Genomic DNA, 56699 nt, shown 5'->3' with positions numbered 1-56699 from the left:
CGTGGTACAACCGCTCAGGCGTGGAACGGGTCATGGGCTTTGCCGATGAGGATCAGGTTGAGCAGTTTTTCCAAGACGTTCCCGATTTCGAACGCATGTTGGTACGCTCTGGCATCAAGGTGGTGAAATACTGGTTCTCTGTGTCCGACGAAGAACAGCAAATGCGGTTTTTGATGCGGATTCACGACCCGATGAAGCAGTGGAAACTCTCGCCCATGGATTTGCAATCTCGTATCCGTTGGGAACAATATACCAAAGCCAAAGAAGAGACCTTTGCACGCACCAATATTCCTGAGGCGCCGTGGTATATTGTCGAAGGCAACGACAAAAAACGCGCGCGCTTGAATTGCATCGATCATTTGTTGTCGCTGTTCCCCTATGAGGACGTCCCCCACGAAGAAATCACTTTGCCCGAACGCGTGTACAATAAAGATTATGAGCGCGCTGTCTTGCCGCCCGAACTTTATGTGCCGTCAAAATATTGACGATCATGTGATAGTCACCGGCTTTTCCTTTGGGCTTGTGGCGCTTATGGTGAAGACATGTTTGCAGATTTTCTCAATCGGCTGATTCAGCCGCAGCCACAGCGCCTGACGGGTGCAGATTCCAATTTGGCCTTGGCGGCTCTTTTGGTACGGGTCGCCCGTGCTGATGGCCACTATGATGCAAATGAAGCGGCACGGATTTTATCCGTGCTGCGCGACAGATATCAATTGGATGAGGCTGGTGCATTGGCGCTGCGCGGTGAAGCCGAAGTGCTTGAAGCAGAGGCCCCAGATACTGTGCGTTTCACCCGCGCGATCAAAGACGCAGTTCCCTACGCAGAGCGCACCAGCGTGATAGAAGGATTGTGGTCAGTGGTTTTGACTGATGGGCACCGCGATCATTCCGAAGATACATTCTTGCGGCTGGTGGCCAATCTTTTGGGTGTCAGCGATGTCGACAGCGCATTGGCGCGCCAGCGCGTTGCTCAAATCCTGAGCTAAACCGCGCTAAATTTACGGCTAAGCTGTATTGAAACGGATGATATCCGCTCTCTTCGATTATTCTTGCTACATTCGCACCTTTTTTGAGCGGTGACGTTGGGGAATCTCGTCAAAGTTGGTTGCATCTAACACAGAATCTCAGCTTACTCGTTGTCAATGTTGACCAATGACTCAAAAACCTCACCCGTGATCGAAATCCGTGATTTGTATAAATCCTACGGCGATCTTGATGTGATCAAAGGCGTCTCGATGACGGCCGAACGCGGACAAGTGATTTCGCTGATCGGCTCATCGGGATCGGGGAAATCGACGCTGTTGCGTTGCGCCAATTTATTGGAAGACAGCCAAAGTGGCGAGATCTTGTTTGAAGGCGAACCGATCACCTGGAAGGGTACCGGCCTTGCGCGGCGCCCTCGTGATCGTAAACAGGTCATGCGCATCCGCACCAATCTGTCGATGGTGTTCCAGCAATTCAATCTTTGGGCTCATATGACGATTCTCGAGAACGTTATGGAAGCGCCTGTAACGGTTTTGGGCCGCGACAAATCCGAAGTCGAAACCTCAGCCCGCGCCTATCTCGACCGCGTGGGCATCGGTGACAAATGCGATGTCTACCCCGCACAGATGTCTGGCGGCCAGCAGCAACGTGCCGCAATCGCCCGTGCGCTGTGTATGGAACCAAAGGCATTGTTGTTCGACGAACCCACTTCGGCGCTTGACCCTGAGTTGGAACAAGAGGTGGTCAAGGTGATCAAATCATTGGCCGCCGAAGGGCGCACCATGATGATCGTGACCCACGACATGCGCATGGCTGCCGATATTTCGGACCATGTTGTTTTTCTTCACCAAGGCTTGATCGAAGAGCAAGGCCCCCCCGCTGCGCTGTTCGGCAAACCAAAATCAAAACGCTTACAGCAGTTTTTAAGTGCAACCGTATCTGCCTAAAGCATACACTTATATTGGGACACCCAAACCTATGAGAAAACTCACCATTTTAACCACCGTATCCGCCGCCGTATTGGTCCTCACAACGGCTGCGTCTTTCGCAGACACTGTGCGTATGGGCACTGAGGGCGCCTACCCTCCCTACAACTTCATCAATGACGACGGCGAAGTTGCTGGCTTTGAGCGCGAAGTTGGTGACAAACTTTGCGAAATCGCGGGCCTGACTTGCGAATGGGTGACAAACGAATGGGACACCATCATCCCGAACCTTTTGTCTGGCAACTACGACACCATCATCGCGGGCATGTCCATCACGGATGAGCGCGAAGAAGTCATTGATTTCACACAAGACTACTACCCACCAACAGCATCTGCTTATGCGTCCGTGTCAGACGGCATCGATTTGATGGCCGGCGTGATTGCTGCACAAACATCTACTATCCAAGCGGGTTACGTGGCCACAACGGGTGCAACCTTGGTTGAATTCGCAACATTGGATGACACTATTGCGGCTGTGAAAAACGGCGAAGTCGATGCAGTCTTCGCAGACAAAGACGCGCTTGCCCCTTTCGTAGCCGAGCAAGGCTTTATGTTCCTTGGCGATGATGTACCACTGGGTAAAGGCATTGGCCTAGGCCTGCGCGAAAGCGATACCGATCTGAAAGCCAAATTTGACGCAGCAATTGACGCGATGAAGGCGGATGGGTCTTTGAACGCCTTGCTGATCCAATACTTCGGCGAAGAAACAGCAACCTACTAAGCGTTTTTCGGGGCCGGTGCGCTGGCCCCGATTTTCATTATGTTCGCATCTTGCACAGACCCATCCACGCTTGAAGGCCTCAACTGGCTCGCCTGTTATCTGACAACGGGTAAGCATGTTTTGTTCTACAAAAGCTTTATCGTTGTGCTCACGCTTTTGGCCGTGACTGCCCCGATCGCGCTTGGCGTGGGGTTTCTGGGTGCCATGGCAGCACGGTCTAAAATCGCCCCTGTGCGCTGGCTTGGAACGCTCTACACATCGATGGTTCGTGGCGTGCCGGATATCGTTTTCTTTCTTTTTGTGCCCTTGGCAATGGATCAAGGTTTTGAATGGACCCGCCACAAAATTCTGTGCCCCGATTGGTCTGAACCAATCCGCCAAGGCAATGATTTCCTTGTGTGTTCGGCAGCCAAGCTGCCCCTTGGGTCAGCGCCACAATCTGTGCATGAAATCTACGGATTTATTCTGGCTGTGATCGCCTTTGCCATCGTATTTGGTGCCTTCGCCGCCAATGTTTTATCTGGTGCGATGTCCGCTGTGCCGCGTGCACAGATGGAAACTGCAGAAGCCTATGGCATGTCGCCACGCCAAAGCTTTTGGCGGATCATGGTGCCGCAAATGTGGGTCTACGCCCTGCCCGGCCTGTCCAATCTTTGGATGATTTTAATCAAGGCCACGCCCTTGCTGTTCTTGCTGGGTGTCGAAGATATCGTCTATTGGGCCCGCGAGCTTGGCGGTGCTAAAACCAGCCATTTCGATTATCCACATCCCGATTGGCGGCTGTGGTATTTCCTTGGGCTTTTGGTGTTTTATCTTGCTTTTACCAAGGTCTCTGAAATTGTTTTGGCCCGCATCACCACGCGTTTGTCACGCGGCCAAGCCACTGTTGCAGGTGAGCAGATGAGGAAAGCCACATGAGCTGTCTGCAAACCATTTCAGACTACGCATTTCGTTCGATCGGGTTCGGCCCGCGCCTTTTGCCAAAATCCGACATCACCCTATGCGAGCAGGTGACGTTGATCGGCTCAGGCATGTTGTGGAACATCTATTTTGGTGTGCTGGCCTTGGTCTTTGGCTTCGTCTTTGCGACGCTGCTGGCGGTTGCCAAAAACACGCCCAATCCGTGGCTGCGCAAACCGGCAGAATGGTTCATGTTTCTCTTTCGCGGCTCGCCTTTGTTTATTCAGTTTTTCTTGGCCTATGAGTTGTTTGTTCAATTGCCAAAAACGGGCATCGACGTCTTTGGCATGACACTTGAAACAGGGAATTTGACCCGCGCTTGGGCGGGGGCGTTGATCGTATTGTTTCTCAACACGTCAGCTTATTCCGCGGAAATTTTCTATGGTGCTCTGCGCTCCGTCCCTAAGGGCGACATGGAAGCGGCGGACGCTTATGGCATGGTCGGCTGGACGCGGTTTCGACGGATCACTTGGCCGACAATGCTGCGCCTGGCGTGGCCATCTTTCACCAACGAGGCCATTTTCCTATTTCACGCCACCGCTTTGGTGTTTTTCTCAGGTTTTCCGGCCTGGCAGCAAAAGGGCGATGCGCTGTATTACGCGTCCTATTTTGCAGAAAAAACATTCAACCCATTCGTGCCCTACCCGATTGTTGCGGGGTACTTTGTGGTTTTGATCGTGATTGTGATCAGTATTTTCAATGCCATCAACACCCGCCTCAATCGCCACCTGCCCAAAGAACGCCGCCCAAAACTTCGGTTTAAACCACAGATCATCCGGTGATATTTCTTACAAGCTATCTTGCTTCCCCGACTTTAATATCGAGGCAAAGCCTTTCTATTGGTGATTTATGAAAATCGGCATTCTTCAATGCGGCCATGCGCCGGACCTTCCGCGTGCCAACCACGGTGATTTCGATGCGATGTTTATCCGTATTCTTGCCCCGCATGGAGTGACGTTTGATACCTATAATGTGGTCGATGGTATCTTTCCATCGGGGCCAAATGCAGCCGATGCATGGCTTTTGACGGGATCTAAACATGGGGCCTATGAAGATCATGCGTTCATCACCCCCCTGGAAACATTGATCCGCGACATTCACGCCAGTCCCAAACGGATGGTTGGCATTTGCTTTGGCCATCAAATTGTGGCGCAGGCTTTGGGTGGCAAGGTTGAGAAATTCGCCGGCGGCTGGGCGATCGGGCGCACGCGTTATGACTTTGATGGCTTAGGCGACATCTATCTCAACGCTTGGCACCAAGACCAAGTGACCCAATTGCCAAAAGACGCAAAGATCATCGCACGCAACGATTTTTGCAACCACGCTGGGCTGGTATACTGCGACAGCATCTTGACCGTGCAAGCACACCCTGAAATTTCGCCCGAGGTTACAGTTGACTACTTGACGATGGCGGAAACTGATGCCGCCTATCCGCAAGATATTATCGCTCAGGCGCGCAACAGTAACGCAAGCCCCACAGACGATGCACGGGTTGCCACCTTTTTGATCGATTTCTTGAAGACAGGTCAAACTGCAAAATTCCGTTAACGCCCAGCTGATCAGGCCTAATCCACCTCAGACACAAGCAACACTGTAACGGTTATGCGAAATTTTGCGCATGCGCGTTCACAATGGTAGATTTTTACATGCCACGCACTTACAGTTATATCGAAAAGACATTTTATAAATGGTGAAAGTCATGACTGCAGGTCCGAACGTATACGATTCAGAACCCATCCCACAGGCTGCACGCGCAGAAATCGAACACTTGCTCAGCTCTGGCGATCTATTTCGCTACACGGCTTCTGAAAATGCTCCCGTCACTTTGTTGGAACGCGAATTCGCAACCATGCTTGGCGCAAAATATGCACTTGCAGTGTCCTCTTGTTCTGCAGCGCTATTCTTGTCTTTGAAAGCACTCGGCTTGCCCCGCGACGCAAAAGTGCTTATCCCCGCCTTTACCTTCGCTGCGGTGCCTTCGGCGGTTGTCCACGCAGATTGCATCCCTGTTTTGGTGGAATGTGGTGACAACTACAGGATCGACTTGGATGATTTTGAAGCGAAGCTCACCAATGATATCCGCGCTGTTTTAATTTCTCACATGCGGGGCCATACCTCTGACATGGACGCGATTGTGGCGCTGTGCGAGGCGCATGATGTGCCGTTGGTTGAAGATGCGGCGCACTCTCTGGGCACAGTTTGGGGCGGACAAAACATTGGCACCATTGGTAAAATTGGCTGTTTCTCATTTCAGTCCTACAAGCTTTTGAATGCAGGCGAAGGTGGCATTTTGATCACCGATGACGACGACATCATCGCGCGCGCCGTGATCATGTCGGGCGCTTACGAGCACAATTGGAAAAAGCACAACGCATCCCCAAGCGCCGCACTAGATGCAGCTTTTGATCGGGTACAAAACCAGCTGCCGCTTTACAATCAACGACTGTCAAATCTAGCGGCTGCGGTCGTGCGACCACAATTAGCCGAAGTGCCCCGACGCGTGCGCGATGGTCGTACAAACCACGATTATGTCGCCGCCAAATTGCAATCCACGCCGTTTTTGACGGTGCCGGACAAGCTTGAAAAAGAACTGCGCGCGCCTGACAGTCTGCAGTTTAACTTGGTCGACTTTTCACCTGAGCAAGCTCTGAGCTTTCAATCGGCGGCCAAATCACGTGGCGTATCGGTTCAGGTTTTTGGCCTGTCCACAGACAACGCGCGCGCGTTTTGGAACTGGCAATTCTTAGGCGAGACGCCAGACTTGCCCAAAACCCGCGAGATGCTGTCAAAAGCTTGTGACACGAGATTGCCGGCACGTCTGCACAAAGCGGATTTGGATTTCATTGCCAATGCTCTGATTGACGCCGCAGCAGATGCTAAGGGCTTGGTCCAAGCAGCGGAATGACCTGAAGATCGCCAAAGCTGTGAGACGCCGCCCATTCGTTTTGGCGGCGTTTTACGTGAGCACTTTGAAGTGTCCAGACAACCATGGATTTAACGCAACGGCAGGTTGGATGAGCTGTTCCTGGATCAAGGGGCGTAAACGAGTCGCGATGTCGTCCGCCATGTCTTCCATCCCGTCTTTACGCACAAAAACAGAAATACGACGCGACATTGGGGCAAAAGGCAATGGATGAATATCGATGCTATCGGCATAGCGCCCCGCCTGTTGTGCCCCCATGGCGGTGAGGATCGTCCAGCCTGTGCCGCCCGCGACCATCGCCATCATGGCGCGATAGCTGTCCAATTCAAATCGGTGCACTAAGGTGACGCCTTCAGCCGTCAAATGCTGTGCCAACTCACGCCCCATGGCATGACGGCGCGTGTATTCGATAAAGGACACATCTTTCAAATTTTCCAAGGATGCACCATGCCCTTTGGCAGTGACGACAACAAAGGGGTCATCAAGCAAGGGCAGGTTCTTCATCCAGTTCGATCTGGCGATCTCAGCCGCGACGATGACATCCAAACTGCGATGCTCCAAATGATCCAGCAATCGATGGGACGGGCCTGTTTCCAATTCGAAACGTGTGTGCGTTAGCGTGTCGGCCATACCTGACAGCAAAATTGGCGTCACTGAGGCTTCGAAATCCTCGATCATTCCAAGGCGCAAGGAGCCCAATTGAGACAGATCAAGACCTGCGATCTCTGAGCGCGCATGGGAGGCTTCGCCCACAATCGTGAGCGCACGCCGACGTAAAATCCGGCCAGCAGGCGTCAACGTCATCGGACGCTCGCGTCTGTTCAACAGCTCGGTCCCCAAAGCAGTTTCCAAGTTTGAGATTTGTTGGGACACAGATGAGGGTGAGGTTCCAAGCCGTTTGGCAGCCGCTGACACAGATCCATCTTCGGCGGCAGCCAAAAACACTTCGATCCCCCAAAGGCTCAATCGCCCGACCGTATCATTCATCATCGAGCCTCTTGCGTTTGATGTGTTCAAGCTAAGGCGCACGTCACGCGATGTCAGCCCCTTTGCAATAGAAACTTGCGTTTGTGTAATACTGTGCCCATCGTAAAAGTACAAAAAAGCCCACCAGGAATGATGGGCCTTGTTGCAAAAATTAAATTAAATCTACGAAAGTTTAGATAGCTTTTCTTGCAGCTCTGCGAGTTGGCGCTTGATGTCACCAAGATCTTCTTTTTCTTCTGTTTTTGTTGGTGATGTCGTCCCAGGCCACGCACCCGGTATGCCGCCCGTCATCGCTTTTAAAAAGGCTTCTTGCTGCGCTTGAATGGCTTCCAAACCAGGGATTGTTGGAATGCTGGTTCCAAGATTCCCCATCACTGTCGCAGGTCCACCGCGCAGCATTTCAAAGCTCTGAGCCAGAAACTGAGGCACCACAGAATTCACTTCCGTCGTATAGCTGCGCACAAGATCTGTCAGCACCCCCAAAGGTAAAACGCTTTCGCCACGTCCCTCATGTTCGGCAATGATTTGAAGAAGATACTGGCGAGTCAAATCGTCTCCAGATTTCAAGTCAATAATCTGTACTTCGCGTCCGGTGCGAATGAAGCCAGAAATATCTTCGAGTGTCACATAGTCAGATGTCTCGGTGTTGTACAAACGCCGTGACGCATAACGCTTGATCAAAAGCGTCCCGCTCTTCGAGTCAACCATGGCTCCCCTCCCTAAAATATTGCATTGCAGAAAGCCTATGCCCCCGCTTTTGGAAAAGCAAAAGAAAAGGCACAATTATGTGAAACAGATAAAGCCAAACAAAATGATAAACGAAAACGGGCCCACTCATATGAGGGGCCCGTCATGGTGCAACCGGTACGAAGGGAGGTGACGCACCTAGATTGCAGAAGAAATTATTTTCCTGGTGTCGTTACTTTTTTGGTAGCTTTAGTAACTTCGTCAGTCGCTTTTTTAGCAGCTGCAGTAACGTCTTCGCCCATGTCTTTGCCAGCGGCAAGCATCAGCTCAACAGTTTCCATTTGGACGGTTTTTGCAACTTCAGCAAAAGCAGCCATGTTTTCAGCAGCGAGCTCGGCTTGAGCAGATGCGAAATCTGTGAATGCTTTTGAGTAGTCAGCTGGTTCGTCCTTGGCGCCAGTGATGTCACTCACTTTTGCGAGTGTTTCTTTTGTCCACTTAGAAGAAATCTCGGAAGATTTTTCAGCTGCAGAAATTGCAACTTTGGACATTTTATCGCTGAGCGATGCATTGGTTTTGAAACCTTCTTGGAATGAAGTCACGTCGATTGGGAATGCGCCCATCATGTCTTTCATGATTTTTGTGAAGTCTTCGTTAGCAGCCATGATCATATCTCCTGAACTTATGTTCTATGCGGAGGAGCTGGACTATTCCAACAGATCCGCTTTGCTTCGTCTCACTACAATATGGATGCTGCAGTGCAGCAAATCAAGTGAAATTTCTGCGACGCAGCATGAATTTTCAAAATCACGTGAAATCAGAGAGTTCCACTCGCCCTAACGTAGGTGCCTGGTGCTGGTGCCAGCGCCTTTACACCCGAATCGCCAATTGTGCGTGCCGGAATCATGTCGCCTGAACGCTCAGTCAGCCATGATACCCACCGCGGCCACCAACTGCCCTCATTAAATTTGGCCGCGCCTTTCCATTCTTGAGGGGTAAGGCTCATGTCGTCATTGGTATAATGACCGTATTTCTTTTTGCTTGGTGGGTTTACGATCCCAGCGATATGGCCCGACTCCGACAGGATAAAGGTTTTGTCTTTCGACCCCATTTGTCTCACACCATTATAGGAACTGGACCATGCAGCTATATGATCGGTCTCACAGCCAATCGCGCAAATAGGGACATCGACTTCGGACAAGTGTACGAGAGTGTCACAAATCGGAAAGCCTGTCGTTGCCAATTTATCGCCTTGGCAAAGATTGCGCAGATATTCGATTGCCATTTTCCCTGGTAAATTGGTGCCATCGCCGTTCCAATATAACAGATCAAATGCAGGCGGCGCTTCACCCAACATATAGGACCGGATGGCAGGCTGATAAATAAGATCGTTAGCACGCAGGTACGAAAATGTGCGCGACATATAAAGAGAACTCATAATGCCCGTGCGCGTAGCCTCTGCCTCGATCCCATCAACAAAATCGTCATCTAGGAAGACACCAACTTCGCCTTGATCGGAAAAATCCGTCAAAGTGGTGAAGAATGTCGCAGAGTTGACGGATGTGTCTTTGCGCTGTTTCAACAAAGCAAGCGTGATCGACAAGGTAGTCCCCGCGATGCAATACCCAGTGACGTTGACCTTTGGCACGCCGGTGATTTCCTTGACCTTATCAATCGCCGTCATGAAACCTTCTTCGACATATTGATCCATGCCGACGTCCGCATAGCTTTCATCAGGGTTCACCCAAGAGACCACGAACAATGTGTAGCCTTGGTCGACGATCCATTTGATCAGTGAGTTTTTGTCTTTGAGGTCAAGCACATAGAACTTGTTGATCCAAGGCGGGAACAGCAGTAATGGCACCTCATGTACGGTTTCAGTGCTCGGCGCATACTGGATCAGCTCGAACATGCGATTGCGAAAGACGACAGATCCTTTCGTAGTGCCTAGATTGCGTCCCACTTCGAAAGCGTCTGTGTCGGCCAGGCTCACTATCATTTGCCCGTCATGTGCCTCGATGTCGCGGACAAGGTTTTCCAGACCGGTCACGAGGCTTTCACCATTGGTGGCAACGGCCTGTTCCAGCGCATCTGGATTGGTGGCTAAAAAGTTGGTCGGGGCGAGCATATCAACAATCTGTCGTGTGAAGTAGTCTACCCGTTTGCGATCTCGATCTTCTAAGCCTTCGATGTCTTGCACCGCGTCCGTCATGGCCTGCGAGGTCGCGACATATTGCTGTTTTACGAAATTGAAATAGGGATGCGTATCCCACAATGGGTTCGAGAAACGGCGATCTTTCGGGGTGTCATCTTTTGGCGGCGTCAAGTCGCCCTTGGACAAACGGCTTTGCGCGTCCGCAAAATGCGCCAGCGTTTTGCCCCAATAGCCGATTTGATGCTCGATAATTTTTGCAGGATTGTTGACCATTTCGGCCGCATAAGCTGAAGCCGCCTTGACGAAGAGATCGTCGCTTGGGCCTTGCAACGCTTTGGGAATCGGTTTTGAGCGCGACATCGCTGCCGCAAGTCGCGTGGAAAGCTCTTCGATCTTGGTAATATTGGCGTTCATCACCTCCAAATCACGGATTTCACTGTCTTCCTTCAGCGTCATCTCGTCACCTCCCTAAATACTTTGCACTTGCAGCATTTAAATATACTGTAAGACTATGAGATCACGATAGCGCGACATTTCCAATAGGGAAGCGCAGCAAAGCCGAAACTTCGGCAGAACGGAGACCAGATGCGATTCATGGCAAGCTATGACTTAATGGAAACCCTACGGACCACCAACCAGTGGTTTGGGGCGACTGCTCAGGCGCTTGGTTCGTACCCTGCCGCCTCGATGACCGCGAACCCCGCGTTACAAATGATGGCCGCATGGGGCGAGGTCACGGAACGTTCTTTCGCGCGTATGGCGACCAAACCTGCTTGGGGCATTGGCAGCGTTGTTGGCGAAGACGGCCGCGATCACACCGTTGATGTTGATATCGAAGTCTCCAAAGCTTTCGGCGATTTGATCCACTTCAACGTGCAAGGCCGCGATGAGATGCCGCGCAAGGTTCTGATCGTTGCACCTATGTCTGGCCACTACGCCACATTGCTGCGCTCAACTGTTGTGTCCCTACTGCCAGATTGCGAAGTCTATATCACAGACTGGCACAACGCCCGTGACATTCCAGTTTCTGAAGGCAAGTTCGATATCGAAGATTACACGCTCTATCTTGTTGAATTTTTGAAATATATGGGTCCACAAACTCATGTGATTGCCGTGTGCCAACCAGCCCCTTTGACCTTGGCAGCGACCGCCTATTTGGCCGAAGAAGATCCCGCGGCGCAGCCCCGTACGCTCACATTGATCGGCGGCCCCATCGATCCAGATGCGACACCAACCGATGTGACAGACTTTGGCAACCGCGTCACAATGGGCCAGCTTGAGAACAGCCTGATCCAACGCGTAGGGTTCAAATACAAAGGCGTTGGGCGTAAAGTCTACCCCGGCCTTTTGCAACTTTCCTCGTTCATTTCGATGAACGCCGAAACCCACGCAAAAGCCTTTACCGACCAAATCAGCCGCGTTGCCAAAGGCGAAGCCGGCGACCAAGACAAGCACAACAAATTCTACGACGAATACTTGTCTGTCATGGATATGACCGCTGAGTTTTATCTCTCAACGGTGGACCGCATTTTTAAAGGCTTGGAAATCGCAAAAAACGAGTTTGTCGTAAACGGTAAGAAAATCGACATCGGCAAAATCACTGATGTTGCTGTGAAAACCGTCGAAGGCGAAAACGATGACATCTCTGCACCTGGTCAATGTGTAGCTGCCTTAGATCTGTGTACTGGCCTGCCAGACAGCAAAAAGGCTTTCCACCTTGAGCCAGGCGCAGGTCATTACGGGATTTTCGCAGGCAAAAGCTGGCGCAACAACATTCGGCCATTGGTTTTAGACTTCATTGATCAGAACTCTGGGCCGCGCGTTGTGGGAGGCACACAATCGACCCCCAAAGCGAATGAAAAAAAGAAACCGGATACAAAAAAGGCAAGCTAAGCTTAGCGTAAGACCAACGGCGCTTCGATCTTAAGCCAAGATTGAAGCGCCCGAGACATCGCACGCGGTGTCTCTAGCATCGGCAGATGACCTGCACCATCCAACAGTACATACTCGGCACAGGCCATCAGTTCAGCCATGAATTCTAGGCGACGCGGCGGCACAATCGTGTTTGCAGCCCCTCCGATGACCATGCAAGGCAAACGCGCTCGACGCAGCACTTTTTGCATATCTGGTCGACGTTGGATGATCTTGGATTGACGCAAATAGGTTTCAACACCGACTTCCATCGCCATATCAATCCAGTGGTCGCGGATGGCATTGCGATACTCTGAATCTGCCAGGGTCGTGCTTGGCATCTCTTCCATCAGAACCTCACCCAAACGCCCTGCTTTCGCGCGGACCATACGAGGTTCGCGAGCAGCTGCCGCACTAGGCGTTTCCCCTTGGGCTGACGCACAGATCAAAGCAAGCCGTGTCACCCGATTTGGCGCGCGGCGTAAAATTTCAGTGGCCACTGTCGCCCCAAGGTCATGCCCAGCAATTGCGAAGGTTGGCGGGGCTGTGGCCAAGACGGATTCGGCCATTTCCTCAAGAGTGTTACCAAGTAAAGGTGCGACTTGAACCGCGTGCGCGCCACTTAAATCTGCAACTTGATCTACAAACACGCGTCCATCAGCCATAAACCCAGGTAGCAAAACCACAGCTTCGTTCATTTTTCGCCCCGCTCTAAAAACAACTCCCCCTCAAATTGCGAAGGATCGCCCGAGCGTCAAGCGCTCAAGCGACACCAAAGCCGATATCCGCGCACATAGGTCGTCACAAACGCGACAACACCTCTGAAATGGCATTTTTAATGACTTCCATACAAACCGGCGTAGAAAAACTGTGATCTGCCCCTTTGAGAAATTGCAATCGCACATCATCGCCATCTGAATGATCTAACAAATTGAGAGCCACCGACCGTCTCACCGAAGTGTCCTGCGTGCCTTGCAAAAAGCGTACAGGAAAGGGCAGCGGCAAGGGCGCGCGCAGCACCAAATTGTTGCGCCCATCTTCGATCAATTTGGCAGTAATCGGATAGGGTTCACCATAATCTGACGGCAAAAGCACAACCCCGTTGTCTTTCAGTTCTGCCTTTTGAACAGGCGTGAACCCCGCCCACATACTGTCTTCCGTGAAATCCGGTGCAGCGGCAATGCCCACCAGCCCTGCAACCTTTTGCGCTATTTTTTGGGTCAACAACAACGCAATCCAGCCGCCCATCGAGGATCCGACAAGCACCTGTGGCCCATCGGTCAACGCCTCAATCGCGGCCTGAGCATCCTCAGCCCATTCGCCGATGCATCCATCCCTAAACACGCCATCGCTTTGGCCGTGTCCCGAATAATCAAATCGCAAAAACGGACGCCCTTGTGCTATGGCCCAAGTCTCAAGTTTGATAGCTTTCGTGCCGTCCATGTCAGACATAAATCCGCCAAGAAAAACGATGCCGATGCCGATGCCCGCGCTTTGATTATAAGCGATGCGACGCCCCGACGGTGTGTTCAAATACTCTGTCATAACACCTCAAATGTTCTGGAATTTCTGAAGTAACGCTTGTGCAAGTTCAGGGAAAGCCAAACCTAGCGCTCAGCCCACACTTTGCGCCAACACGCGGCTGATCGTGGTCAGGCTTTGCCCCGATTGATCTTGCCACGTGTTAAACGCGTCCTGAACCGCGCGCATGGCTGATTTCGATGTTGGCGCTTTGTCGATCACGCCTTCGGCCACCAATCGCGCCACAACATCCCGAGTCAAAATGAAGCTCTCTTTGCCCATATTGCGCAGCACGTATGCGCCAGTATTGCCGCCCAAACGCGATCCTTGAGATTTCAACCACGCCAGCAATCCGATATAATCGTCATTGGGCCAATCGCCGATCTTGCGTCCAAAGCTGCCAACTTCAGCTTCGACCTGTTGAATGAAAATCGCGTTCTCGTGGATGGCGCGTACTTTTGGCGCGCTGCGAATGATCCGGCGATCCCCAAGCAATTCATGAAACCAGTCTTCAGACATATGAGCGATACGATTGACGTCAAAACCATGAAAGGCCTCGGTCATTTCTTGTGCTTTGGCTTGTATCACCTTTGTGGACATGCCCGTCGCCATGATACCAAAAGACATCCTTCGCAGCCAATCGGCCCCTGAAAGCGCCGCAAGCTCATCAGCAGTTTTTGGCGCCTCGATACCATCAAGCACCAGACCAAAGCCGCCTTTTCGTTCCACGGCAATCATCAGAATATCGTCATATGAGCGCATGAGCCCCTCCACGTCTGGTCCACATCCTGCGCGTTTGCATCTTTCGGTTCAAGCGGTTTAGACAGATCCGATATATTGATGCACCTGATCAAATATATCCGCGTTGACATTAGCCTGACAGAGAGCGAAAAAGCGCAAACATATGACCCGCAACCGGGCGCTTAGTAGGCGCCAAAACGACGAGGAACGCCCAGATGGCCCCAGTCACAAATAATCCAGCCACAGATACTCAAATCAAACTCACTCTTCCCGATGGCTCTGTTCGCGAATATGACGCCGGCATCACGCCGGGCGAAGTGGCCACAAACATCGCGACCTCGCTTGGTAAAAAAGCGATCTCTGCCACGGTAAACGGCGCGCATTTCGATCTGCAATGGCCGATCCATGCCGACGCAGACATCGCGATCCACACCTTGCAAGATGATACTCAAGCGCTTGAGCTGATCCGCCACGATTTGGCGCATATCATGGCCCGCGCCGTGCAGGCGATTTGGCCAGACGTCAAAGTGACCATCGGCCCTGTGCGCGATTACGGTTGGTTCTATGATTTTGACCGCAAAGAGCCCTTCACTCCCGAGGACCTTGGCACGATTGAGGCCGAGATGAAGAAAATCATCAACGCACGTGACGCTGTTAAAACAGAAACGTGGGACCGCGCCCGCGCGATCAAGTTTTACGAGGACGCAAATGAGCCGTTCAAAGTCGAGCTGATCCACAAGATTCCTGAGGGCGAAGACCTACGGATGTATTGGCATGGCGACTGGCAAGATATGTGTCGCGGTCCGCATTTGCAAAGCACCGGCCAAGTCCCTGCGGATGGGTTCAAATTGACTCATGTTGCCGGAGCCTACTGGCTGGGCGATAGCGCGCGTCCAATGTTGCAGCGCATCTACGGCGTCGCGTTCAAAAACCGCAACGACCTAAAAGCCCACATGACCATGTTGGAAGAGGCTGCCAAACGCGACCACCGTAAACTGGGTCGCGAAATGGACCTGTTCCATATGCAAGAAGAGGCCCCAGGCCAAATCTTCTGGCACCCAAATGGTTGGAAAATCTACACACAGCTGCAAGACTACATGCGCCGCATGCAAGAGACAGACGGCTATGTTGAGGTGAACACTCCTCAAGTGGTGAACCGCGTGCTGTGGGAAAAATCCGGTCACTGGGACAATTATCAAGAGAACATGTTCATCGTTGAAGTCGACGAAGAGCACGCCCGCGAAAAAACAGTGAACGCGCTCAAACCGATGAATTGCCCGTGTCACGTGCAGGTCTACAACCAAGGTTTGAAATCTTATCGCGACCTGCCGCTGCGTATGGCTGAATTCGGGTCATGTAACCGTTATGAGCCCTCAGGCGCTTTGCACGGGATCATGCGTGTGCGTGGGTTTACTCAAGATGACGCGCATATTTTCTGTACAGATGATCAGGTCGAAGACGAGACCAAGAAATTCGTAACCTTCCTTGCAAAAGTCTACGCCGATCTTGGGTTTGATCAATGGAAAGTAAAACTGTCCACGCGCCCTGAAAAACGTGTTGGCACCGAAGAAAGCTGGGACGCGGCCGAAGAAGCCTTGGCCAACGGAATAAAAGCTGCGGGTTATGCCTATGAGATCCAAGAGGGCGAAGGCGCGTTCTACGGGCCAAAACTTGAATTCGTATTGACCGATGCGATTGGCCGTGACTGGCAATGTGGCACGCTGCAGATCGACCCGAACTTGCCTGAGCGTCTGGATGCCAATTATATCGGTCAAGATGGCAACAAGCATCGCCCCTTGATGCTTCACCGCGCTGTTTTGGGCTCGTTTGAGCGATTCATCGGCATCTTGATCGAATCTCACGCGGGCAAATTGCCATTCTGGTTGGCCCCACGTCAGGTTGTTGTGGCGACGATTATTTCGGATGCGGATGACTATGTGCATGAAGTTGTTGCCCAACTGCGTGCGGCTGGTGTGCGCGCTGAGGCAGACACCCGCAATGAAAAGATCAATTATAAAGTCCGCGAGCACTCTTTGGGCAAGGTTCCTGTAATATTGGCCGTAGGTGCGCGTGAAGTCGAAGAACGCACTGTTTCAGTGAGACGCCTTGGCGAGAAACAAACGTCTGTCTCGCCACTGGATGAATTGGTTGAAAAACTCACAGCCGAAGCACTTGCCCCTGACTTTAAGTAAATCGTAACCCATTGAAAATAAAAGAAGGCGGTCAGGGTTTGGCCGCCTTTTTTATATCTTGATCATGGGCAACTCACGTTTTCGTTTGTTACAATCCCTGACACACGCGTGGGACACAGGCCTGTGAATGGCATAACGCGTTTCTTTGGGCCAAGTTGTCCTCACCGCCAAACACGGCGCAAACGCATAACACTTAGGGAGACTATCAATGTCCAAACACACAAAATCACTCGCTCTTGCTGGCGCTCTTGCCGCTGCTCTTTCTGCTCACGCAACAACAGCATCTGCACAAGACGCAACTGAAAAATGTTACGGCGTTTCTCTTGCAGGCGAAAACGACTGTGCAGCCGGCCCAGGCACAACATGTGCAGGCACTTCTAAAGTTGATTACCAAGGCAACGCTTGGTCTTTGGTTCCAGCTGGCACATGTGCAACAATGGAATTGCCAGCAGCAGCTGACGGCATGATGCGCCACGGTTCCATGGAAGCTCTTGATCGCGACATGGCGTCCTAAGCTAAAAAATTCAGGTCGTCGCGCCTATGCGCGGCGACCACAACCCAAAGGGGGAAACATCATGACGCTTGGCGTAAATTCTTTGCCGAACGGCGTTGGTGTCGGCTACAAACCTCAACACTTCTCTGACATTTTAAACGCTCCAGCCCCAGTCACTTGGCTTGAAATTCATGCCGAAAACTACATGGGTGCCGGTGGCCGTCCCTTGGCGCAATTGCGAGCCTTGTCAGACCAATTCCCAATTTCCGTGCATGGCGTTGGCCTGTCGATCGGTTCCGAAGGGCGCCTAGATCCTGATCACCTTGAACGCCTCAAGCACCTGAACGATTGGCTCAAACCTGCCTCGTTTTCCGAACATTTGGCGTGGTCGACCCATGACATGGGATTTTACAACGACCTCTTGCCCCTGCCCTATACAGAAACAACGTTGAAAACGGTCTGCGATCACATCGATGAAGTCCAAGATAAATTGGGGCGAAAAATGTTGCTTGAAAATCCCTCCAGCTATTTGGCCTTTTCTGAGAGCAGTATGGATGAGATCGCCTTTTTACGCGAGGTCACCACGCGTACAGGCTGCGGGCTTTTGCTGGATGTGAACAACGTCTTTGTCTCTGCCACCAATTTGCAGATGGATGCCCGCGCGTATATCGACGCCTTTCCACTGGATAAAGTGGGCGAAATTCACTTGGGCGGTCATGATGAAGACGAGGACGATCACGGCGCGCCCTTGTTGATCGACAGTCATGGACGCGAAGTGGCTGATCCCGTTTGGGCCCTCTACGCGCACACGATTGCAAAAGGCGGCATCAAACCCACTTTGATCGAATGGGATACGGACGTCCCTGACTGGTCAGTTTTGGTCGAGGAGGCCAAGCGCGCTGCCGCTTATATATCGCCGGTGCTGGTGTGAAAAATCTCGTCAGCCAATACGCATTCATCCAAGCAGCTATGAACCCAGACCTTGACGCTCCAAAGGGCATTGTTGGCCCTGATGGTATGCCCGCGCCCAAAAGGTTTTCGGTGTATCGCAACAATATCATCGTCAGCTTGAAAGAAGCTATGAATGACGGGTTTCCCGCCGTTGCATCCTTGGTTGGAGCAGCGTTCTTTGCCGCTATGAGCGACATCTATATTCGCCAAAACCCACCAAAATCACCCATTTTGGCTTTGTATGGCTTAGACTTTCCTAAATTCATTGCAGAATTCGAACCTGCCGCGTCATTGCCCTATCTTACGGATGTTGCACGTTTGGAATTTGCTTTGAGGCTTGCCTACCACTGTGCGGACTCAACGCCTGTGGAAGCTCAAGCCTTCACAAATGCAAATGTGCTCTCGGCCACGCTTTCATTTGCGCCGACGGTCAGCGCGATCCGATCCGATTATCCGATCACTCAGATTCGCGCGGCGGCACTGGGCGGTCCGCAACCAACGGGTGGCGCAGAAGACGTATTGATCACTCGGCCAGACCTAGATCCTATTGCAACAGCATTTCCAAGCGGAACTGCTGCAATCATCGACGCATTGCAAGCGGGCTTGCCCTTTGGCGAGGCCATTGAGGCCGGTCCCGAAGGACTTGATCTGCCCGCTTTTATCGGTGCCCTAATTTCAGGCGGCGCCATTACCAAATTGGAGTACGACAATGTTTGAACGAATTGAAACCGCCCTTGACCGCCTGAACGCCTTTACTGCCGCCAACTTGCCACTGTTGGCGCGCTTCGTTTTTGCCGCAGTGTTGGCGCGTTATTTTTGGGCTTCGGCAATGACAAAACTTGATGGAGTTTTCACGCCGGCTCTGGGTGCATATGCCCAAATTTTTCCGCGCCAGCTCGAGGCCGCAGGCTATAATACATCAGAATTTGGCGCATTTCACTGGTTGGTCATCATGGCCGGCACCTACGCGGAATTCATCTTGCCTGCCCTGTTGATCATCGGCTTGCTCACACGCCCCGCAGCTTTTGCCATGGCTGGATTTATAGTCGTGCAAAGCCTCACCGATATTGTGGGTCATCATGCAGACCCCGCCACAATCGGGCTTTGGTTCGACCGCGCCTCTGATGCATTGATATTGGATCAACGCGTTTTTTGGATGCTGGGGTTGATCACATTGATAGGTCTTGGCGCAGGGCCTTTGTCTGTTGATCAGCTTATCAAGAAACGCCTGTCTAAACAGAGCTAAACCTCTAGAGTGGCTTGGACATCTTTGCCCCAGCCTAAGTAAAGTCTGCCATCAAGATCGATCACCGGACGCTTCATAAGTGTTGGGTGATCGGAGAGCAACGCAATCGGTTCACGGCTGCGCTCGGCCTCATCAAGTCCACGCCAAGTCGTGGATTTTTTGTTGACCAATGCGTCGCCAAATTCAGCGTAAAAACGTTCCAATTGCTCAATTGAAAGCGGTTCTGCCCGGATATCTTGCAAAGTTGCATCCAAAGATTTCAGCGCCTTTCGGCAGGTATCGCACGATTTAATGCCGTAAACTTTGGTCATTTCCATCCCTCAGGTTCTGATCGAAAAGCTTTATTTCACGTAGATTTACGTGTTTTTAGATCATTTAGAAGCCCAAAATAGCAGCTTTTTCAATTTTTTTGACAATCGTTACAAACTTGTGGCTTGCGTTTGTACGGACTTGAGGCAGAATTATTATGTGACTGCTACCTTCTGGACGATCCGCTCGCACCCCGAGCAGCTATCCCCCTTGGAAGACTTAGCTGCACCGGAAGCCGCTCGTTGCGGCGTTGATATGAAAGGAAATAGCACATGCCAACAGGCACAGTTAAATGGTTTAACACAACAAAGGGTTTCGGCTTCATCGCACCTGATGGAGGCGGCAAGGACGTCTTCGTTCACATTTCCGCCGTGGAACGAGCGGGCTTGACCGGCCTAGCCGACAATCAAAAGGTTGGCTACGAGTTGATCGAGGGTCGTGACGGTCGTGAATCTGCAGGCGAGTTGCAGGCAATTTAAGCGCAAAACGACACCTTGAACTTTAGCGGCTCCCATCGCATGAAGGGGGCCGTTTCATTTTGAGCCAAGGAGGCCTTTATGCCTACAATTTTATGTTTCGGAGACAGCAACACACACGGCCTTGCGCCGATTGTTGATTTTGAAAACCAAGACCCACGGTATGCGCGCCGCTGGCCTGTTGTTATGGCAGAAATGCTTGCCTGGGATCTTGTCGAAGAAGGGCTTCCCGGGCGGACGTTTCAGTTTCCTTGTCCGATAATGGGCCCTCATATGGATGGCCGGATTGGACTGTTCATGGCGCTTGAAAGTCACGGGCCTATTGATGCCGTGACCATTATGCTTGGCACAAACGACCAGAAAGTCCATTTTGATGCCTCGCCTGCCGAAATCGTAGCAGGAGCCTCGCTCTTGATTGATGTCTGCATGTCCGATGAAATGCAGGCGCGCCATGGTGGTTTTGAGCCGATTTTAATCGCGCCTCCTGCCCCAGCTGAACGCGGTCTATTGGCCGATGAATTCGTAGGGGCAAATACAAAAGCCGAACAAGTGACTGAAGGTTTGCGTGACCTTGCACTTGCCCGTGATGTCACCTTTTTCAATGCTGGATCGGTTATTGAGACATCACAGACAGACGGTATTCATTTCGATGAAGCCGCTCATGAGATTCTGGGTAAAGCTATCGCGCAATTCATCATAGACGAAACTGCGACTGAATGAAATGATCGGCGCGCTAAGCTTATGTCACGGCGCGCGTGATCAACACACCAAGGGCTGCGGATGTTCCGGTCAGGACAGCGCCCCAAGTCACATCTACTGCGACCATCAATGGATCCCAGCGTGTAAGTGTGGCGTAGTTGGTGAACTCGTAGGTTCCGTAGGCCATCATTCCTAGCAGTGCCCCCTTGGCAAAAACGCCGATTATTGACCCCGTCTCGAAGTTTGGCAAAGACACGAAAAACAAAAGGCCGCCAATATAAGCCAAATAGAAAACAGCCGCTGGGCCCATTCTAAAATCTTGCAGCAACCAATCATCAAGACGTGCTTCAAAAATTGGGCGCATCACAGTTTTCAAAAAAACTGCATCCATGACCAAGAACACAATGACTGTCGAAATATAGAGAATGATGAGCTGCATAACGCCTCCTGTTAAAAGAGATACGCTTCACATCAGCTTTTGGATCACGTTCCGTCGAAGAAAAGTGGGCTTTTACCCATTGGGATCTGTGATGGCGTTTATAACGGTGTGGATCGGCGCACCGCTGGGGCCTCAGATTATTCCGTCGCGGTTGGCACGCCACAGCAAACAACGCCATTATAGCGGATCGGTTGCGTGCCCATTGAACAGAAATTTTCGACGTTTCTTTCTTAGGCGAACAGGGTGGCACTTGGGCTATACGCTTGGGTTTCTGTTGCAAACGCGGAGGTGAATACCGCGATCAATGAAAAGGCAACTAACGTAGATTTCAAGATCATTTCTATATTTCAAACGCTCAACCCTCTCCCAGGCTAACCTACGGAGGTATGGTGGGTCAATTTTCGTTTACCACGAAATGATCCTATTGTTTGCAAATCAGAGACAATCTAACGTTTACGTACCAATTCAACCAATTCACATTTGGGATCAGCTGAACGGTGGACGCAGCGGCCAATTTCGACCCATTCGGCAGGATCAAATTCGGGGAAAAAGGTCTCGGCCCCTTCGACTTCTAAATCGACTTCGGTGATCAACAACCTATCAGCCATAGGCAGCATAGCGTCATAAATACCAAACCCGCCCATGCCATAAATCCGCGCATAGATGCTTTGTTCAGCAAATGAAATCGCATCCTCAAGCGTTGAAAACACGTGTTCATGGTCAACGCCTTGGCTGGAAACCACAAGATTTAGCCTATTTTTGAGCGGCTTGAACGGCAAGCTGTCCCAGGTGTTGCGCCCCATAATGCAGGCACCGCCCATGGTTTCGCGTTTGAAAAATCCAAGATCTTCAGGCGCATACCACGGAATTTCATTGTCTTTACCGATAGCCCCGTTGCGGTCGCGGGCGACGATCAATGTCATCATTTAAGAGGTCCTTTAAACAGCGACAGGCGCTTTGATCATGGGATCAGGATCATAATTGAGCACCTCGAAATCCTCATATTTGAAATCAAACAGGGATTTCACATCGGGGTTCAACCGCATCTGCGGCAGGGCTTTTGGGGGACGCGACAGCTGCAGATCGACTTGTTCCAGATGGTTCAAATAGATATGCGCATCGCCAATGGAATGAACAAAATCACCGGGATCATAGCCCGTAACTTGCGCTAGCATCAGCAACAACATGGAATAAGAGGCGATATTGAACGGCACGCCAAGGAACATATCAGCAGAACGTTGGTATAGCTGAAGGTGGAGTTTCCCGCCCAAGATTTTGACCTGCCAAAGCGTATGACAGGGCGGCAAAGCCATGTTTGGCACATCAGCGGGGTTCCATGCGGAAACCATCAAACGGCGGCTGTCAGGCGATGCTTTGATCATATCCAACAGGTTTTGAATTTGATCGACGGAGTTTGCAATAAACAAAGGCTCCCCATTCAAAGTCTCGTTGGTTTTCTCAAGTGCCGGAAACCGACGCCATTGATGGCCGTAAACCGGACCAAGATCGCCGTTTTCATCGGCCCATTCATCCCAGATTGAGACGCCATTGTCTTTGAGGTATTTGATGTTTGTATCGCCAGCCAAAAACCACAAAAGTTCATGCATGATCGATCTCAGGTGCAATTTTTTGGTGGTCACCAGCGGAAAACCATCGGCCATGGAATAACGGGCCTGCAGTCCGAAATATGAAATCGTTCCGGTGCCAGTGCGATCGGTTGTCCGTTCGCCTTTTTCCAAAATGGTTCTTAACTGATCATGATACTGCTGCACCTGTTGCTCCCCAATTGGCGTTGCCCGACATTTGTAGGGACAATCTTGCAAAGTGCAAAGGGGCTGTTCGATGTTTCAGCTTAGATTCTGTTTGCCCTTGCGCTAAGGTTTAACAAAGACACAAAGGAAGTCAGCTATGAAATATCTACACACGATGGTGCGCGTAAAAGATTTGGAAAAATCCATGGCGTTTTTCGAGCTCTTGGGCCTGAAAGAAATCAAACGCTCCGACCACGAAGCTGGACGCTTCTCGCTTATATTCATGGCGGCAGAGGGCGACGAGAATTGCCCAGTTGAGTTGACCCACAACTGGGATGGCGATGACGCTTTGCCAGCTGATGGACGGAACTTTGGCCATTTGGCGTATGAGGTCAAAAATATCTATGAGCTTTGCCAAACGCTTATGGACAATGGCGTCACCATCAGTCGCCCGCCACGCGACGGGCACATGGCGTTTGTACGCTCGCCTGACAATATTTCGATTGAGCTATTGCAAGAGGGTGAAGCACTCGCACCAGCTGAACCTTGGGCATCGATGCAAAATACCGGTCACTGGTAGGCATCTGAGGATGACATCTGACGCCACAGGCGCCTAAATTTGACAAAAAAATGGCGCTCTCGCACTTATCGGCGGGGGCGCTTACATATGAAATTAGGGTATTTTAAGAGCTGTGCGACGGAATGGACATTCTGTCCAAAATCACGTCGTTTAGTAAATGTAGCGGATTTGATCAGTCCAATACCGTTCAACACGGCGCAAGGATGTGTTGATTTCGTCGATATCCGCTGGGGTCAAAACAGCTTTCTTTTCAAGGCCCTCTGCGTGGCGCTCGAACAGGTCTGTGACTGTATCGGACACATGACGGCCCTTTTCTGTCAGCTTTACGCGCACAGAACGGCGATCGATTTCGCAGCGCTGATGGTGCATATACCCCATATCAACCAATTTTTTCAGGTTATAGCTGACATTCGATCCCTGATAGTATCCGCGGGATTTCAGTTCGCCTGCCGTCACTTCATTTTCGCCCACATTGAACAATAGAAGCGCCTGTACGGCATTAATTTCGAGAACGCCAACACGTTCGAATTCGTCCTTGATCACGTCAAGAAGAAGTCGATGTAACCGTTCCACCAAAGATAGGGCCTCTAGATATTGGCCCATAAAAGTTTCGTTCGATTTTGAAATCGTTGAATGCATACTCATTAGCAACTCCGCCTTAAGCTTGTAGGCGTTCACTTTGACTGCAATTTCCCAAAATTCAGTTAAACGTCGTCGCTTTTTTTATAGAAAGTGTATTCAGCGCGCGATGGTTAACCGAAATCAACATTCCGAAACAAATTCATACGCTTGTTTGGCGCATTATTTACGATCAACCGCCGTGTGCAACGCCTGTTTTGTCGGCGAAGGCCAGCATCAAATCCAGCGTTGGTTTGAGTTCAACAGGGACCTCGTGCTGCCCCGTTGCCCAAGCCAAAAGGTCTTGGTCATGCTCAGACATCAGCATCTCGAAATCATCAAGCTCTTGTGGTGTCATCAAAGCCAAATGCGCATCCGCATAACCGCCGATCAAGAGATCCATTTCCTTGATCCCGCGACGCCAAGCACGAATTTTCAGACGTTTCAGGCGATGTTCACCTGTCTCTTTTGGGGCTTCAATAAGTTCTGGTGCTGGCATGTCGGTCTCCATTTTGCACAGTTTTTGCACTTTGCCCCCCTGATGTGCAAGGGACGTCTTGGCGCGGTTGGATTGCAGGTCTATCAATAGTGCGAAACTCAATCCCAAAAGGTGCTCTTATGTCATTCCTGTCCGAAACCCTCGCCCGCGTCAAACCTTCCCCTACAATCGCGGTCACGACGAAGGCGCAGGAACTGAAAGCAGCCGGATTGGACGTGATTGGTCTGGGCGCAGGTGAGCCTGATTTTGACACGCCCGAGAACATCAAAGCGGCAGCTGTGCGCGCGATTGAGGCGGGCAAAACCAAATACACCGCTGTCGATGGCATTGTTGAGTTGAAACAGGCGATCTGCGCGAAACTCAAGCGTGACAATGGGTTGGACTATGAGCCCAAACAGGTGTCTGTGTCCTCAGGCGGCAAACAAGTGTTGTACAATGCCTTGGTCGCGACTTGTAACCCAGGCGACGAAGTGATCATCCCAGCGCCCTATTGGGTGTCCTACCCCGATATGGTTTTGTTGGCTGGCGGCACACCGGTGGCTGTTGAAGGCACATTGGCGAACAACTTTAAGATCACCGCAGATCAGTTGGAAGCCGCGATCACACCAAAGACAAAATGGCTTATTTTCAACTCGCCTTCGAATCCTACAGGCGCGGGTTACAACCGCACAGAGTTAAAAGCGCTGACAGATGTCTTACTGCGCCACCCGCATGTTTGGGTGATGACCGATGACATGTATGAGCACCTCGCCTTTGATGGCTTTGAGTTCTGCACCCCTGCTGAAGTGGAACCGAAGCTTTACGATCGCACGCTTACCATCAACGGCGTGTCCAAAGCCTACGCGATGACAGGCTGGCGGATCGGCTATGCGGCGGGTCCAGTGGAATTGATTGGCGCGATGCGCAAGGTGCAGTCGCAATCCACATCGAACCCCTGCTCTATCTCGCAGTATGCGGCTGTTGAAGCCTTGAACGGCCCACAAGATTACTTAGCCGTGAACAATGAGACCTTTGTGCGTCGTCGCAATTTGGTGGTGTCGATGCTCAATGACATCGATGGCGTCACCTGCCCGACACCGGAAGGCGCGTTTTATGTCTATCCCGACATCACGGGCTGCATCGGCAAAACGTCGAAAGCGGGCACCGTGATCACCAATGACGAAGTGTTTGCGACCGCGCTTTTGGAAGAAACTGGCGTGGCTGTAGTGTTTGGCGCGGCCTTTGGTCTAAGCCCGAATTTCCGCGTGTCTTACGCAACGTCTGATGAAGCGCTTTTGGAAGCCTGCACACGCATTCAGACCTTTTGCGCCGCTTTAAGCTAGTCAATGTATGGCCGTTCGGCTTTGGGGCTGTTAGCATGGCCCCAAAGCGGATGATCCGTGACATCGACACTGGGTGGCGCCCAAGAAACAATCGAGATTTGGCATGAGTGCAGAACTGCCCGACTACTATTTCCGAGTGCGTGAGAACGGCGCTTTTGTTTACCGTGTGGACACAGAGAACCGCCAACGTCGCATCGAGATGGACCAAATCGCGGTTGTGAACATAAAAAACGGTGATGTGAAACCGCATGGCGGGCGTGAGCTATCTGGGCAAGATATGTTGGCGATAGACAACTGGATGACGGACCGCGTTGCCTTGCTCGCGCAGCGTGACATTGACGACATTCACCGCGCTGTGGATTACCTCAACCTTACAACGCACTGGACGCAATCGCGCGCCACGCCGGATCAGCTTGAAAACGTCACCGACGCGCTGTTGATGGCAATGCATGATCTGCGCACGGTTTTGGTGCGCAAGAAAGCCGATCGCATCTTGAAAAAGGACGATTGATCGCCCTTAGGTTGCCGTATTGATCCGAGACTTGTAGCGCCAAAAGCGGATACCCATCAAGATCCACGAAACGGTAAGACCGACCAAAAGGCCGACCCAAACGCCGCTAGCGCCCCAATTGATCACAAATCCAAACACATAGGCCACGGGCAATCCGACGGCCCAATAGGAAAACGTCGCTTGCCACATCGGCACCGTGGTATCTTGCAAGCCGCGCAGCAATGACAGCGCAATCACCTGCCCGCCGTCTGAGAATTGAAACAGCGCCGAGAACACCAAAAGCATCGCGCCAATGCGCAGCACTTCAGCACGTGCAGGCTCGTCAGGCGCAATAAACAGACCGACCAAAGGGTCCGCTAGGGTCAGATAGACAAGACAGGTCACCGCAGCCATAGCGAATGACATACAGGTCACCACAAAGGCTCCGCGGCGCAAATCAGCCTCGTCACCGCGCCCAAACGCGTTGCCCGCACGGATGGTGGCGACCTGCGCCAAGCCCAGCTGCATCATAAAGGCGATGGCCGATAGCTGCAGCGCAATGCCGTGAGCCGCCAAGGCGGTGATGCTGATCCAGCCCATCATCACGGCTGCAACGTTGAACAGACTGACTTCGGCCAAAGAGGTCAGACCGATGGGGAGCCCCATCTTGAACACCATGCCAAAGACGTCCCAATCGGGTTTGAACATATTGCGAAACAACTCGTATTCGGGCGTGGCACATTGCGCATAAACGACCAAACCGATCATCATCAGCGTGCTGACGACCAAAGACGCCCAAGCCGCCCCTGCCATTCCCAGTTCAGGCATACCTAAATTTCCGAAAATAAACAGATAGTTGAGCCCTGCGTTGACCACCACAGCCGCCAGAACTGCCAACAAAACGACGCGGGTCCGTTCCAGCGCTGAGAAATAAGACCGAAAAACCTGCACGATCAAAGCGGGGATCATCTCGAACCCTGAGATCATCAAATAGGGCTGCGCCAATGCGGCGATATGCGGTTCTTGGCCCAGCGCGATCAACGCCGCCTCAGAGAACAAAAAGATCGGATAAACCATTACCGCAACGATGACCGAAATCCACATCGCCATGCGGGTGGCACGGCGCACCAAAGTGGTGTTTTGCGCGCCCAAAGCTTTGGCCACGATCGGCATGACAGCAAAAGCAAAACCGCCAAGCAAAATAAACGTCACGAACCAGTAGCCAGCCGCCAAGACAAGTGCCGCCAACTCATCCAGCCCGTACCAGCCCATCATGATGACATCCGTCATATGCACCGCAAACTGCGCTAAGTGACTGCCTACAAGTGGCAAGCCAAGCGTCAAAACGGCACGTAAATGCGTGCCGTAGCTGCGTTGCGGGAAAGCGCTGTGATTTGTTTCGGGCTGAATGTCTAACTGTGTCATAGCCAGCCTATACGTCTAAAAACTTAGACCGCCGAGTCAAAAATGAGTGCGGTGACCCGATAAATTCAAATGCATCACATCACAATCTGTGACGGGTTCAGAGATCAATTTCATCACGCCAATTGTAAACAGGGTTAAACCCAAGCAGATTCTTGGCCTTTTTGATCGAAAAGAATGTCTCATCCTCCCCCATTTCACTTGCCTGCGGCACCCCTTGGTAAAAGCGTTCTATGATCTGGGATGTGTTCAAAGCAACAGAATGGCCTTCATTGGCGGCATTGAATATTTGAAACCCAAGCCCATCTTTGTGCAGCATCAAATCAACCATCTGCCCCAGATCCCTTGCATCGATATAGGCAAAGAAATTGCGCCGGCGCATATCAGGATTGGCAACATAGGCGGGAAAATTTTGCGCATACTCATGTGGCTCGATCACGTTGTTGATGCGAATGCCATAGATGTCAAATCCTGAGCGCTGGTGAAAAGATTTCGCCGTGACCTCGTTCACAACCTTGGACATCGCATAGCTGTCTTCAGGCACAACAGGGTGCTGTTCGTCGAGCGGGATGTACTCAGGCTTGCGCTCGCCGTCGGCGAAACACACACCGTATGTGGTCTCAGAAGAGGCGAAAATTATTTTTTTGATGCCAAGTTTCACAGCCGCCTCAAGCACGTTATAGGTGCTTATGGTGTTGACGCGAAATGTCTCGTTGTCAGGTTTGAGCAAGATGCGCGGAATGGCTGCGAAATGCACGACAGCATCGAATTTGGGCACGCCTGTTCCGGGGTCAAGTTCATCGAAATTTGCATAAGATGTCAACGCGTTGAACACCTGTCCGCTGTCCGTGATGTCAACGGTTAGATTGTCGACGCCCGCATAATCAAGCGGAACCAAGTCGGCGTTCACGACGCGGTGCCCCCGCTCCATAAGGTAAGGCACAACATGTTTGCCGGCTTTGCCTGATCCGCCGGTAAAAAGTATACGCATGGCTTACTCCCAATTGTCTTTGCTGTTGCCCTATTTGGCTTAACGACGTCGCGCAGGGCGCAGTTTGGTCACGTCAAAGCCATTCCATATCAAAATATCGCGCGCCGCTTTGCGTTTGTCAGACGGGATCTCAAGGCTGCGGCTGAGCACATGCGCTTTGCCGGTCGGCGTCGCGATCACAGCGACATCATAGGTCTGATCAACCCATAGAACCCATAACGCATCGCCAGCAAACTCGAACCGCCCAGGCCCCACACGCTTGGCCACTCCACGCCGCAAATTACCATCGGAGCAAGGCCCTTCGGAGAGGATCATGTCGCCGTTTTTTTGCTGACTAAAGGTCACGGCCCCAAGCACGCAAGACGCGCCTTCAGGCACATAGGCTTCGACCTCATACCAACGCCCTGAAAACTTGGCAGGATCAAAATTTGCCATCGATGACATCGCGACACTCTGATCGCGTGTGCCTTGCGTTTGACTTGGCGCGCTTTGCAGACAGCCTGACACCGCAAAAGCAAGCGTCGCACAACACGCGCCGCGCAAGATCAATCCAGGCATAAAGTCACCTCACGCCCAGAGCTGTCCAAAATAGGGTTACAGCCGAACAAAGGCGTCACGGGCGCACAGGACTTGCTGCGCGCCAAGCATTGGCTGTCGCAATCTGTTGACTTGCGACACGACTTGCCCGCGTCTTTCGGAGTCTCGAAACACACTTTCAAACCTGCGAGCCCTGCGACCAAGTATTTACCACCTCTGGCCAAACAGCTTTGCTCCGCTTGGGCCGCGGCAGCAGGATTGTAACCAGCCAAACCGTAATCTTGCGTTTGCGAGGCGTCGTCTGATGGCACGCATGAGGCAAGCACCACAACCGCGGCCATCGCCACGAATTTAACGCGTGACATCAGGCCCATCAAAACGGCAACGCATTGGCGCGGTAAGCCGCTGTGATGTCTCCCAGCACATCACCGGACAATTCAAGTGTTGCACCGTCTATCGATTTTTTCAGCTGTTCCACTGACGTCCCGCCAATGATGGGCATCACTTTGAAAGGCCGCGTCAATGTCCAAGCAATCGCCATGGCCGTTGGATCAAGTCCGTGCTTGGTCGCCACATCAACATAGGCCTGTGTTGCGGCCCAAGTTTGAGGTGACGTGCGTCCGCCAAGGTTGCCGTTGATCGCCAAACGCGTCCCTTCGGCAATGGTGGTCCCGCCATTGTATTTGCCAGTTAAAAGACCGCAGCCCAAACAAGAATAGGCCAGCAACGTAAATTTCTCATGCACCGCCATCTCGCCAAGGTCGTTGTCATACATACGGCACAGCAGTGAGTATTCGTTCTGAATGGTCTCCATGCGCGGCCCGCCGGTTTCCTCGGCCACACGCAACCAATTCGCCATGCCCCATGCAGATTCGTTGGACGCACCAAAAGCGCGCACTTTGCCCGCCGCTTGCAACTCGGCCATTTTCTCGGTCACGGCACGCATATTGTCCAAAATCTGTTCTTTGGACGGTTGCTGTGATGGATCAAAGGTCCAGTGCTGGCGGAAATGATAGGATCCGCGATTTGGCCAATGCAATTGGTACAGATCAACGTAATCCGTCTGCAACCGCTTGAGCGAGGCCTCCAGATGGTTTTCAAGCGACGTCGGTGTGATCTCTTCGGGGCCGAAAAATCCAGGGCCCGCGATCTTGGTCGCAAGCACCCAGTCTTTTCGCTTTCCTGAGCGCGCAAAATATTCACCTATGATGGTTTCAGTGCCGCCAGCGGTCTCGGGGCGCACTGGGTTCACCGGATACATTTCTGCCGTGTCCATAAAAGTCACACCCGCATCTAAGGCGTGATCAATCTGCGCATGGCCTTCGCTCGATGTGTTCTGTGTACCCCATGTCATAGACCCCAAACAGATTTCGGATACTTTGATGTCGGTCTTGCCAAGTGTGCTGTAGCGCATGGATGCGTCCTCAAGTTCAGTCATAAAATGTCTGCGCTATCCTATTGGTTCGTTACCGGAACTCAAGCGACCATTAATAGATCACCTGTAAAGAAAACGTGGGACGTAAAACTTCGCTGACGTCCGACAAATAAGTCCACAAAACACAAGCCTCTGGCCCTTTTGTCCAAGGACCGTTAGGACAGGGAAAACAATTCTCATGACGCACCGCACGGGACATATCATGGCCAGAACTCTTATCACTTCCGCCCTGCCATACATCAACGGCATCAAACACCTTGGAAACCTTGTTGGCTCGCAATTACCTGCCGATCTGTATGCACGCTATTGTCGTGCGCGGGGTGATGAAGTCTTGTTTTTGTGTGCGACAGATGAGCATGGCACGCCTGCTGAAATCGCTGCACAAAAAGCCGGCAAACCCGTTGCAGAGTACTGCGCTGAATTGCACCAGATTCAGGCCGAAATCGCTGCAGGGTTCCGCCTGTCCTTTGATCATTTTGGGCGGTCCTCATCAGATCAAAACCGCAAGCTGACACAGCATTTCGCCAAACGCCTATTTGATGAAGGTCTTGTTGAAGAAGTTTCCGAGACCCAAGTCTATTCCGAAACTGACGGGCGTTTTTTGCCCGATCGCTACATCGAAGGCACCTGCCCCAACTGTGGCTACGATTCCGCGCGCGGCGATCAATGTGATGACTGCACCAAGCAACTTGATCCAACAGATTTGATCAATCCGCGCTCCACCATTTCTGGTGCCACGGATTTGGAAGAACGCGAAACCAAACACTTGTATTTGCGCCAATCCAAAATGCGCGATGCGCTCAACACTTGGATCGACGAGAAAAAAGACTGGCCGATCCTGACGACTTCTATCGCCAAAAAATGGCTCAACGATGGGGATGGCCTGCAAGACCGCGGCATCACGCGCGATCTCAAATGGGGCGTGCCTGTGCAAAAGGGCGATGCGCCATGGGAGGGCATGGAAGGCAAAGTGTTCTACGTTTGGTTCGATGCGCCGATTGAATACATCGCCTGCGCCAATGAATGGACCGATGCGAATGGCTTGGCCGACGCCGATTGGGAACGCTGGTGGCGTACCGACAAAGGTGCCGACGATGTGCGATATGTGCAATTCATGGGCAAAGACAACGTGCCATTCCACACTCTGTCATTCCCTGTGACGATGCTTGGCTCAAACGAGCCATGGAAAATGGTCGATTACATCAAATCGTTCAACTACCTGAACTACGATGGTGGGCAATTCTCGACCTCGCGTGGACGCGGTGTGTTCATGGACCAAGCCCTGTCGCTCTTGCCTGCGGATTACTGGCGTTGGTGGCTTTTGTCCCATGCCCCAGAAAGCTCTGATTCAGAATTCACTTGGGAGAATTTCCAACAGTCCGTGAACAAAGACCTATCAGATGTTTTGGGCAATTTCGTGTCTCGCATCACCAAATTCTGTCGCTCTAAATTTTCAGAAGATGTGCCTTCTGGCGGCACCTACGGTCCCGTCGAGGACGCTTTGATCGCAGATTTGACAGAGAAATTAAAAACTTACGAGACGCATCTATCAGACATGGAAGTGCGCAAGTCCGCCAATGCTTTGCGCGCAATCTGGGTTGCGGGCAATGAATATCTGCAAAACACAGCACCTTGGGCAACGTTTAAAACCGATCCAGAACAAGCCGCAGCGCAAGTCCGTTTGGGCCTCAATTTAATCGGACTGTATGCGCGCTTGTCTGCGCCCTTCATTCCCGACACGGCCGAAAAAATCAAAGCGGCCTTGAACATGTCCAACCTTGATTGGCCCACAGACATCGCAGCAACTTTGGATGAGTTCAAAGAAGGCCACGCCTTCACCGTGCCTGAAAACCTGTTTGTCAAAATTGACGACGACCAACGCACAGAATGGCAAGAAAAATTCTCCGGAAAACGCAAAGACTAACCCGCGTCGACTTGTGCGATTAAGATAAAATCGGACCCTCGCCTTGGCGGGGGTTCTCTTGCTGTCACACCCTTGAAAATTTGATCCGTGCTAGAGCGCCGCAGGGGCTTTTGCGCGTCAAGCGTTCCGCTTTCCAATATGACCCAAATAGTACTTTTTGCATCGCCCAGAGTTGACACAAGCGGTATTTTTCTTGACGTTTAACACAAGCTATATTGTGGGGCGACATAGCTATTCGAGCGTCTTTTCAAATTTCTTAAAGTTTTTTGTTACATGACACACGCTCTTGCTCCAAAGATCGCACACGTGCCGTCGGATCTTTAATCGCATTGGAGCTCAGTATGGCGTTTTTAGGAGGTGGGATCGTGACCTTGATCACTGATCCGAACCGGGCGGCAAGCACGTCAGATGTTGGCTCCCCGTCGTAAGCTCCATCCATTACCCGGCAGGCGATGCTCGCATCGCTGAGAGGGGGCGAGACACAAATCAACTGGACCGTCGACTTGATCCAAGAGCTCTGGCAGCACCGTCGGATCGCCAACGTCATCCGTGGTCAGATCAACGAAACGTAGTTCATTATTACGGTTCATACCCCGCTCCCGATCAATGCCGATCTCGCGCTCTTTTTCAGCGCTACGCTCGGGCTTCGCGCTCCTGCTCTCGAACATAATCGCAGGTCTCCTTGAGCGCGGTAAAGTCGGCGCAGCGCAACGCCTCGGCCAACCCGCCCAAGCATTGGTCGGCCACGTCCCGCGCGCGGGCATAGCTCTCGTGACAGAGGCCCTCAAAACAGTTCTGATTTGCTTTGCTTTGCGTGAGAATGCCGTTCTTACCAGAGAAATTAGAGCGCCAGGTTTTCGATTTTTTTCAACAAAATAGGCTCAAACCCGACCTCGGAGGCGGTGCAGCATCTGCCTAATCTTGACTTCAGACGACGACACGAGCGGCCCGCCACCAAACGCTGTTTTCTCTTATATTTAACATAACCATCATTGGAGAACGGAACATGTACGCCATCTACAGCACCCTGAAGGCAACAGATCGCGTCGATATCAGCGCAGGGGCGATCCGTGCAACAACGCCGGATCAGGGCAGGGCAAATTCGACGAACAGCGCCTCGTGGTCCGACGACGGCGTGCTATCGCCTTGCACCGCAGGCAGAACGGCGGGCGACGTGGCAGTGAGGCCCCGGCTGAAGATCCAGTCGATCTTGCCCAAGGGCCGAGTGCTGCCCTCGGCAAATCGCTGGGTCGGCGCGTCGGGTACGTTGGCGGCGCGCCAGTCGAATCCATGGCGTTCGAACAGATCGAACAGCGGTTCGAACGGTTGCGGGCGCAGGCGGCGCAATGGGTCGTCGCCCGGTTGCGCATCGCGAAACCCGTGGATGGTGCGCCCATAGGTCGAGGTGTTGAAATCGCCGCCGATCAGCACCGGTGCATCCGGGTCATACAACGCCAAAAGGTCCAGCAGGCGCGCCACCTGCCCAGCACGGTGCGCCGGGTCAGAATGGCTTTCCAGATGCAACCCGATCACGGTGACAGGCGTGTCGTTCAGCCTGACCTGTCCGCCGATGGCCAGGCGCCCGCCCAGGCGCGGTTCGTCACGGGCCCAACCGAACCATGTGCCTTCGGCCTCAAGCCGGAACAGCGCCGGGCGTTGCAGCGTCAGGCGCGACACGATGGCGTTGCCGTGAAACCCCAGTGCGTTCTGCGCCTCGCCCGCCGCCGTGCGTTCGCTGGAGGTGCCTCGGTCCAGCTCAACAAACTCGGCGCCATAGGCATAGCTTTGCCCCAGGGCAGCGGCCAGTTCGCTGGTACGGTGGGTGTTGCCAGTGCGTGCCATCCCCTTGTCGATCTCGGTCAGCAGCGCCACGTCGGCGCGCGCGTCGCGCAGGGTGTGGGCGATGGCATCCAGCGGGCGCAACCGCTCGACGTTCCAAGCCACGACGCGCAGGGTGTCGCGGGCGGCTGTCTGGGCAGCGGCGCCGCCGATTTCCACCTCGCGCAGGGCGGGCGTATTCGCCATCGCGGCGCGAAAGGAGGCCGTGTCGTCGGGGCCATCGCGCAAGGCGGCGCGGCGGGCGGGCGATATCTCGGTCAAGGCGGCCACAGTTGTGGTGCAGGGGGCAAGCGTCCAGTCGGTCATCACAACGCCTCCGCCACTGTGCGCGCGGCCCAGGCCACATCGTCGCTGGACAGCGTGTCGATCAGCCCTTCGCGCAGCCACTGTTGCACCTGCGGCCGCGCGTCCAACCCCGCCGCCGCCATAAGCGCTAGAGCGTCGGGGTTGTAAGCATGACAGCGGATCGCGATACCCGCGTCGTGCAGGGCGCGGGCGTCATCGGGGTGGAACACCGCCAAATCGATGCACAACTCGTCCAGCCCCGCCGACTGTGCCACGCCCACCGGATCACCGTGACGGGCATGGACAATCCCGCCGGTGGCCAACCCGGGAAGGCGCGCCTTGAGGTGACGCAGATACACATGGTCGAACGAAATCGCCATGACGTGCGACAGGCTTTCGGTGTCGGCCAGCACCTGGACCAGACGGTCGGTGTACTTGGGCAGGTTACGTTTTTCCTTTACCTCGATTTCCAGCCCCAACCCAATCTCGTGCGACAGGGTCAAAACCTCGCTCAGAGTGGCAATACGCTCGCCTGCGAAGGCGCTGTCGAACCATGACCCGGCGTCGAGGGCGCGCACCTGCGCCAGCGTCATGTCGGCGACGATGCCAGTGCCGTCGGTGGTGCGATCCACGCTCAGATCGTGGATCACTACGATTTCACCGTCGGCGGTCAGCACGGTGTCGATCTCGGCTGTGGTGCCCCCCATATCGCGGTTGACGCGCAGGGCGGCAAGGGTGTTCTCGGGCGCGCCGACAGAATGGCCGCGATGACCGCAGACATGAACAAAGCCGTTTTGCGCATAACGCCAATACATTGAAAACTCCTTCAAAGTTTACCCATTCCCGAAGCCATCACATCGTCGCGCAGCACCCGCTGCGCCAGAAAGAACACCACCAGCATGGGGGCCAGCAGAATGAACGTCACAACCGCGGCGGTGGGAAACACGATCACCCGGCCGCCCAGATAGGTCCACAGAATCACCGGCAGCGTTTGGACAAAGGGCGCACCGATGATGAACGTCTTTTCGAATTCCTCGAACGACGCCACAAAGGTCAACAGCCCCCCGGCGATGAACCCGGGCCAGGCCAGCGGCACAAGGATATGGCGTGCGAGCGACAATGGCCCCGCGCCCAGACTGCGCGCCGCCGCGATCACGTCGTTCGGGATGCTTTCAATCGTGGCAGTCAGGACGCGCACCATGAACGGCAATGTACCCACGGTTTGCACCAGGATCACGCCGGGCACCGTATACACCAGATCAAGCCGGAAAAACATCGTGCCAATCCCCACGGCTACGATTATGCCGGGCACGATCAGCGGGGCAAGGATGAAAAGTTCAACAGCACGCTTCATGCGAAAGGGCAGTTTCGCCAAGGCATAGGCCGTTGGCAGGGCCAGAACCGCTGTCAACAGCGTGACCGCGACGCCGATGCCAATGGACAGGCAAAGCGCCTTGGCGATGGCCGGATTGGTCGTCGCGTCACGCCAGTGATCGGTGGCCAGGGACGGCGGCAGGATGTCGGGGGCGAACCACCCCGTGGCGGGGTCCATGAACGACCAAAGCAAGGCGACGATCAGCGGCAGGCCCAACACAATAGCCAGCGCCGCGCCAAGGCCCAGCGTGATCCACCGCCCATCATCTGCTGTAAACCCGTCGCGCACACGCCGGGTGTCAGAAAGGTCCAGCGTCATCGGTGTTCTCCCCCATATATCGTGCGCAGCGCCCGCGTGGCGCGGTAATAGGCCAGCAGCACGATCACCGAAATCAGGCTCAGCACCGTGCCCATGGCGGCGACAAGGCCCCAGTTGTTCCGCTCGAAGGCGTTGACATACATGTGCACCGACAGCGGCAGGGGGTACACTGGGCCCAATAGGTTTGGCACCGCGAAACTGCCCATGCCGCCGATGAAAGTCAGTAGGAACGCCGCCGTGATGCCCGGCAGAGCCAGCGGGATTTGTAGGCGCCAGAAAACAGTGAACGGCCCTGCGCCCAGGGTGCGGGCGGCCAAGATCACGTCCTTGGAAATCGCGCCCAACGATCCGCCGATGATCAGCGTCATGAACGGCACCGCCTTCCATGCGGTGGCGATGACGACGCCGATGGCCCAGTCGTCGCGCACCAATTTCGGCAGGCCCAACCCCAAAGGCGCCAGCGCCCGTGCGGCTAGGCCACCCCGATCAAACAACGTCATCACGATGAAGGCGGCGACGATGCCCGGCACCACAAGAGGCACCTTGTACAGCGCATTGAAAAGCTTTTTGCCCGGGAACGTCTGGGCCAACACCACGGCCAGGGGTAGCGAAATGGCAAGGCTGACCAGGGTGGGCACCACCGCCAGATAGGTCGAGAAAAACAACCCATCACGGTAGGCCCGAGTGCCGAACAGCGCGGCATAGTGTTCCAGCGTGAAGCCACCATCCGTGCCCCGAGTGTACAGGCCAAAGCCCCCCAGCACCGCCAGAACCAGCGGCAGCCCGAAGAACAGCGCAAGATACCCGCCCGACGGCATGATCAACAGCGTGGCGACAACGCCCTTGGATAAGCGGCGGGTCATCGGGCGCGGCCCGGGTGCGCGCTGTCCAGAACGTGGGGAGCCACCCGCAGGGACAGCCGCACTGGCGTGCCCGGCTCCAAGATCGCAGCACCTGTGCCGGTTTCTCGGACCCGCAACTGGGCGTTATCTAGGGTCACAGTATATTCCACCGCTGCGCCCAGAAAGGTGCGGCTGGCGATGTGCCCGCCGCCTTCGCCCGGTGCAATCGCAACATCCTCGGGGCGGATCGACACAAAATCGCCGGGCCGCGCCGCGATGGCATGGCCCCAGGGCAGAGCGGCGTGCCCGGCATCGCCGATCACCTGCACCACGTTGGTCTGGCCCAGAAATTCGGCGGCAAAACGGGTGCGGGGCTCGCGATACAGGGTCACCGGCGCGCCCTCTTCGACGATGCGGCCCTTGTCCATCACTAGAATGCGGTCGGCCAGAGCCATCGCCTCGGACTGATCGTGGGTGACGTAGATCGCCGTGACGCGCAGTCGCTGCTGCAACTCGCGCAACTCAGCGCGCAATTGTTCGCGCAGTTTGGCATCGAGGTTCGACAGCGGTTCGTCCAGAAGCAACACGTCAGGTTCGATCACGATGGCCCGGGCCAGAGCCACGCGCTGTTGTTGCCCGCCGGACAATTCGCGGGGAAACCGGGCGGCCAGCGGCGACAGGTCGACCAACGCCAGCGCATCGCTCACCCGGCGGGTGATGTCGCCCCCCGACACGCCGCGCATCTTTAGGCCAAAGGCGACGTTGGCGGCGACGCTCATGTGCGGAAACAGGGCATAGGACTGGAACACCAGCCCGATATTGCGCCGCTCGGGTGGCAACCCGTCCATCGCACGGCCTGCCACAGTGATCTGCCCGCCATCGGGCTTGGTGATGCCGGCGATCATGCGCATCAGCGAGGTCTTGCCACAGCCCGAAGGTCCCAGAAGCGTCAGGAATTCGCCGTCGCCCACCGAGAGGTCAAGGGGCGCCACGGCAAATGCGCCCCCATAGCGTTTGGTAAGGCCGGTCAGTTCGATGGCGGCCATGTCAGGCGGCCCGCCCGTCGCAAACCGTCATTGTTGCAAAACGTCGGCGACAAACCGGTCGGTCGCGGCCGAGGCGACGACACCAGCGATGCGCGGACGGGCGCGTTCGGCAAACTCGGCGGTGGGGATCAGCCGACTGGCCATGTCGTCGCTCAGCGCCGCCGACAGATCCAACCCCGTGCGTGCGGTGCGCGACCCGTTAAGCGACACTTTCATCACCTGCGCCTCGTCCGACAGCAGGAAGTTGACGAACAACAGCGCCGCCTCAAGGTTTTCTGTGCCCGACGGTATCATGATGCCATCGCCATCGCCCACCTGCCCGCTTTCCATTAGCGTCGTGCGCACCGAGGGGGGCAACAGCCCGCGCCCGATGTAATCGAACGTCTGATCCTCCCACACGGTGCCGATGCTGGCCACGCCGTTAGCGATCAGGGTCAGAGTGTCGGTGTTCCCGTTGGTGATTTCAACGTTAGGTTTCAGGGCTTTGAAGTACTCCATCACCGGGTCGAGGCATTCGCCCGCCGCCCATGCTGTTGCCTGCTCGACGGTCAGCGTGAAATCCTGCGACTGCGCCACGCACTCGTCCGAGGCAAGGGCCAGAATAGCGCTCTCCAAAAATCCGCTGCCCGATCCTCCCCGCGCGGGAGAGGTCATGGCTAATTTGCCGGGGTTGGCCATGGCCCAGGTCAGAATGGCATCGAACGTGCGGGGCACATCGGCGGCTTCGACACTGCGTGTGTCATAGCCGATGGCGGTCTGGTTGCGGTGAAACGGCACCACGACGCCGCCATGGGTGTAACCGCGCGCCACGGTGGCGGCGTTTTCGGCCAGATCAGGGGCAGCGGGCAACATCATGTGCAGCGGCAGATTGGCGATCACCCCAGCCTCGTTCGCGACGCGCACCTGGCCGTTGGGGATGAAGAACACATCCACCGGCGAGGGCCGGCCGGCATCTTTTGCCGCCATCAATTGTTGTACGGCGGCTTCCCCGTTGACCGAGAAATACCGCACTTTGACCTCCGGATAGGCCTCTTCAAAGGCCGGGATCAGGTTTTCGGCAAACAACGGCGTGAAGGATTCGGTAAAGTCATAAAAGACGATTTCCCCCTGATCTTGTGCAACGGGCGACAGCGTTTCAACAAAAGTGTCTGGTGTCAGAGCGGCCAGATCGACAGTTGACGGGACATTGAAACTGTCGCTGTTCACAGGCTCGATCGCCCAGGCAAGATTTACAACTGAGACCGACAGGGTGGCCCCAATCACGATGGCGCGAATTGACATGGGAAACTCCTTCATATGTGGATCGGACAACCGATATATTTCCCGTCATAGTATTGCCCCAAGCGTAACACAGTAATGATGGTTCTGCGAAAATTTGGTGTAGGAACCTCGACCCTAGGGGCCGAGTTGCACAGATCAACCTTTGGCGGTAGTGTCGCAAACTTTCGGGCGAACATTGCGTTTGGTTGTCGTGATCGTCCCAGTTATCGCAGGCCTCAAAATAGCCACCTATATTGGCTTGATTGATGCCCCATACTTTGGCCAGACCACAATCGATGTGGTCGCCATCAATGAACTGAATTTCGAATTCTTCGACAGGCTGACCGTATGCGTTGGGGGCCTTTGCCGCTTTGGTTTGATAGCCCTCAAGGCTGTCAAAATAAAATCCTGTTGCGTCTAGGTCGTATGGTTGTGCGTGTAGTGCTTATGAATCGCGGATTGAGAAGCTTGAGCGAGAAAAATTGGTGCTTCACGAAAGGATAGCGAGATCCGTCCCGCCTAAGGGACGGGTAGAGGATTGTATTGAACTCTCATTGAATTTTCCATCAAGCCTTTGGAATATATGGAAAAATGGAGACTTTACCATGCGCCAAACTGTGCTTCGATTGGCCTTTGCAGAGCTTCTTCGATGCAGTCAAAATGAGGTGTATGAAACTCCAAAATTTACGTTCCCTTTCAAATACGTAGGGAGTTTTTTAGAGTCAAAAAGCGAAATGGTGCTGCTGGGGAGAATCGAACTCCCGACCTCTCCCTTACCAAGGGAGTGCTCTACCTCTGAGCTACAGCAGCACTGTGGGCGGCTAATTAGCTTTGAACGGAGTGCTGTGCAAGAACCTTTTCACTAAAATCGCTTATGCAGCGTGTTTTTATCCGGCGGTGCAAGTTTACGATATTGGTACAGTGCTCAACAGCGGGCAAAAATCTAGGCAGAATTCCCCTATAAAATGCGTTCCGCGGCACTGGACGCGATTGCACCCATTGGCTACACGTCAGTCATGGAAAATAAATCTGTCCCCCAAAAGCCCGCCAAGAAACCTGTCTCAGCGCGCGATGCACGCTTGAAAGCAGCGCTTAAGGCCAATTTAGGTCGGCGCAAGCAATTGAGTCGCGCCAAAGCGGCCTCGGATAAGACAGAGACACAGAGCGAGTGAGGCACGAGTAATGGATTCTATTTTGGTAAGAGGCGGCGGACCGCTGAACGGAGACATCGAGATCGCAGGCGCGAAGAACGCTTGCTTGACATTGATGCCAGCGACGCTGTTGTCAGACGAGCCTTTGACGCTCACCAACGCCCCGCGCTTGTCGGACATCAAAACGATGACAGCCTTGTTGGAGTCACTCGGTGCTGAGATCAGCTCGATGCAAGAGGGCAAGGTGCAAACCATGTCTTGCCACGGCGATCTGAACCCGATCGCAGATTACGAAATCGTGCGCAAAATGCGCGCGTCCAACTTAGTGCTCGGCCCCCTTTTGGCGCGTCTGGGCCATGCGGTTGTGTCCCTGCCCGGCGGTTGCGCGATTGGCGCACGCCCGATGGATTTGCACGTTGATGCGCTGACCGCACTTGGCGCACAGATCGAATTGCGCGATGGGTATTTACACGCCAAAACCCAAGGTGGCCTCAAGGGTGCGGTTCACAAGATGCGCTTTGCCTCAGTTGGCGCGACTGAAAACTTTGTGATGGCGGCGTCGCTGGCCAAAGGCACATCCGTTTTGGAAAACGCCGCGCGCGAACCTGAGATTGTCGATCTTGTGTCCTGTTTGAAAAAAATGGGTGCGCAGATTGAGGGCGAAGGCACCTCACGCATCGAAATCCAAGGCGTTGATCGTTTGCACGGCGCGACGCATCCCGTGGTCACAGACCGCATCGAGCTTGGCACTTTTATGTTGGCACCTGCGATTTGTGGCGGCGAAGTCACCTGTTTGGGTGGCAAAATGTCATTGGTGGAAAGCTTTGCAGAAAAGCTGGACGCAGCTGGCATTTCCGTTGTCGAGGACGCCCGTGGCCTGACCGTGTCACGCAGGGGCGACCGTGTTCAAGCTGTCGATGTTGTGACAGAACCCTTCCCAGGTTTTCCGACCGATTTGCAGGCGCAGATGATGGCGCTTTTGTGCACCGCCGAAGGCACGTCTCACTTGGAAGAAACAATTTTCGAGAACCGCTTCATGCACGCGCCAGAATTGACCCGCATGGGCGCGCATATCGAAGTCCACGGCGGCAAAGCCATCGTGCACGGCGTGGATCGCCTCAAGGGCGCTCAGGTCATGGCCACCGATTTGCGCGCCTCTGTGTCGCTGATCCTTGCGGGTCTGGCAGCCGAGGGCGAAACATTGGTCAGCCGCGTCTATCATTTGGACCGTGGCTACGAATTTGTTGAGAAGAAACTTTCTGATATTGGCGCACATATTGAACGGATTAAATCGTAGATCATGACCGAAGATGCACGTTTCGAAGATGGCGGCGATCAGCCTTTACGCCTCAAAGCCCACGATGCGGAAGATCTAGCGATCCTGTCTGCATTGTGCCAAGACGCTGTCGTGCCGATGGGAGAAATTTCCTATGACGCAGGCCAACGTCGGTTTGCAATGCTGCTCAACCGCTTTCGCTGGGAAGACGTGGATCGGGCCGCAAAACGATCACGCGCCGTCGAACGCGTCCAATCGGTGCTGTTGTTTGACGATGTGATGTCTGCCAAATCATCGGGGGTGTCGGCCAGCGACAAAGACACCATTATTTCGGTGCTGGCCGTGACATTTACAGCAGGTGAAGATGGTGCAGGTGCCGTTCAGATCACTTTGGCTGGGGACGGTGACATTTTACTCGGCGTCGAAGCGCTGGATGTGACGCTGAAAGACGTGACACGGCCTTATATTGCCCCTTCTAAGACACAGCCAGATCATCCGGAATAAATCCAGGAGCCCTAGGCGGAGACTTAGGTCTGCGCAGAATTCTTGACAAAATACGCCTCAAGCACGGCAAAATACAGCCCGCGCTTGAGCCTTACGCTTCGCCACGCTATGTGAAGACTAAGGAGAGCGTGATGCCACATTTTTTGAACACCCAAGACGCCGATTTTGAAGCCCGTTTTGTTGAGCTGCTCGCGATGAAACGCGAAGACAGCCCAGACGTTGATCATATCGTGGCAGGCATCATAGCGGATGTGCGCGCACGCGGTGACGACGCAGTTCTTGAGCTCACGGCCAAATTTGATCGGCTGCAACTGACAGCTGACGGGCTGCGGTTCACTGACGCCGAAGTGGACGATTATTGCGCCCAAGTGTCGCCCGAGGATCGTGCCGCGCTTGAACTGGCCGCGACACGTATCCGCGACTACCACGTTCGCCAAATGCCTGACGACAAAATATGGACGGATATGGACGGGGCCACGTTGGGCTGGCGCTGGACGCCTGTGTCCGCGGCGGGGCTTTACGTGCCCGGCGGCATCGCAACCTATCCGAGCTCGGTTTTGATGAATGCCGTGCCGGCCAAGGTTGCAGGCGTCAAACGCTTGGCCATTACGGTGCCGACCCCTGACGGCGTGGTGAACCCGCTTGTGTTGATGGCCGCGCGCATTGCTGGCGTTGATGAAATTTACCGAATTGGCGGCGCGCAGGCGATTGCGGCGCTTGCCTATGGGACCAAAACCATCTCGCCTGTTGATAAAATCACCGGACCTGGCAATGCTTTTGTTGCGGCGGCCAAACGACGTGTCTTTGGCAAGGTCGGCATCGATATGATCGCAGGCCCATCCGAAATTTTAGTGATCGCAGATGCAGATAATGATCCGGATTGGATCGCGGTTGATTTGATGTCGCAGGCCGAACATGATGAAAGCGCGCAATCTGTTTTGATCACCACTGATGCCCACTTTGGTGCGGCTGTGGCGGCGGCTGTAGACAAACGCCTTGAGACGCTTGAACGCCGCGTTATTGCGGGCAAATCTTGGGCTGATTTCGGCGCGGTCATCGTTGTGAAGAACCTGGATGAAGCTGTTATTTTGTCAGACCGTTTTGCGCCAGAGCATTTGGAACTTTGTGTGGCCGACCCCGATGATTTGTCATTGAAAATCAGCCACGCGGGCGCCATTTTCTTGGGCGCTTATACGCCTGAGGCCATTGGCGATTACGTCGGCGGCCCCAATCACGTGCTACCAACGGCGCGCTCTGCGCGGTTCTCATCAGGTCTATCGGTTTTGGACTTCCTTAAACGGACAACCTTGGCCAAGATGACACCAACGGCGCTCAAAGCGATTGGTCCTGCTGCAGAACGTTTGGCCAAATCTGAGAGCCTTGAGGCACATGGCCTGTCGATACGTGCACGACTGGATCGGTTGAATGGTAAAGGCAATGAGTAAACTGATAGCAATCGAAATCGATGATCGTGGGCTATCTGCGCCCACGCCAGAAATCGAACAAGAGCGCCAAGTCGCTATTTTCGATTTGCTGGAAGACAACAGTTTTGCGTTGCCAGAACGGGATGATCGTGATGTGCCGAAAGGCCCATTTAAACTTCTGTTGTGCATCAAAGAGCGCAGGCTTGTGTTTGACTTGTCCAACAAGACAGGTGTGACGCAAGCAGAATTTCACCTGTCGCTCGGGCCCTTTCGCCAAGTCGTCAAAGACTATTTTCAGATTTGCGAAAGCTACTTTGAGGCCGTGAAAAAAATGGCTCCGGGTCAAATAGAAGCTATCGATATGGCACGGCGCGGCATCCACAATGAAGGTGCCCGCGTTCTGCAAGAGCGGCTCGAAGGAAAAGCCGACGTTGATCTGGACACTGCGCGTCGATTGTTTACATTGATCTGTGTCTTGCATTGGGGAGCGTAAGGTTTGGCGACAGAAATGCCCAGTTCGATCCTATTTTGCTGCGACCATAATGCATTGCGCTCGCCCATGGCAGAAGCCATGATGAAGAAACTGTATGGAACCGAAGCCTACGTCCAATCCGCTGGCGTGATGAACGACTTGGATATCGATGGTTTCGCAGTCTATGTATGCCAAGAGATCGGCGTTGAATTATCGCGTCACAAAACCCGGTCGTTTCAAGACCTGCAAGCGGTGGGCGAACACATGTCCTCTTATGATTTGATCATCGCGCTCTCGCCCGCGTCGCACCACAAAGCCATAAACCTGACCAAACTGTTTCACATCGATGTGGAATATTGGCCCATCACCGACCCAACCGGATCAGGCGAAAATCGCGAAGCCAAACTCGAATCTTATCGCCGCACCCGTGATCAAATCAAAACACTTATGATCGAACGTTTTGGTGAGCCAAAGCATCCTACCCACTAGATTCGACACGCTTTATCGTATTGAATGACGTCCTAGCCTTCATTTTTTGTGGCTATGGCGACAGATTTGGCAAAAAACCATCCCAAAAACCGCGCCCTGCCCTAAATGGCGCTTGAAAAGCGCAAGCCAAAGGCGCATTTACTGACCGCCCACACTATGGTGGGTGAATTTTACAGGAGTGAACATGGCCAAGGAAGAAATGCTCGAATTTCCCGGTGTCGTAAAGGAACTCTTGCCGAACGCGACATTTCTGGTCGAGCTGGAAAACGGCCATACGATCATCGCTCACACGGCAGGCAAAATGCGTAAGAACCGAATTCGTGTTCTCGCAGGTGACAAAGTTCAAGTCGAAATGACACCTTACGATCTGACCAAGGGTCGGATCAATTACCGCTTCCGTTAATCGGGCCATGCGGTTTACATGAAACTGATCCTCGGTTCAGGCAGCCCGCGCCGGAAGGAACTTTTGGCGCAGATCGGCCTTACCCCCGATGACATCCGGTCTCCCGACATTGATGAGACGCCCCTCAAAGGTGAATTGCCGCGCCCCTACTGCGCGCGCATGGCCCGCGAAAAGGCGCAAGCCGTTCCCCGCAAATCGGACGAAATCGTTCTGTGCGCGGATACCACTGTCGCCCTAGGGCGTCGCGTCATGGGCAAGCCCCGTGATGAAAAAGAAGCCGCCGAATTTTTGCTGGCCATGTCGGGGCGGCGCCATAAGGTGATCACCGCTGTGGCCGTGGCGCGTGGCGATTTGGTCTATGAGGCCGATGTCGTCACCGTCGTGAAAATGAAGCGCCTGTCCGACATTGAGCTCAACACCTATTTGGCCTCAAACGATTGGCAAGGCAAAGCGGGCGGTTACGGCATCCAAGGGCTTGCGGGGGCATTCATCCCGTGGATCCAAGGCAGCTACTCCGCCGTGATGGGTCTGCCCGTGGCTGAAACCGCCACCCTGCTCACCGCAGCTGGCTACCCCGTTTACGGAGACCACACATGATCGGTACAATCATCGCCCTTGGCATGCTCAAAGACCAAAAGGCAGCCGCCTTTATCAAAGATGGCCGCTTGGAAGATCTTATCGTTGACGCCACTGGCGACGATGCCCCCCCCGCGATTGGCTCGATTTATCGCGCCCGTGGTGGCCGGATGCTCAAAGGCATGGGCGGCGCGATGCTGGACATGCCAAACGGGGAAAGCGCCTATCTGAAGGGCAACAAGGGTCTCAAACCCGGGGCCCCGATGTTGGTGCAGGTCACGCATATGTCCGAGGATGGCAAAGCCGTTCCGGTCACGACGCGTCTGATTTTTAAATCCAAGTACGCCATCATCACACCCGATGCGCCGGGTTTGAACATATCGCGCTCAATTCGCGATGAAGGTGAACTGTTGCGCCTGCATGATTTGGCCAACGCCGGCATGGATGACGCGGATGAGGCCATGGGTCTTATTTTGCGGTCCGCCTGTGATGGTGCTGACAGCAAAGACATCGCAGATGACATCGCCAATATGCGCGGTCTGGCCGAGGCTGTGACTGCAGATTCAGCGGGCGAACCGGAATTGCTGCTGGATGGTCCCGATGCTTGGGATGCGGCATGGCGCGATTGGGACAAACCCGATGTGTTTGACGAATCCGAGGACGCCTTTGACAACTACGGCGTATATGAGCTGATCGACGATGTGATTTCCACGCGCGTATCACTGAAAACCGGTGGTCACGCCTATATCGAACCGACCCGTGCGTTGGTCTCGGTCGATGTGAACACAGGCGGCGAATTTTCTGCCGCAGCTGGTCTTAAAGCCAATATGGCGCTGGCCCGCGATTTGCCGCGTCAGCTACGTCTACGCGGTTTGGCTGGGCAGATCACCATCGATTTGGCCCCTATGCCGAAAAAAGAACACCGCGCCTTTGAACAGTCCCTTCGTGCCGCGTTCAAGGCAGATGGCTCTGAAGTTGTTTTGGCAGGGTTCACGCCCTTGGGTCACTACGAGATCCAAAAGAAACGCGAGCGTGTTCCCCTTCAGGATATTCTCAAATGACCTGTCCGATCTGTCAAAAAGAGGGCGACGTCAAATATCGCCCTTTTTGCTCAAAACGCTGCGCTGATGTCGACCTTGCCCGCTGGCTAAGTGGCACTTACGCGGTGCCAAGCATGCGTGAAGAAGACCCCGAAGAGGTCATGCGCGCCTATGAGGAAAGCCAACGCAACGCCCAAAATAGCCTGTTGGATGGGTTGATAAAAAAACCCCACTAAATGTGCACTTTACCTCTGGACACCACCTGTTACGGAGACTAAACAACGCGAACCCAGAACGCGCAAGTGTTCATCCGGTGCCCGGGTAGCTCAGGGGTAGAGCAGTGGATTGAAAATCCTCGTGTCGGTGGTTCGATTCCGCCCCTGGGCACCACTTTTACCGAATGAAAACAGAATGTTGCATCGATAAAAGTGCCATGCCTCTTTCGATTAGTTTGCCGTGGGTATCATTCGGGTATCATTTCGCAAGACGTATGACGTTGGTGCTAGGCGAAGCGCTATCCGTACAGGCTCGCTTTCAGTTCGCAACGGCAGAGTAGCTTTGACTTGAAGTATCAAAATTTCTTGGCGGGGCTCTTTCTAGTTGAACACAACTGCCTCACATGGAACTAATTCAGAAGTTGAAAGCTCACCGAGGCCACATCCGTGCAGCAAATTGAAATTAAAGTTGAAAACGATCATATTCAGCGGATAACTTCCGCGAAGCCGCTCGCCGCAATTTCAGAACTTATTTGGAATGCTTATGATGCCGACGCACGCGAAGTTAAAGTGGAACTCGAAAGGGGGCAGCTTACCGAGCTTGGCTTAATCCGCATTGTCGATGATGGGACAGGTATTTCCGCGGATGAGGTTGAAACGTTTTTTCAGTCGCTAGGCGGTTCGTGGAAAAAACGCGCAGTTAAATCCAGTGGTGGCCGATCAATCCACGGTGAAAAGGGTCAGGGTCGTTTCAAAGCTTTTGCTCTTGGTGAGCGGGTGACGTGGATATCGCACAATGCGGGGAAGAAATTCTCGATTAGTGGCGACAAATCGAACTTAAAGCAGTTCTCGATTTCTGAAACTGTTCCAGCAACAAATACAGGCTGCACAGTCGAAATCGAGAACGTTGTTCGCGATTTTGAGATTTGGACCGAAAATGGCTTCGCAGAGCAGGTGCGCGACGTATTCGCACTGCAACTCTATGAAGACCCCAATTTTCGTATCAACTATGACGGCGAGGATATCGACGCAAGAGAAGCCATCCGGGATGTGACTCCCTATGAGATAAAGGCGGTTACCGAAGAGGGTCACGAATACAACGCGACCTTAGAAATCATCGAGTGGAAGAAAAAAGTTGAGCGGAAACTTATGCTTTGCCTTCCCGGCCGCTTTAGTTTCAATGAAATTGCACCGGGTATTCACGCGCGTGGATTCGACTTCACTGCCTATTTGACTGCCGACCATTTCCAATCACTCGCAGACGACAACACCGAAGGGCTGGTTGAACTCGACCCACCGTCAATGGCACTCGTAGAGGCATCGAAAGCGAAGTTGCGTGAACACTTCCGCGAACGGGAAGCAGAGCGCTCCCGTGGCAAGATTCACGAATGGAAGGAAGATAAAATCTATCCCTACGAGGGTAAGCCTTCTGATCACATCGAGATGAATGAGCGACAAGTCTTCGATGTCGTCGCTCTGAATCTGGCCGACTACAGCCCTGACTTCGAGAAGGCTCCATCAAAACAGCAGAAATTAATCCTTCAACTCGTCAAAGCAGCAATTGAGTCCGGCCCCGGCGCTCTGCCAGCTATTCTTGAAAGTGTCGTCGATCTTCCAAAGGCCAAGCAAGAGGAACTAGCTGAGCTTCTCCGGAAAACTTCGCTGACTTCCATCATCAATGCAGCAAAGAGTGTAACTGATCGCCTCGAGTTTTTGCGCGCCCTACAAATTCTGGTGTTTGAGCCAAACTCCAAACGCCAATTGCTCGAACGCTCCCAACTTCACCGTATCATTGCCCAAGAGACGTGGATTTTCGGCGAGCAGTTCAACCTATTGAACGACGACGAAGATTTGTCGGCTGTTCTACGCAGTCATCTCAAGTTGCTTGGTAGCGATAACGACGATAGCACCCCACGAGATTCGCTTGCGCCGAAAGAGCCTGTCTTAGACGCAAACGGAAAAGCTGCTATCGTTGACCTGATGCTATCCTGCCGAGTTCCGACAGCAACGGACGAAGAACGCAAACATCTCGTCGTCGAACTTAAAAGGCCGAGCCAGAGCCTCAACGAAGATGTGATCAACCAGATCAAGAAATACGCCAAGGCTGTCGCACTCGATGATCGATTTAAACACTCAAGTGTCGAATGGGACTTTGTAGCTGTTGCTAACCGTTTCACTAACGACGCCGAGCTTGAAGCGCGACAATCTGGCAAGCCACGCGGTTTGGTGCTCGAGCTTGATGACCCAATCAAAATTCGCGTCTGGGCAAAGACATGGGGTGAAATCATCCAAGAAGCCGAAGGACGGCTGACATTTTACAAACGCCGCCTTGAGTATCAGGCTAATGACGAGGAAGCGCTTCGATACTTGCGCACAATTAACGCCGATTATCTCAGCGAGGAAGTCAAAGAGCGAATTTCTGAACTAGACGCAGAAGAGACTAGCGAAAAGTAAGAGTGGGTTGCATTGATGCGAAATTAGCCTCGAGCGAAACTATCGAGAAGCAAAATCACCTTTGCTGAAATCCTCCTCCACAGAACCAATCTGATATTGTGAGAGCTTCATAAAGTGCGGTCTTCCACGAGTTTAGCTGATTTTGAATCCTCGATTGCCACTGGTGGTTCAGTTCACTGCGGACTGCAATCGTCCCACCTACTGCGAAATGGCGCGATAATCCTTCACGAATGTCGCTAATTTCTCGAGCCGCTTGACTGCCATAAAGAGCATCAAGGCCGAATAGCTGAAACTGCCGTACCAATCGAGTGCCAAGAATTGGAGGCCATACAGCAGGCACAACGACGAAAAATGAAACGGAACATGGAGCAGTTTCATTCACATGCGCCCATAGCCAACGCTCGCCTGATATATTTTCAAAGTATGGGTGGAGAGGGACTTCTGCCAATGAATTAGGTGGCGTATCTCCTTTAACCTTATTGCATTCTGAGCAGCTACCGACGAGGTTATCAGGTGCGACCGCCAATGCAGGATAGTGCGCTTTAGCAAGAATGTGATCCAAAGTCGCTATGTCGCGCTGGTCGCAGTAAGGGCATCGATCTCCGCTGGGTAGGGCTTTGATTTCATCGTAGATAAATCGTGCTGGCCCCTTCTTGCCAGCAAACCTTTGGGTATAATTCGTGACAAGTTCGTCGCCCGTAACCTTCCCGACGTTTGGTTCAGCGGGGAAGTTATGGAGGTTCTCAGAAGTGACAGAAGCCACGTAAGCGTTGGCAGCAGTTTCAATAGCTAACAAGCTGCTTTGCATGCGCGATTTAAGGTCAGCGTCACGCACTTTGCTTACACTGATTGAAAACGCCTCTGACGCTGGTCGAACTGGGCGCGACACACTCCACATCGATTTATTCCCCTTGCTGCTGAATGGCGATAAGGCTTCTCAGGAGCGCGCGTCCTTCGGCCCCCAATTGGCCGTCGAATTGTCCAACAACTTGCTCAAAATCTGGTGTTTTCTGTACGGAATCCATTAGCATTCTGTGAAACCCTGATCTAGTGACCTCAAACCCAAATACTTCCCGAGTTAGCGACCCGACGTTTTCTGCAAAGGTCTCCAGCGCGGGTCGCTCAGTTGTCGTATGGTAGCCATGCCGATGGATTTTCCAAACGCATGATCTGGGAACCTCCTGAAGAACCACAGGGGAATGAGTAGCGATGATCGCGACCCCATTTCTGTTGATCAGCAAGTCGGAGAGTGCCCTTACGAAAGCGGATAAAAGAGGGGGGTGGAGGTGCGCCTCCGGCTCGTCCATTATTACCAAAGTCTTTTCTTGTACGGTTTCGACCAACTTTGTTATTGTAAGAAGAACAATTTTGTGGCCCGAACTCAGCCTTCGATACAATTTTCCAGCTTCCCTGCCGAAGCCATCCATGTCGACTTCTACCAAACTCGACACCTGCGCCTCTGCAAAAAGAGGATCCGCTTCAAGGGTGGCTAATGCCTTTCGCCACCGATCCGCTCGCGCTCCTCGTATACAGATCTTGGCACTGTCAGAAAATTCTTTGGCCAAGGCTTCAGGATCACGCGTAATGATGACAGGATTGCCATCCTTATCTTTCACTTCTTTTCGTAACCCAACCTGCGTGAAGCGCATTCCCTTGCTGGCATCTCGCCCTTGCTGGATAATCTTGGAGTCGTCAAATGCACTAAAACTGACTGAAACCGCATTGGAGAATGGAATTTCTTCGTCTTCCAGACCTAGAGGATCGTCTGTCAAAAATCGTCCGTCTTCATCTGGCGTTTCCCCTGGGTTCAATAGCGCCCTTGTCATATTGTTTAGAAGATGTGTTTTTCCCACTCCATTGCGGCCAATAAGAACTTGAATGTTGGTTGGGGGCTTAGATAGCGGTGTTATATCAAAATCGACAAGCATGGGCTCAGCTCCGTCAGGCTTGGGGCTTTGGCCCTGATACCTGAAGCTGAAATTAGTAAGCACAGCCCCGCCACCAAGTATTCGACGATACTGACCTTCAATGGTCTTTCGGTTAACGGATCGAAGTAGAGATCGACCAGTGACAGGTTCACTAAGCGCTGCTTTATAGAGCTCCTCATTCTGGGATAAATCGCGTAGTGCGACGAGTATAGCGTTAGCTTTCTGTTCTCCTAGGTTCATCAACGCTGAATAGTAGTCAACGTCTTGGCCTAGAGAAAAAAACCTGTCTTCTAGAACTTCAAAGTATTCTGGTAGATTTGGTCTTTTTTGATCCGCCAACATGCCAAACTCGGCAATTTTTACTCCGCCAAAATCATGTCTTTCACCTTGTTCATCAAAGAAGGTGAGGGAGTAAAGCGTTTGAAATTCCCACCAGTCGTTCCAATTGTCTGTCCATATGAAACCAATGTCGTTTCCTTCGGCGGGAACGTTACCAAGATTTGGGATTACCTGAAATCTCATCCACTCATTCAACTCTCGTCAAGAATAAATTTGGACTCGCATCCACGCAGTTTCATTTCACAAAACGAATCCTTGGGCCCAACCCGTTTCTTTTGAGAAACCCCCATAACTTCGCCTCTAATGGCACGATAATTGTTGGTTGGTGTGAAGGCCAGTACTGAAATCGAAAAGAGGCGCAGTTTGCGCCTCTATCGGTGTTCAATTTTTCGCGTTGGTGCACTAAGCAGGCTTCTTTGGCTTCAATGCCCTACGCGCCTCCTTCTCGGCAGCGGACCCTTTCACCCACTGCCATGTGGCACCAGCCTCGTGAAGCCCTGCGACAATGGCGAAGATCCGGTTGGATCTGTTTGTCGCCTGCACGTCATCGTGCCGGATGAGGTGTGCAGTTGACGTACTCAATTTACGCCGGTGTTTCCTAAGGACGTCTCGTGGCTTGTGAGCGAATGGGTCCACAGCACGTATTTCAGGTGCGCCGATGCCATTGGCGTTTTGGCCCGTAAGAAGCTGCGGACGTTCCGTGATGGGTGTTGGGTCGAAATGCACAAGTGGGATGAAAGGTTTTTCATACCCCGCCTTGTGGTTGAATGAACCCGTCTCGAAACTCAAGGCGCTTTGAAGGGTCAGGCTTCTGGGCCTCGATGAACTTGGATGTGAGTTTGTGTGTCATGCACCCATAATAAGACGGGTGGAGGCGCTACGTCAGGGACAACCCTAGACGGTTTGGAACACCTTGGCGGGACTTGGGCACCTCAAAGGACCAAAACCTGAAGACACAATCCACAGTTGACTCACTTCCAGAGTCGAAAGATGGTTTTCGTGTCGAACAGGTATTCGGGGGCGGGAAGTTATGAAAACAGTGGTTATTCTTATCCATGGCATTCGGACACATGCAGAGTGGCAAGAAAAAATTCCAGAATGGCTGGACCTTGGACCCGAAACTATCGTCAAGCCGATTGGGTATGGGCGTTTTGATTTATTCAGATTCTTGTCACCTTTAAGGACACGACAAAAACCGATAGACATTTTGACACGCGAAATTGACGACTTAATCGCGCGATACCCTTCCCACGCTTACAGAAGAGTTGTGATAGCGCACAGCTTTGGCACATACGCAATCTCAAAAATCCTAGAGGCAAGACCATCGATTGAACTGGATGATCTGCTGCTATGCGGCAGTATTGTCCCTGCAGATTACAACTGGATTCAAATAAGAAAACAAGTCAAAGGCACGATACTCAATGACTGTGGTCGGAGGGATATCTGGCCGGTGATCGCAAGATCGGTGACTTGGGGATATGGCGCAACAGGGACCTATGGCTTCAATGCTGGAGCGGTGACCAACCGATTCCACTCCATTGGCCATAGTGAGTTTTTCAGCAAGAGATTTGTCAGAGAGTTCTGGCGTCCATTTGTCCAAGATTCCACGATTGCGCCTTCGCACGTTGGGTCTGATATTGTGCGGTCTCCGTGGTATTTTTCTTTGTTTGAGCCAAAGCTCAGATGGCTGTTTCTTTTTGCAGTTTTGTTTTTGATTCTGCCGCCAAAACAAGAAGAACAACTTCGCGACGGGTTCAATAGGGCTTATGTCGCAGCTTATGAAACCTTAATTGGCCCCTATGTTTCAGAGGCTTCGGCGCGCCTGATGGCGGAGGCAGACAATCTCTATTTTTTAGAAGACAACAGAGTAGGTGCTTTTGAGCTATACGAGAAAGCTGCCGCTGAAGAAGGCGGGAATCCTGCGGCTCAAGCCAGCATGGCGAAGATGGTATTTATGGGTTGGGGTGGTCAAGTGGCTGATCCTGATGAGGCCACGAGACTTGTTGGCGAGGTGTTGGAAGATCTGACCACACTAGCAAAAACAGACGGGGTAGCTGCCTATAATCTCGCGTACCTTTACGGCCAAGGAATCGGCGTTGAACCCAGCCCGCAATCTGCACGTGAACTTTATGAATTCGCTGCGAATAATGGCCATGGACAAGCAATGTTTAACATCGGAGCAAACTTTGCACGCAATGAAGACCACGAAAATGCGTTAGAGAAGTTTCGAGAAAGCGCTGAAACTGGTCATGTTTTTGGAAATTATGAAGCTGGCCGATACTTGCAGCGGGGATTTGCGGGAGAACCTGATTACCCTGCCGCCATATCTTACCTTGAAAGGGCGCGCGCAAAAGGACACGTGGCAGCTACCTATAATCTCGCGCTCATATATAGAGACGAGAGCTGGGATGGATATGACCTCGAGACATCACTCGAACGCTTTCGGGAAGCGGCAGACTTGGGCAGTGCATACGCTCAGACTGAACTTGGCAAAATGCTACTTCAAGGTCTCGATGGCCAAGGACAAAGTGACGAAGCCGTGGCATACCTTAGGCTGGCGACTGAAGAAGGATATGCCAGAGCATTTCGAATACTTGGTAAAGTTTATATGGGCGACTACAGCCCTGACTACCGAAATGTGGAAACAGCAGTCGAAGTTTTTCGTGATGGAAGCGATCTGGGCGACGTGCTGAGTAGTGAAGAACTGTCGCAATTGTATTTTGGCGTAGACGAAGTTGCTGCTGACTATAGCCTAGCACTTGAGTATTCCCTGCTTTGCGCAGAAGTGAATGGTCGTTGTGCCAACCGCGCCGGTAGAATTTACCAAGATGGCCTCGGGGTCGAAAAAGACGCCCTTAGATCCATCGCATTTTTTCAACAAGCCATTGATCTGGGGAACCACAGTGGGGCGCATAACCTGATGAATTTGCATCACGATTTGGCGATGACCGAGACGAACCAAGACGTTGCTTTTGATCATGGTCAGGCAGCCATTGCGGCGGGTTATACTACAATAGAAATGGGGACGCAGGACCCGCTTACCTACTCGGTTTTGGCGGATATTCACAGATCTGGACTGCCCGGGGTCCCGCTCAACGAAAATGAGGCGACTAGATTATATCTCAAAGCTGCAGAGCTTGGGGGAACAAATGCGCAGAACAACATTGGGGTCCGTCTCTTGTTAGGTTTGGGAACTGAACCATTGAATCTGACCTTCGATGAAAGAATGGCCGAAGGACGACGCTGGCTGTTATCAGGCGCAAGGTTGGGTAATCTCAGTGCTTTAGCTAACATTGAGGGGCTAAAAGAGCGGACCGATGAGGTGCTTGAGTACTTCCTTGGTGCTAATAATCAAATGGCCGTTTTGGACAATGACCAAAAGGAAATGCTGATTGGATTGTTTGACGACATAGACACCGACCAGATTCGTGCAGAAAGCCTGCGTGGTGCAAAAGAAATTGCGATGACAAGTTCCTGCCGAGCAAACCTCTTGGGCCTAAGATACTATGAAGAAACAAGACTGCCCTCCAACATTTCGCGAGCGGCCTCAATGGCCAAGGCCCAAGAGCTGTTCCAGATTGCAGAGGAAGGAGGATCACCAGCTGCGGCATTCAATTTGGGTCGTATGCATATCCTACAGGAAGCAGTACCTGCCAACCGCCAGACTGGTCTTGATCTTCTAGACCAGGCCATATCCCTTGGTTTTTCTGAGGCAGCACTGTTCGCGGCGCAAACTTACAATGATGGCAGATACGTTCCAAAAAACGAGACTGCGGTTGAGTCATATTTGAAGCGGGCTCTTGAGTTGGGAGAAGATGGTGTCGTCGCAGCACTTCTGACAAGTGTTACTAAGGAGGAAGACATTGCTGATTTGGACATTGGTCCGTCGATTTGTTCACCCCCTAATCGTAGTCAGCTAGCGGCCGAACTCAGCGTAGCTTTGCCTTGATCTTTGACTAAAGCTGGAAAGAATCCTTCAATGATCTTGAGCCTATGTGGTTTGAAGCGACTTGACTTGATTTGAGCTGCTTTGAAGAAGCTACGACATCAAAGGTCACTTTGGGTATCGCACGGGTAGCAGGAGTGGTGTGCTTGAATGCTTCGGTATGGGATGGGCCGAGACGATCGGCCGCGCACATAGATCAGCTGTTTCAATCGCTTACGCCACAAGCTGAGCGGTTTTGAGACAGAATGCACGGATAGCAAGACCGTTTGAAAATCCTCGTGTCGGTGGTTCGATTCCGCCCCTGGGCACCATTTTTACCAAATGGGAACAAACAGTTAGGTGTGGCTTATATCAGCCCCCAATTGTGCAAAGCCATTGCGGGTATCACTGGGGTAGCATTTTAAAGGCTGGGCTAGCAGTTACTTGCTTGCTTTTGGTTGCGATCGAGCACTGAGCTTAACGCGTAGTTGCCACGATAGGTAGCCACCTCTGGACCTGTCACGGTTTGATGCCGCTCCTTTGATAGCATTTATTGCAGCAAAGGAGACGAACTATGGGAACGAAACG

General features: G+C 53.0%; 57 protein-coding genes, 2 tRNA genes and 1 pseudogene (1 of these 60 running past the window's edge). 32 read left to right on the top strand and 28 right to left on the bottom strand.

Annotated features, from left to right (window positions below; genetic code table 11):
* The 8 genes from ppk2 to WNY38_RS05935 form a co-directional block, all read left to right on the top strand.
* On the top strand, positions 1-485 hold the 3' portion of the coding sequence (gene ppk2, locus WNY38_RS05970; protein WP_342856418.1) for a polyphosphate kinase 2. Its footprint begins 427 nt before the window's first position; the window shows 485 of its 912 coding nt (coding positions 428-912); its start codon lies beyond the left edge, outside the window; it ends in the stop codon at positions 483-485.
* Positions 486-542: 57 nt separating this feature from the next.
* Positions 543-986, top strand: a complete 444-nt coding sequence (locus WNY38_RS05965; protein WP_342856417.1) for a TerB family tellurite resistance protein — start codon at positions 543-545, stop codon at positions 984-986.
* A 156-nt stretch (positions 987-1142) separates the two neighbouring features.
* Positions 1143-1931, top strand: coding sequence for an ATP-binding cassette domain-containing protein (locus WNY38_RS05960; protein WP_342856416.1), 789 nt, complete (start codon positions 1143-1145; stop codon positions 1929-1931).
* A gap of 31 nt (positions 1932-1962) precedes the next feature.
* On the top strand, positions 1963-2691 hold the full coding sequence (locus WNY38_RS05955; RefSeq protein ID WP_342856415.1) for a transporter substrate-binding domain-containing protein: 729 nt from the start codon (positions 1963-1965) through the stop codon (positions 2689-2691).
* 39 nt (positions 2692-2730) lie between these two features.
* The gene (locus tag WNY38_RS05950) at positions 2731-3609 is read left to right on the top strand and encodes an ABC transporter permease subunit (RefSeq protein ID WP_342856414.1); all 879 of its coding nucleotides are present in this window, start codon (positions 2731-2733) and stop codon (positions 3607-3609) included.
* Positions 3606-4433 (top strand): ABC transporter permease subunit, encoded by an 828-nt coding sequence (locus WNY38_RS05945; protein WP_342856413.1) that lies wholly within the window; start codon positions 3606-3608, stop codon positions 4431-4433. The genes WNY38_RS05950 and WNY38_RS05945 overlap by 4 nt, the downstream gene beginning before the upstream one ends.
* 67 nt (positions 4434-4500) lie before the next feature.
* Complete coding sequence (locus tag WNY38_RS05940) at positions 4501-5199, top strand: type 1 glutamine amidotransferase (RefSeq protein WP_342856412.1); 699 nt, start codon at positions 4501-4503, stop codon at positions 5197-5199.
* 151 nt (positions 5200-5350) lie between these two features.
* On the top strand, positions 5351-6556 hold the full coding sequence (locus WNY38_RS05935) for an aminotransferase class I/II-fold pyridoxal phosphate-dependent enzyme (protein ID WP_342856411.1): 1206 nt from the start codon (positions 5351-5353) through the stop codon (positions 6554-6556).
* 51 nt (positions 6557-6607) lie between these two features.
* Here WNY38_RS05935 and WNY38_RS05930 read toward each other — a convergent pair whose 3' ends face one another.
* The 4 genes from WNY38_RS05930 to phaC form a co-directional block, all read right to left on the bottom strand.
* The gene (locus WNY38_RS05930) at positions 6608-7564 is read right to left on the bottom strand and encodes a LysR family transcriptional regulator (protein WP_342856410.1); all 957 of its coding nucleotides are present in this window, start codon (positions 7562-7564) and stop codon (positions 6608-6610) included.
* 159 nt (positions 7565-7723) lie between these two features.
* A complete protein-coding gene (gene phaR, locus WNY38_RS05925; RefSeq protein ID WP_342856409.1) occupies positions 7724-8269 on the bottom strand; it encodes a polyhydroxyalkanoate synthesis repressor PhaR in 546 nt (181 codons plus the stop codon).
* 194 nt (positions 8270-8463) lie between these two features.
* On the bottom strand, positions 8464-8913 hold the full coding sequence (locus tag WNY38_RS05920; protein WP_342856408.1) for a Phasin: 450 nt from the start codon (positions 8911-8913) through the stop codon (positions 8464-8466).
* A 152-nt stretch (positions 8914-9065) separates the two neighbouring features.
* The gene (gene phaC / locus WNY38_RS05915; RefSeq protein ID WP_342856407.1) at positions 9066-10859 is read right to left on the bottom strand and encodes a class I poly(R)-hydroxyalkanoic acid synthase; all 1794 of its coding nucleotides are present in this window, start codon (positions 10857-10859) and stop codon (positions 9066-9068) included.
* A 129-nt stretch (positions 10860-10988) separates the two neighbouring features.
* On the opposite strand from phaC, the gene phaZ reads away from it, so the two are divergent.
* The gene (gene phaZ, locus WNY38_RS05910) at positions 10989-12296 is read left to right on the top strand and encodes a polyhydroxyalkanoate depolymerase (protein ID WP_342856406.1); all 1308 of its coding nucleotides are present in this window, start codon (positions 10989-10991) and stop codon (positions 12294-12296) included.
* Between the two features lie 2 nt (positions 12297-12298).
* Here phaZ and WNY38_RS05905 read toward each other — a convergent pair whose 3' ends face one another.
* The 3 genes from WNY38_RS05905 to WNY38_RS05895 all read right to left on the bottom strand — a co-directional run bounded on the left by WNY38_RS05905 (position 12299) and on the right by WNY38_RS05895 (position 14597).
* The gene (locus WNY38_RS05905) at positions 12299-13012 is read right to left on the bottom strand and encodes an alpha/beta hydrolase (protein WP_342856405.1); all 714 of its coding nucleotides are present in this window, start codon (positions 13010-13012) and stop codon (positions 12299-12301) included.
* A gap of 103 nt (positions 13013-13115) precedes the next feature.
* On the bottom strand, positions 13116-13859 hold the full coding sequence (locus tag WNY38_RS05900; protein WP_342856404.1) for an alpha/beta hydrolase: 744 nt from the start codon (positions 13857-13859) through the stop codon (positions 13116-13118).
* Between the two features lie 69 nt (positions 13860-13928).
* Positions 13929-14597, bottom strand: a complete 669-nt coding sequence (locus WNY38_RS05895) for a DNA-3-methyladenine glycosylase I (RefSeq protein ID WP_342856403.1) — start codon at positions 14595-14597, stop codon at positions 13929-13931.
* A 194-nt stretch (positions 14598-14791) separates the two neighbouring features.
* Here WNY38_RS05895 and thrS point away from each other — a divergent pair, with 194 nt between their 5' ends.
* The 5 genes from thrS to WNY38_RS05870 all read left to right on the top strand — a co-directional run bounded on the left by thrS (position 14792) and on the right by WNY38_RS05870 (position 19458).
* Entirely contained in the window at positions 14792-16768 is a 1977-nt protein-coding gene (thrS, locus tag WNY38_RS05890; RefSeq protein WP_342856402.1) for a threonine--tRNA ligase, read from the top strand.
* 208 nt (positions 16769-16976) lie between these two features.
* Positions 16977-17282 carry a DUF2282 domain-containing protein gene (locus WNY38_RS05885; RefSeq protein ID WP_342856401.1) on the top strand — a complete coding sequence of 102 codons (306 nt, stop codon included), beginning with the start codon at positions 16977-16979 and terminating at the stop codon, positions 17280-17282.
* Between the two features lie 61 nt (positions 17283-17343).
* Complete coding sequence (locus tag WNY38_RS05880; RefSeq protein ID WP_342856400.1) at positions 17344-18192, top strand: DUF692 domain-containing protein; 849 nt, start codon at positions 17344-17346, stop codon at positions 18190-18192.
* Positions 18189-18929: a DNA-binding domain-containing protein gene (locus WNY38_RS05875; protein WP_342856399.1), complete on the top strand. Its 741-nt coding sequence runs from the start codon at positions 18189-18191 to the stop codon at positions 18927-18929. Before WNY38_RS05880 ends, WNY38_RS05875 begins: the two co-directional genes overlap by 4 nt.
* Positions 18922-19458, top strand: a complete 537-nt coding sequence (locus WNY38_RS05870; RefSeq protein ID WP_342856398.1) for a DoxX family protein — start codon at positions 18922-18924, stop codon at positions 19456-19458. Before WNY38_RS05875 ends, WNY38_RS05870 begins: the two co-directional genes overlap by 8 nt.
* Here WNY38_RS05870 and WNY38_RS05865 read toward each other — a convergent pair.
* On the bottom strand, positions 19455-19769 hold the full coding sequence (locus WNY38_RS05865; RefSeq protein ID WP_342856397.1) for an ArsC/Spx/MgsR family protein: 315 nt from the start codon (positions 19767-19769) through the stop codon (positions 19455-19457). The genes WNY38_RS05870 and WNY38_RS05865 overlap by 4 nt on opposite strands.
* A gap of 270 nt (positions 19770-20039) precedes the next feature.
* Between WNY38_RS05865 and WNY38_RS05860 the strand changes: the two genes are divergently transcribed.
* Complete coding sequence (locus WNY38_RS05860; RefSeq protein WP_342856396.1) at positions 20040-20246, top strand: cold-shock protein; 207 nt, start codon at positions 20040-20042, stop codon at positions 20244-20246.
* A gap of 78 nt (positions 20247-20324) precedes the next feature.
* Positions 20325-20963 carry a GDSL-type esterase/lipase family protein gene (locus WNY38_RS05855; RefSeq protein ID WP_342856395.1) on the top strand — a complete coding sequence of 213 codons (639 nt, stop codon included), beginning with the start codon at positions 20325-20327 and terminating at the stop codon, positions 20961-20963.
* A 19-nt stretch (positions 20964-20982) separates the two neighbouring features.
* Here the strand turns inward: WNY38_RS05855 and WNY38_RS05850 are convergent, their stop codons facing one another.
* From WNY38_RS05850 to WNY38_RS05840, 3 genes are all read right to left on the bottom strand, one after another.
* Positions 20983-21381, bottom strand: coding sequence for a DUF2177 family protein (locus WNY38_RS05850; RefSeq protein ID WP_342856394.1), 399 nt, complete (start codon positions 21379-21381; stop codon positions 20983-20985).
* Positions 21382-21827: 446 nt separating this feature from the next.
* A complete protein-coding gene (locus WNY38_RS05845) occupies positions 21828-22307 on the bottom strand; it encodes a dihydrofolate reductase (protein WP_342856393.1) in 480 nt (159 codons plus the stop codon).
* Positions 22308-22319: 12 nt separating this feature from the next.
* Positions 22320-23153, bottom strand: a complete 834-nt coding sequence (locus WNY38_RS05840; protein WP_342856392.1) for a thymidylate synthase — start codon at positions 23151-23153, stop codon at positions 22320-22322.
* A 136-nt stretch (positions 23154-23289) separates the two neighbouring features.
* Here WNY38_RS05840 and WNY38_RS05835 point away from each other — a divergent pair, with 136 nt between their 5' ends.
* On the top strand, positions 23290-23712 hold the full coding sequence (locus tag WNY38_RS05835) for a VOC family protein (RefSeq protein WP_342856391.1): 423 nt from the start codon (positions 23290-23292) through the stop codon (positions 23710-23712).
* Between the two features lie 150 nt (positions 23713-23862).
* Here the strand turns inward: WNY38_RS05835 and WNY38_RS05830 are convergent, their stop codons facing one another.
* Together WNY38_RS05830 and WNY38_RS05825 are read right to left on the bottom strand one after the other, a co-directional pair.
* A complete protein-coding gene (locus tag WNY38_RS05830) occupies positions 23863-24357 on the bottom strand; it encodes a winged helix DNA-binding protein (RefSeq protein WP_342856390.1) in 495 nt (164 codons plus the stop codon).
* A 166-nt stretch (positions 24358-24523) separates the two neighbouring features.
* Positions 24524-24829 carry a succinate dehydrogenase assembly factor 2 gene (locus tag WNY38_RS05825; RefSeq protein ID WP_342856389.1) on the bottom strand — a complete coding sequence of 102 codons (306 nt, stop codon included), beginning with the start codon at positions 24827-24829 and terminating at the stop codon, positions 24524-24526.
* Positions 24830-24948: 119 nt separating this feature from the next.
* Here WNY38_RS05825 and WNY38_RS05820 point away from each other — a divergent pair, with 119 nt between their 5' ends.
* Positions 24949-26151, top strand: coding sequence for a pyridoxal phosphate-dependent aminotransferase (locus WNY38_RS05820; RefSeq protein ID WP_342856388.1), 1203 nt, complete (start codon positions 24949-24951; stop codon positions 26149-26151).
* 103 nt (positions 26152-26254) lie between these two features.
* Complete coding sequence (locus WNY38_RS05815; RefSeq protein WP_342856387.1) at positions 26255-26662, top strand: hypothetical protein; 408 nt, start codon at positions 26255-26257, stop codon at positions 26660-26662.
* Between the two features lie 6 nt (positions 26663-26668).
* Here the strand turns inward: WNY38_RS05815 and WNY38_RS05810 are convergent, their stop codons facing one another.
* The 5 genes from WNY38_RS05810 to WNY38_RS05790 form a co-directional block, all read right to left on the bottom strand.
* The gene (locus tag WNY38_RS05810) at positions 26669-28066 is read right to left on the bottom strand and encodes an MATE family efflux transporter (protein WP_342856386.1); all 1398 of its coding nucleotides are present in this window, start codon (positions 28064-28066) and stop codon (positions 26669-26671) included.
* A 97-nt stretch (positions 28067-28163) separates the two neighbouring features.
* On the bottom strand, positions 28164-29054 hold the full coding sequence (locus tag WNY38_RS05805) for an NAD(P)-dependent oxidoreductase (protein WP_342856385.1): 891 nt from the start codon (positions 29052-29054) through the stop codon (positions 28164-28166).
* 39 nt (positions 29055-29093) lie between these two features.
* Positions 29094-29612 (bottom strand): lipocalin family protein, encoded by a 519-nt coding sequence (locus tag WNY38_RS05800; protein WP_342856384.1) that lies wholly within the window; start codon positions 29610-29612, stop codon positions 29094-29096.
* Positions 29600-29956 carry a hypothetical protein gene (locus tag WNY38_RS05795; RefSeq protein WP_342856383.1) on the bottom strand — a complete coding sequence of 119 codons (357 nt, stop codon included), beginning with the start codon at positions 29954-29956 and terminating at the stop codon, positions 29600-29602. Before WNY38_RS05795 ends, WNY38_RS05800 begins: the two co-directional genes overlap by 13 nt.
* An 8-nt stretch (positions 29957-29964) precedes the next feature.
* The gene (locus WNY38_RS05790) at positions 29965-31005 is read right to left on the bottom strand and encodes an aldo/keto reductase (RefSeq protein WP_342856382.1); all 1041 of its coding nucleotides are present in this window, start codon (positions 31003-31005) and stop codon (positions 29965-29967) included.
* Positions 31006-31228: 223 nt separating this feature from the next.
* Here WNY38_RS05790 and metG point away from each other — a divergent pair, with 223 nt between their 5' ends.
* Complete coding sequence (gene metG / locus WNY38_RS05785) at positions 31229-32950, top strand: methionine--tRNA ligase (RefSeq protein WP_342856381.1); 1722 nt, start codon at positions 31229-31231, stop codon at positions 32948-32950.
* 404 nt (positions 32951-33354) lie between these two features.
* Here the strand turns inward: metG and WNY38_RS05780 are convergent, their stop codons facing one another.
* The 8 genes from WNY38_RS05780 to WNY38_RS05745 form a co-directional block, all read right to left on the bottom strand.
* Positions 33355-33540, bottom strand: a complete 186-nt coding sequence (locus WNY38_RS05780; RefSeq protein WP_342856380.1) for a hypothetical protein — start codon at positions 33538-33540, stop codon at positions 33355-33357.
* Between the two features lie 496 nt (positions 33541-34036).
* Positions 34037-35095, bottom strand: a complete 1059-nt coding sequence (locus tag WNY38_RS05775; RefSeq protein ID WP_342856379.1) for an endonuclease/exonuclease/phosphatase family protein — start codon at positions 35093-35095, stop codon at positions 34037-34039.
* Entirely contained in the window at positions 35095-35889 is a 795-nt protein-coding gene (locus WNY38_RS05770; protein ID WP_342856378.1) for a glycerophosphodiester phosphodiesterase family protein, read from the bottom strand. Before WNY38_RS05770 ends, WNY38_RS05775 begins: the two co-directional genes overlap by 1 nt.
* 11 nt (positions 35890-35900) lie before the next feature.
* Positions 35901-36767 carry an ABC transporter permease gene (locus tag WNY38_RS05765; protein ID WP_342856377.1) on the bottom strand — a complete coding sequence of 289 codons (867 nt, stop codon included), beginning with the start codon at positions 36765-36767 and terminating at the stop codon, positions 35901-35903.
* Positions 36764-37630: an ABC transporter permease gene (locus tag WNY38_RS05760; RefSeq protein ID WP_342856376.1), complete on the bottom strand. Its 867-nt coding sequence runs from the start codon at positions 37628-37630 to the stop codon at positions 36764-36766. The genes WNY38_RS05765 and WNY38_RS05760 overlap by 4 nt, the downstream gene beginning before the upstream one ends.
* Positions 37627-38655 carry an ABC transporter ATP-binding protein gene (locus tag WNY38_RS05755; protein WP_342856375.1) on the bottom strand — a complete coding sequence of 343 codons (1029 nt, stop codon included), beginning with the start codon at positions 38653-38655 and terminating at the stop codon, positions 37627-37629. Before WNY38_RS05755 ends, WNY38_RS05760 begins: the two co-directional genes overlap by 4 nt.
* Before the next feature lie 27 nt (positions 38656-38682).
* Complete coding sequence (locus WNY38_RS05750) at positions 38683-39936, bottom strand: extracellular solute-binding protein (RefSeq protein ID WP_342856374.1); 1254 nt, start codon at positions 39934-39936, stop codon at positions 38683-38685.
* Between the two features lie 714 nt (positions 39937-40650).
* Positions 40651-40725 (bottom strand) — tRNA-Thr (locus WNY38_RS05745).
* Positions 40726-41097: 372 nt separating this feature from the next.
* Here WNY38_RS05745 and murA point away from each other — a divergent pair.
* The 11 genes and pseudogenes from murA to WNY38_RS05690 all read left to right on the top strand — a co-directional run bounded on the left by murA (position 41098) and on the right by WNY38_RS05690 (position 49919).
* Positions 41098-42363 (top strand): UDP-N-acetylglucosamine 1-carboxyvinyltransferase, encoded by a 1266-nt coding sequence (gene murA, locus WNY38_RS05740; protein WP_342856373.1) that lies wholly within the window; start codon positions 41098-41100, stop codon positions 42361-42363.
* A 3-nt stretch (positions 42364-42366) separates the two neighbouring features.
* Positions 42367-42846 carry a DUF2948 family protein gene (locus WNY38_RS05735; RefSeq protein WP_342856372.1) on the top strand — a complete coding sequence of 160 codons (480 nt, stop codon included), beginning with the start codon at positions 42367-42369 and terminating at the stop codon, positions 42844-42846.
* Positions 42847-42977: 131 nt separating this feature from the next.
* Positions 42978-44291: a histidinol dehydrogenase gene (gene hisD, locus WNY38_RS05730; protein ID WP_342856371.1), complete on the top strand. Its 1314-nt coding sequence runs from the start codon at positions 42978-42980 to the stop codon at positions 44289-44291.
* Positions 44284-44763, top strand: a complete 480-nt coding sequence (locus tag WNY38_RS05725; protein ID WP_342856370.1) for a UPF0262 family protein — start codon at positions 44284-44286, stop codon at positions 44761-44763. Before hisD ends, WNY38_RS05725 begins: the two co-directional genes overlap by 8 nt.
* Positions 44764-44778: 15 nt before the next feature.
* Entirely contained in the window at positions 44779-45231 is a 453-nt protein-coding gene (locus WNY38_RS05720) for a low molecular weight phosphatase family protein (RefSeq protein ID WP_342856369.1), read from the top strand.
* Between the two features lie 184 nt (positions 45232-45415).
* On the top strand, positions 45416-45634 hold the full coding sequence (gene infA, locus WNY38_RS05715; RefSeq protein ID WP_009573923.1) for a translation initiation factor IF-1: 219 nt from the start codon (positions 45416-45418) through the stop codon (positions 45632-45634).
* An 18-nt stretch (positions 45635-45652) separates the two neighbouring features.
* On the top strand, positions 45653-46231 hold the full coding sequence (locus WNY38_RS05710) for a Maf family protein (RefSeq protein ID WP_342856368.1): 579 nt from the start codon (positions 45653-45655) through the stop codon (positions 46229-46231).
* The gene (locus WNY38_RS05705) at positions 46228-47271 is read left to right on the top strand and encodes a ribonuclease E/G (protein WP_342856367.1); all 1044 of its coding nucleotides are present in this window, start codon (positions 46228-46230) and stop codon (positions 47269-47271) included. Before WNY38_RS05710 ends, WNY38_RS05705 begins: the two co-directional genes overlap by 4 nt.
* A pseudogene (gene yacG, locus WNY38_RS05700) lies at positions 47268-47345 on the top strand (DNA gyrase inhibitor YacG); the annotation flags it as partial. The gene WNY38_RS05705 and the pseudogene yacG, both read left to right, overlap by 4 nt.
* Positions 47346-47565: 220 nt before the next feature.
* A tRNA-Phe gene (locus WNY38_RS05695) sits at positions 47566-47640 on the top strand.
* Positions 47641-47912: 272 nt separating this feature from the next.
* On the top strand, positions 47913-49919 hold the full coding sequence (locus tag WNY38_RS05690; RefSeq protein ID WP_342856366.1) for an ATP-binding protein: 2007 nt from the start codon (positions 47913-47915) through the stop codon (positions 49917-49919).
* 55 nt (positions 49920-49974) lie between these two features.
* Here WNY38_RS05690 and WNY38_RS05685 read toward each other — a convergent pair whose 3' ends face one another.
* Both WNY38_RS05685 and WNY38_RS05680 read right to left on the bottom strand, forming a co-directional pair.
* Complete coding sequence (locus WNY38_RS05685) at positions 49975-50754, bottom strand: HNH endonuclease signature motif containing protein (RefSeq protein ID WP_342856365.1); 780 nt, start codon at positions 50752-50754, stop codon at positions 49975-49977.
* 67 nt (positions 50755-50821) lie between these two features.
* Positions 50822-52369: an AAA family ATPase gene (locus WNY38_RS05680; protein WP_342856364.1), complete on the bottom strand. Its 1548-nt coding sequence runs from the start codon at positions 52367-52369 to the stop codon at positions 50822-50824.
* Positions 52370-53216: 847 nt separating this feature from the next.
* Between WNY38_RS05680 and WNY38_RS05675 the strand changes: the two genes are divergently transcribed.
* Positions 53217-56135: a hypothetical protein gene (locus WNY38_RS05675; RefSeq protein ID WP_342856363.1), complete on the top strand. Its 2919-nt coding sequence runs from the start codon at positions 53217-53219 to the stop codon at positions 56133-56135.
* Positions 56136-56699: the final 564 nt, after the last annotated feature.

Origin of the sequence: Pacificibacter sp. AS14, from assembly GCF_038899935.1 — a bacterium.
Taxonomy (GTDB): domain Bacteria; phylum Pseudomonadota; class Alphaproteobacteria; order Rhodobacterales; family Rhodobacteraceae; genus Celeribacter.
This window is presented reverse-complemented; position numbering and strand designations above follow the sequence as displayed.

Coding starts and splice junctions, on each gene's coding strand:
- WNY38_RS05760 (WP_342856376.1), bottom strand. CDS start 37,630: ATGACCCGCCGCTTATCCAAGGGCGTTGTCGCCACGCTGTTGATCATG.
- WNY38_RS05765 (WP_342856377.1), bottom strand. CDS start 36,767: ATGACGCTGGACCTTTCTGACACCCGGCGTGTGCGCGACGGGTTTACA.
- WNY38_RS05675 (WP_342856363.1), top strand. CDS start 53,217: ATGAAAACAGTGGTTATTCTTATCCATGGCATTCGGACACATGCAGAG.
- WNY38_RS05870 (WP_342856398.1), top strand. CDS start 18,922: ATGTTTGAACGAATTGAAACCGCCCTTGACCGCCTGAACGCCTTTACT.
- phaZ (WP_342856406.1), top strand. CDS start 10,989: ATGCGATTCATGGCAAGCTATGACTTAATGGAAACCCTACGGACCACC.
- metG (WP_342856381.1), top strand. CDS start 31,229: ATGGCCAGAACTCTTATCACTTCCGCCCTGCCATACATCAACGGCATC.
- WNY38_RS05810 (WP_342856386.1), bottom strand. CDS start 28,066: ATGACACAGTTAGACATTCAGCCCGAAACAAATCACAGCGCTTTCCCG.
- WNY38_RS05725 (WP_342856370.1), top strand. CDS start 44,284: ATGAGTAAACTGATAGCAATCGAAATCGATGATCGTGGGCTATCTGCG.
- WNY38_RS05965 (WP_342856417.1), top strand. CDS start 543: ATGTTTGCAGATTTTCTCAATCGGCTGATTCAGCCGCAGCCACAGCGC.
- WNY38_RS05895 (WP_342856403.1), bottom strand. CDS start 14,597: ATGCGCTCATATGACGATATTCTGATGATTGCCGTGGAACGAAAAGGC.
- phaR (WP_342856409.1), bottom strand. CDS start 8,269: ATGGTTGACTCGAAGAGCGGGACGCTTTTGATCAAGCGTTATGCGTCA.
- murA (WP_342856373.1), top strand. CDS start 41,098: ATGGATTCTATTTTGGTAAGAGGCGGCGGACCGCTGAACGGAGACATC.
- WNY38_RS05820 (WP_342856388.1), top strand. CDS start 24,949: ATGTCATTCCTGTCCGAAACCCTCGCCCGCGTCAAACCTTCCCCTACA.
- WNY38_RS05770 (WP_342856378.1), bottom strand. CDS start 35,889: ATGTATTGGCGTTATGCGCAAAACGGCTTTGTTCATGTCTGCGGTCAT.
- WNY38_RS05855 (WP_342856395.1), top strand. CDS start 20,325: ATGCCTACAATTTTATGTTTCGGAGACAGCAACACACACGGCCTTGCG.
- WNY38_RS05905 (WP_342856405.1), bottom strand. CDS start 13,012: ATGAACGAAGCTGTGGTTTTGCTACCTGGGTTTATGGCTGATGGACGC.
- WNY38_RS05960 (WP_342856416.1), top strand. CDS start 1,143: ATGTTGACCAATGACTCAAAAACCTCACCCGTGATCGAAATCCGTGAT.
- WNY38_RS05815 (WP_342856387.1), top strand. CDS start 26,255: ATGAGTGCAGAACTGCCCGACTACTATTTCCGAGTGCGTGAGAACGGC.
- WNY38_RS05830 (WP_342856390.1), bottom strand. CDS start 24,357: ATGAGTATGCATTCAACGATTTCAAAATCGAACGAAACTTTTATGGGC.
- WNY38_RS05795 (WP_342856383.1), bottom strand. CDS start 29,956: ATGTCACGCGTTAAATTCGTGGCGATGGCCGCGGTTGTGGTGCTTGCC.
- WNY38_RS05735 (WP_342856372.1), top strand. CDS start 42,367: ATGACCGAAGATGCACGTTTCGAAGATGGCGGCGATCAGCCTTTACGC.
- phaC (WP_342856407.1), bottom strand. CDS start 10,859: ATGACGCTGAAGGAAGACAGTGAAATCCGTGATTTGGAGGTGATGAAC.
- hisD (WP_342856371.1), top strand. CDS start 42,978: ATGCCACATTTTTTGAACACCCAAGACGCCGATTTTGAAGCCCGTTTT.
- WNY38_RS05805 (WP_342856385.1), bottom strand. CDS start 29,054: ATGCGTATACTTTTTACCGGCGGATCAGGCAAAGCCGGCAAACATGTT.
- WNY38_RS05825 (WP_342856389.1), bottom strand. CDS start 24,829: ATGCCAGCACCAGAACTTATTGAAGCCCCAAAAGAGACAGGTGAACAT.
- WNY38_RS05940 (WP_342856412.1), top strand. CDS start 4,501: ATGAAAATCGGCATTCTTCAATGCGGCCATGCGCCGGACCTTCCGCGT.
- WNY38_RS05845 (WP_342856393.1), bottom strand. CDS start 22,307: ATGATGACATTGATCGTCGCCCGCGACCGCAACGGGGCTATCGGTAAA.
- WNY38_RS05865 (WP_342856397.1), bottom strand. CDS start 19,769: ATGACCAAAGTTTACGGCATTAAATCGTGCGATACCTGCCGAAAGGCG.
- WNY38_RS05945 (WP_342856413.1), top strand. CDS start 3,606: ATGAGCTGTCTGCAAACCATTTCAGACTACGCATTTCGTTCGATCGGG.
- thrS (WP_342856402.1), top strand. CDS start 14,792: ATGGCCCCAGTCACAAATAATCCAGCCACAGATACTCAAATCAAACTC.
- WNY38_RS05950 (WP_342856414.1), top strand. CDS start 2,731: ATGTTCGCATCTTGCACAGACCCATCCACGCTTGAAGGCCTCAACTGG.
- WNY38_RS05920 (WP_342856408.1), bottom strand. CDS start 8,913: ATGGCTGCTAACGAAGACTTCACAAAAATCATGAAAGACATGATGGGC.
- WNY38_RS05720 (WP_342856369.1), top strand. CDS start 44,779: ATGCCCAGTTCGATCCTATTTTGCTGCGACCATAATGCATTGCGCTCG.
- WNY38_RS05955 (WP_342856415.1), top strand. CDS start 1,963: ATGAGAAAACTCACCATTTTAACCACCGTATCCGCCGCCGTATTGGTC.
- WNY38_RS05850 (WP_342856394.1), bottom strand. CDS start 21,381: ATGCAGCTCATCATTCTCTATATTTCGACAGTCATTGTGTTCTTGGTC.
- WNY38_RS05780 (WP_342856380.1), bottom strand. CDS start 33,540: ATGAACCGTAATAATGAACTACGTTTCGTTGATCTGACCACGGATGAC.
- WNY38_RS05755 (WP_342856375.1), bottom strand. CDS start 38,655: ATGGCCGCCATCGAACTGACCGGCCTTACCAAACGCTATGGGGGCGCA.
- WNY38_RS05705 (WP_342856367.1), top strand. CDS start 46,228: ATGATCGGTACAATCATCGCCCTTGGCATGCTCAAAGACCAAAAGGCA.
- WNY38_RS05900 (WP_342856404.1), bottom strand. CDS start 13,859: ATGACAGAGTATTTGAACACACCGTCGGGGCGTCGCATCGCTTATAAT.
- WNY38_RS05710 (WP_342856368.1), top strand. CDS start 45,653: ATGAAACTGATCCTCGGTTCAGGCAGCCCGCGCCGGAAGGAACTTTTG.
- WNY38_RS05885 (WP_342856401.1), top strand. CDS start 16,977: ATGTCCAAACACACAAAATCACTCGCTCTTGCTGGCGCTCTTGCCGCT.
- WNY38_RS05860 (WP_342856396.1), top strand. CDS start 20,040: ATGCCAACAGGCACAGTTAAATGGTTTAACACAACAAAGGGTTTCGGC.
- WNY38_RS05880 (WP_342856400.1), top strand. CDS start 17,344: ATGACGCTTGGCGTAAATTCTTTGCCGAACGGCGTTGGTGTCGGCTAC.
- WNY38_RS05790 (WP_342856382.1), bottom strand. CDS start 31,005: ATGCGCTACAGCACACTTGGCAAGACCGACATCAAAGTATCCGAAATC.
- WNY38_RS05680 (WP_342856364.1), bottom strand. CDS start 52,369: ATGAGATTTCAGGTAATCCCAAATCTTGGTAACGTTCCCGCCGAAGGA.
- WNY38_RS05930 (WP_342856410.1), bottom strand. CDS start 7,564: ATGATGAATGATACGGTCGGGCGATTGAGCCTTTGGGGGATCGAAGTG.
- WNY38_RS05750 (WP_342856374.1), bottom strand. CDS start 39,936: ATGTCAATTCGCGCCATCGTGATTGGGGCCACCCTGTCGGTCTCAGTT.
- WNY38_RS05935 (WP_342856411.1), top strand. CDS start 5,351: ATGACTGCAGGTCCGAACGTATACGATTCAGAACCCATCCCACAGGCT.
- WNY38_RS05775 (WP_342856379.1), bottom strand. CDS start 35,095: ATGACCGACTGGACGCTTGCCCCCTGCACCACAACTGTGGCCGCCTTG.
- WNY38_RS05835 (WP_342856391.1), top strand. CDS start 23,290: ATGAAATATCTACACACGATGGTGCGCGTAAAAGATTTGGAAAAATCC.
- WNY38_RS05800 (WP_342856384.1), bottom strand. CDS start 29,612: ATGCCTGGATTGATCTTGCGCGGCGCGTGTTGTGCGACGCTTGCTTTT.
- infA (WP_009573923.1), top strand. CDS start 45,416: ATGGCCAAGGAAGAAATGCTCGAATTTCCCGGTGTCGTAAAGGAACTC.